At 66.8% G+C, this 57565-nt stretch carries 51 protein-coding genes (1 of these 51 running past the window's edge); 25 read left to right on the top strand and 26 right to left on the bottom strand.

The features are described 5' to 3' along the window. Positions 1-12: 12 nt before the first annotated feature. A complete protein-coding gene (locus DT069_RS20780) occupies positions 13-900 on the bottom strand; it encodes a proline iminopeptidase-family hydrolase (protein WP_119462237.1) in 888 nt (295 codons plus the stop codon). A 110-nt stretch (positions 901-1010) separates the two neighbouring features. Here DT069_RS20780 and DT069_RS24735 point away from each other — a divergent pair, with 110 nt between their 5' ends. Next, positions 1011-1157: a hypothetical protein gene (locus DT069_RS24735; RefSeq protein WP_162913331.1), complete on the top strand. Its 147-nt coding sequence runs from the start codon at positions 1011-1013 to the stop codon at positions 1155-1157. A 3-nt stretch (positions 1158-1160) separates the two neighbouring features. Here the strand turns inward: DT069_RS24735 and DT069_RS20775 are convergent, their stop codons facing one another. Then, positions 1161-1886, bottom strand: coding sequence for a type 1 glutamine amidotransferase (locus tag DT069_RS20775; RefSeq protein WP_119462236.1), 726 nt, complete (start codon positions 1884-1886; stop codon positions 1161-1163). 247 nt (positions 1887-2133) lie between these two features. Between DT069_RS20775 and DT069_RS20770 the strand changes: the two genes are divergently transcribed. From DT069_RS20770 to DT069_RS20740, 7 genes are all read left to right on the top strand, one after another. Then, positions 2134-2487, top strand: coding sequence for a DUF1428 domain-containing protein (locus DT069_RS20770; protein WP_119462235.1), 354 nt, complete (start codon positions 2134-2136; stop codon positions 2485-2487). A 127-nt stretch (positions 2488-2614) separates the two neighbouring features. Further along, positions 2615-3850 (top strand): MFS transporter, encoded by a 1236-nt coding sequence (locus DT069_RS20765; protein WP_162913330.1) that lies wholly within the window; start codon positions 2615-2617, stop codon positions 3848-3850. 33 nt (positions 3851-3883) lie between these two features. Continuing rightward, positions 3884-4606: an AzlC family ABC transporter permease gene (locus tag DT069_RS20760; RefSeq protein WP_119462233.1), complete on the top strand. Its 723-nt coding sequence runs from the start codon at positions 3884-3886 to the stop codon at positions 4604-4606. Then, positions 4603-4902: an AzlD family protein gene (locus DT069_RS20755; protein WP_119462232.1), complete on the top strand. Its 300-nt coding sequence runs from the start codon at positions 4603-4605 to the stop codon at positions 4900-4902. Before DT069_RS20760 ends, DT069_RS20755 begins: the two co-directional genes overlap by 4 nt. A gap of 10 nt (positions 4903-4912) precedes the next feature. Next, the gene (locus DT069_RS20750) at positions 4913-5587 is read left to right on the top strand and encodes a glutathione S-transferase family protein (RefSeq protein ID WP_119462231.1); all 675 of its coding nucleotides are present in this window, start codon (positions 4913-4915) and stop codon (positions 5585-5587) included. Between the two features lie 120 nt (positions 5588-5707). Next, complete coding sequence (locus tag DT069_RS20745) at positions 5708-6694, top strand: DUF3500 domain-containing protein (protein ID WP_119462230.1); 987 nt, start codon at positions 5708-5710, stop codon at positions 6692-6694. A 57-nt stretch (positions 6695-6751) separates the two neighbouring features. Next, positions 6752-7330, top strand: a complete 579-nt coding sequence (locus tag DT069_RS20740) for an HdeD family acid-resistance protein (RefSeq protein WP_119462229.1) — start codon at positions 6752-6754, stop codon at positions 7328-7330. A 6-nt stretch (positions 7331-7336) separates the two neighbouring features. Here DT069_RS20740 and DT069_RS20735 read toward each other — a convergent pair whose 3' ends face one another. After that, complete coding sequence (locus DT069_RS20735) at positions 7337-8344, bottom strand: SDR family oxidoreductase (protein WP_119462228.1); 1008 nt, start codon at positions 8342-8344, stop codon at positions 7337-7339. A gap of 131 nt (positions 8345-8475) precedes the next feature. Between DT069_RS20735 and DT069_RS20730 the strand changes: the two genes are divergently transcribed. Further along, the gene (locus tag DT069_RS20730) at positions 8476-9960 is read left to right on the top strand and encodes an SPW repeat domain-containing protein (protein WP_119462227.1); all 1485 of its coding nucleotides are present in this window, start codon (positions 8476-8478) and stop codon (positions 9958-9960) included. A gap of 22 nt (positions 9961-9982) precedes the next feature. Here DT069_RS20730 and DT069_RS20725 read toward each other — a convergent pair whose 3' ends face one another. The 5 genes from DT069_RS20725 to DT069_RS20705 form a co-directional block, all read right to left on the bottom strand. Beyond that, entirely contained in the window at positions 9983-10876 is an 894-nt protein-coding gene (locus tag DT069_RS20725) for a sterol desaturase family protein (RefSeq protein WP_119462226.1), read from the bottom strand. Then, the gene (locus DT069_RS20720) at positions 10873-11355 is read right to left on the bottom strand and encodes a hypothetical protein (RefSeq protein WP_425450437.1); all 483 of its coding nucleotides are present in this window, start codon (positions 11353-11355) and stop codon (positions 10873-10875) included. Before DT069_RS20720 ends, DT069_RS20725 begins: the two co-directional genes overlap by 4 nt. Before the next feature lie 18 nt (positions 11356-11373). After that, positions 11374-11820, bottom strand: a complete 447-nt coding sequence (locus tag DT069_RS20715; protein WP_425450436.1) for a hypothetical protein — start codon at positions 11818-11820, stop codon at positions 11374-11376. A 95-nt stretch (positions 11821-11915) separates the two neighbouring features. Next, the gene (locus DT069_RS20710; RefSeq protein WP_119462225.1) at positions 11916-12551 is read right to left on the bottom strand and encodes a DUF1062 domain-containing protein; all 636 of its coding nucleotides are present in this window, start codon (positions 12549-12551) and stop codon (positions 11916-11918) included. A 471-nt stretch (positions 12552-13022) separates the two neighbouring features. After that, positions 13023-13475 carry a VOC family protein gene (locus tag DT069_RS20705; RefSeq protein ID WP_119462224.1) on the bottom strand — a complete coding sequence of 151 codons (453 nt, stop codon included), beginning with the start codon at positions 13473-13475 and terminating at the stop codon, positions 13023-13025. Between the two features lie 90 nt (positions 13476-13565). Here DT069_RS20705 and DT069_RS20700 point away from each other — a divergent pair, with 90 nt between their 5' ends. Further along, a complete protein-coding gene (locus DT069_RS20700; RefSeq protein WP_162913329.1) occupies positions 13566-15254 on the top strand; it encodes a tetratricopeptide repeat protein in 1689 nt (562 codons plus the stop codon). A 48-nt stretch (positions 15255-15302) separates the two neighbouring features. On the opposite strand, the gene DT069_RS20695 is transcribed toward DT069_RS20700, so the two are convergent. Beyond that, positions 15303-17087, bottom strand: coding sequence for an IlvD/Edd family dehydratase (locus DT069_RS20695; protein ID WP_119462222.1), 1785 nt, complete (start codon positions 17085-17087; stop codon positions 15303-15305). Positions 17088-17211: 124 nt separating this feature from the next. On the opposite strand from DT069_RS20695, the gene eda reads away from it, so the two are divergent. The 3 genes from eda to DT069_RS20680 all read left to right on the top strand — a co-directional run bounded on the left by eda (position 17212) and on the right by DT069_RS20680 (position 20929). Then, a complete protein-coding gene (gene eda / locus DT069_RS20690; RefSeq protein ID WP_119462221.1) occupies positions 17212-17865 on the top strand; it encodes a bifunctional 4-hydroxy-2-oxoglutarate aldolase/2-dehydro-3-deoxy-phosphogluconate aldolase in 654 nt (217 codons plus the stop codon). Beyond that, complete coding sequence (locus DT069_RS20685; RefSeq protein ID WP_119462220.1) at positions 17865-18278, top strand: pyrimidine dimer DNA glycosylase/endonuclease V; 414 nt, start codon at positions 17865-17867, stop codon at positions 18276-18278. The genes eda and DT069_RS20685 overlap by 1 nt, the downstream gene beginning before the upstream one ends. A gap of 224 nt (positions 18279-18502) precedes the next feature. Then, a complete protein-coding gene (locus tag DT069_RS20680; protein ID WP_162913328.1) occupies positions 18503-20929 on the top strand; it encodes a PRC-barrel domain-containing protein in 2427 nt (808 codons plus the stop codon). A gap of 70 nt (positions 20930-20999) precedes the next feature. Here DT069_RS20680 and copM read toward each other — a convergent pair whose 3' ends face one another. Together copM and DT069_RS20670 are read right to left on the bottom strand one after the other, a co-directional pair. Beyond that, a complete protein-coding gene (gene copM / locus DT069_RS20675; RefSeq protein ID WP_119462218.1) occupies positions 21000-21866 on the bottom strand; it encodes a CopM family metallochaperone in 867 nt (288 codons plus the stop codon). 25 nt (positions 21867-21891) lie between these two features. Further along, entirely contained in the window at positions 21892-22167 is a 276-nt protein-coding gene (locus DT069_RS20670; RefSeq protein ID WP_119462217.1) for a metal-sensitive transcriptional regulator, read from the bottom strand. A gap of 94 nt (positions 22168-22261) precedes the next feature. On the opposite strand from DT069_RS20670, the gene DT069_RS20665 reads away from it, so the two are divergent. Beyond that, the gene (locus DT069_RS20665) at positions 22262-24583 is read left to right on the top strand and encodes a heavy metal translocating P-type ATPase (RefSeq protein WP_119462216.1); all 2322 of its coding nucleotides are present in this window, start codon (positions 22262-22264) and stop codon (positions 24581-24583) included. A 160-nt stretch (positions 24584-24743) separates the two neighbouring features. On the opposite strand, the gene DT069_RS20660 is transcribed toward DT069_RS20665, so the two are convergent. The 3 genes from DT069_RS20660 to DT069_RS20650 all read right to left on the bottom strand — a co-directional run bounded on the left by DT069_RS20660 (position 24744) and on the right by DT069_RS20650 (position 28147). Then, on the bottom strand, positions 24744-24965 hold the full coding sequence (locus tag DT069_RS20660) for a hypothetical protein (RefSeq protein WP_119462215.1): 222 nt from the start codon (positions 24963-24965) through the stop codon (positions 24744-24746). A gap of 132 nt (positions 24966-25097) precedes the next feature. Further along, on the bottom strand, positions 25098-25487 hold the full coding sequence (locus DT069_RS20655; protein WP_119462214.1) for a DUF4174 domain-containing protein: 390 nt from the start codon (positions 25485-25487) through the stop codon (positions 25098-25100). Between the two features lie 131 nt (positions 25488-25618). Continuing rightward, entirely contained in the window at positions 25619-28147 is a 2529-nt protein-coding gene (locus DT069_RS20650; RefSeq protein WP_119462213.1) for a glycogen/starch/alpha-glucan phosphorylase, read from the bottom strand. 418 nt (positions 28148-28565) lie between these two features. Here DT069_RS20650 and DT069_RS20645 point away from each other — a divergent pair, with 418 nt between their 5' ends. After that, positions 28566-28847: a hypothetical protein gene (locus tag DT069_RS20645; RefSeq protein WP_119462212.1), complete on the top strand. Its 282-nt coding sequence runs from the start codon at positions 28566-28568 to the stop codon at positions 28845-28847. Between the two features lie 12 nt (positions 28848-28859). On the opposite strand, the gene DT069_RS20640 is transcribed toward DT069_RS20645, so the two are convergent. Genes DT069_RS20640 through DT069_RS20615 form a run of 6 tightly spaced genes read right to left on the bottom strand, consistent with a single transcriptional unit; the run spans position 28860 to position 36667 of the window. After that, a complete protein-coding gene (locus DT069_RS20640; RefSeq protein ID WP_119462211.1) occupies positions 28860-29993 on the bottom strand; it encodes a CgeB family protein in 1134 nt (377 codons plus the stop codon). Beyond that, positions 29990-31108 carry a CgeB family protein gene (locus DT069_RS20635; RefSeq protein WP_119462210.1) on the bottom strand — a complete coding sequence of 373 codons (1119 nt, stop codon included), beginning with the start codon at positions 31106-31108 and terminating at the stop codon, positions 29990-29992. Before DT069_RS20635 ends, DT069_RS20640 begins: the two co-directional genes overlap by 4 nt. Then, a complete protein-coding gene (locus DT069_RS20630) occupies positions 31109-32239 on the bottom strand; it encodes a CgeB family protein (RefSeq protein ID WP_119462209.1) in 1131 nt (376 codons plus the stop codon). It abuts the gene before it with no gap. 6 nt (positions 32240-32245) lie between these two features. After that, positions 32246-33430: a glycosyltransferase family 4 protein gene (locus tag DT069_RS20625; RefSeq protein ID WP_162913327.1), complete on the bottom strand. Its 1185-nt coding sequence runs from the start codon at positions 33428-33430 to the stop codon at positions 32246-32248. Between the two features lie 28 nt (positions 33431-33458). Further along, complete coding sequence (locus DT069_RS20620) at positions 33459-35552, bottom strand: NAD-dependent epimerase/dehydratase family protein (protein WP_119462207.1); 2094 nt, start codon at positions 35550-35552, stop codon at positions 33459-33461. Continuing rightward, positions 35549-36667, bottom strand: coding sequence for an NAD-dependent epimerase/dehydratase family protein (locus DT069_RS20615; RefSeq protein ID WP_119462206.1), 1119 nt, complete (start codon positions 36665-36667; stop codon positions 35549-35551). The genes DT069_RS20620 and DT069_RS20615 overlap by 4 nt, the downstream gene beginning before the upstream one ends. A 385-nt stretch (positions 36668-37052) precedes the next feature. On the opposite strand from DT069_RS20615, the gene DT069_RS20610 reads away from it, so the two are divergent. After that, a complete protein-coding gene (locus tag DT069_RS20610; protein WP_119462205.1) occupies positions 37053-38402 on the top strand; it encodes a dihydrolipoyl dehydrogenase family protein in 1350 nt (449 codons plus the stop codon). Between the two features lie 102 nt (positions 38403-38504). On the opposite strand, the gene DT069_RS20605 is transcribed toward DT069_RS20610, so the two are convergent. Both DT069_RS20605 and DT069_RS20600 read right to left on the bottom strand, forming a co-directional pair. Continuing rightward, positions 38505-40847, bottom strand: a complete 2343-nt coding sequence (locus DT069_RS20605) for a Lon protease family protein (protein ID WP_119462204.1) — start codon at positions 40845-40847, stop codon at positions 38505-38507. An 86-nt stretch (positions 40848-40933) separates the two neighbouring features. Continuing rightward, complete coding sequence (locus tag DT069_RS20600; RefSeq protein WP_119462203.1) at positions 40934-41605, bottom strand: SDR family NAD(P)-dependent oxidoreductase; 672 nt, start codon at positions 41603-41605, stop codon at positions 40934-40936. Positions 41606-41861: 256 nt separating this feature from the next. On the opposite strand from DT069_RS20600, the gene DT069_RS20595 reads away from it, so the two are divergent. From DT069_RS20595 to upp, 7 genes are all read left to right on the top strand, one after another. After that, entirely contained in the window at positions 41862-42050 is a 189-nt protein-coding gene (locus DT069_RS20595; protein WP_119462202.1) for a Flp family type IVb pilin, read from the top strand. Between the two features lie 175 nt (positions 42051-42225). Next, a complete protein-coding gene (locus DT069_RS20590) occupies positions 42226-42954 on the top strand; it encodes a type 1 glutamine amidotransferase (protein WP_119462201.1) in 729 nt (242 codons plus the stop codon). A 109-nt stretch (positions 42955-43063) separates the two neighbouring features. Next, positions 43064-43465 carry a cytidine deaminase gene (gene cdd / locus DT069_RS20585; RefSeq protein WP_119462200.1) on the top strand — a complete coding sequence of 134 codons (402 nt, stop codon included), beginning with the start codon at positions 43064-43066 and terminating at the stop codon, positions 43463-43465. Further along, positions 43462-44313: a purine-nucleoside phosphorylase gene (locus DT069_RS20580; RefSeq protein ID WP_425450435.1), complete on the top strand. Its 852-nt coding sequence runs from the start codon at positions 43462-43464 to the stop codon at positions 44311-44313. The genes cdd and DT069_RS20580 overlap by 4 nt, the downstream gene beginning before the upstream one ends. A gap of 32 nt (positions 44314-44345) precedes the next feature. After that, positions 44346-45689, top strand: coding sequence for a thymidine phosphorylase (deoA, locus tag DT069_RS20575; protein WP_119462198.1), 1344 nt, complete (start codon positions 44346-44348; stop codon positions 45687-45689). 5 nt (positions 45690-45694) lie between these two features. Further along, entirely contained in the window at positions 45695-46849 is a 1155-nt protein-coding gene (locus DT069_RS20570; RefSeq protein WP_119462197.1) for a 3-phenylpropionate MFS transporter, read from the top strand. After that, positions 46846-47499 carry a uracil phosphoribosyltransferase gene (gene upp, locus DT069_RS20565; RefSeq protein ID WP_119462196.1) on the top strand — a complete coding sequence of 218 codons (654 nt, stop codon included), beginning with the start codon at positions 46846-46848 and terminating at the stop codon, positions 47497-47499. Before DT069_RS20570 ends, upp begins: the two co-directional genes overlap by 4 nt. Positions 47500-47503: 4 nt before the next feature. Here upp and DT069_RS20560 read toward each other — a convergent pair whose 3' ends face one another. The 3 genes from DT069_RS20560 to DT069_RS20550 form a co-directional block, all read right to left on the bottom strand. Next, entirely contained in the window at positions 47504-47971 is a 468-nt protein-coding gene (locus DT069_RS20560) for an Hpt domain-containing protein (protein ID WP_119462195.1), read from the bottom strand. After that, positions 47968-51471 carry a PAS domain-containing protein gene (locus DT069_RS20555; RefSeq protein WP_119462194.1) on the bottom strand — a complete coding sequence of 1168 codons (3504 nt, stop codon included), beginning with the start codon at positions 51469-51471 and terminating at the stop codon, positions 47968-47970. Before DT069_RS20555 ends, DT069_RS20560 begins: the two co-directional genes overlap by 4 nt. Positions 51472-51712: 241 nt before the next feature. Further along, positions 51713-52900: an MFS transporter gene (locus DT069_RS20550; RefSeq protein WP_119462193.1), complete on the bottom strand. Its 1188-nt coding sequence runs from the start codon at positions 52898-52900 to the stop codon at positions 51713-51715. 274 nt (positions 52901-53174) lie between these two features. Here DT069_RS20550 and DT069_RS20545 point away from each other — a divergent pair, with 274 nt between their 5' ends. Beyond that, positions 53175-54743, top strand: coding sequence for a trimethylamine methyltransferase family protein (locus tag DT069_RS20545; RefSeq protein WP_119462192.1), 1569 nt, complete (start codon positions 53175-53177; stop codon positions 54741-54743). Positions 54744-54772: 29 nt separating this feature from the next. Here the strand turns inward: DT069_RS20545 and nhaA are convergent, their stop codons facing one another. Further along, positions 54773-55984, bottom strand: coding sequence for a Na+/H+ antiporter NhaA (nhaA, locus tag DT069_RS20540; protein ID WP_425450434.1), 1212 nt, complete (start codon positions 55982-55984; stop codon positions 54773-54775). A 153-nt stretch (positions 55985-56137) separates the two neighbouring features. Between nhaA and DT069_RS20535 the strand changes: the two genes are divergently transcribed. Continuing rightward, positions 56138-57565, top strand: the 5' portion of a protein-coding gene (locus tag DT069_RS20535) for an amidase (protein WP_119462191.1). 18 nt of this gene lie beyond the right edge of the window; the window shows 1428 of its 1446 coding nt (coding positions 1-1428); the start codon lies at positions 56138-56140; its stop codon lies beyond the right edge, outside the window.

Genomic DNA, 57565 nt, shown 5'->3' with positions numbered 1-57565 from the left:
ATCGCCGCCACTTTACCCGCGGTGTGCCGCGAGGAATTCAAGCAGGGTCGCGAAATAGGCCTCCGGCTCCTCATAGATCGGCATGTGGCCGCTGTTCTTGAACACCCGGATCCGGCTGTCCGGCAGCGCCCGATGCATGCGCATGGCGCAGGCCGGCGTCAGCTCGTCATGCTGACCGACCAGCACGAGGCAGGGCACGGTGATCCGGTGCATGTCGGGCACCCGGTTCCAATCCTTCAGATTGCCGACATAGAGGAACTCGTTCGGCCCCTGCATGATGTTGTAGGGTTCTCTGTTGGCTTCGCGGATCGACTGCGTCAGCGGCTCCGGCCAGTCGTCGAGCCGGCAGCCATGGCGGTGGTTCAGAATCGTGATCGCCGCCTTGTACTCCGGATGATCGAACCGGCCTTCCGCCTCATGGCGCTGCATCATCGCCACCGTCTCGGACCCGAGCGCCGCGCGCAGCCGATTGAGCTCGGAGATCAGATGCGGCATGTCCCCGCAGCTGTTGGATAAGGTCAGGGTCTTCAGCGCCGCCGGGTGGGTAAGCGCGTACTCTATGCCGAGCCAGCCGCCCCAGGAATGGCCGAACAGATGCACGGGGCCGAGGCCGAGCGCGCGGCGGACGGTCTCCACCTCGCCGACATAGCGCGTGATGGTCCACAGCGCCGGGTCCGACGGCCGATCCGAGGCGCCGGTGCCGAGCTGGTCGTAGGTGACGACGCGATAGCCGTGTTCCAGTAGCCGCAACATCGGCTCGCGCAGATAGGTACTGGGCAGGCCGGGCCCGCCATTGAGCAGGAACACGACCTCGTCGCCCTCACCGTAGCTGTAGGTGACGACCTCGTACCCGTCGACCCGAACCCGCCGCGACGCGTCCGGTTTGCGCGCTTGCGTCATGATTGCCTCGGTTGATTCTGACTTGATCCCCACGCGTACCGTAAGGAGTGCGTGGAGGAAGGAGTCGAGTCAAGACCGCCAGTAGCGGCAGAGGGAGGGCGACGACCATATTGGTCGACCACACCAAGCTCGGCCGCCTAGCGCTCGTCAAGGTCTGCGAGCTGCGCGAGCTCGGCCGGCTGGTCACCGACCGGACGCCTGCGGAGCCGCTGCGCGGCGCCCTCGACGCGGCTGGGGTCGAGGTGTTGGTCGCCTGATCTTTATCGTCCCGGCGGAACCGCGAGGTCGAGCCAGCGATCGGAGACGGCCTCGGCGAAGGCGCGGGCGTCTTCGGCATGGTCCTCGACCTCCTGCCGGACGCGATCGACCGCGGCCGGGGCCTCCTCGCCGAGATGCGCGGGCAGGCTGTGGCCGAAGCCGTTGATCCAGGCCTCGACGAGGCGGGGCGTCGCTTCGAAATGGCCCTGGAACCCATAGGTCGCGCGACCGATGCGGAAGGCCTGGTTGCGGCAGGCGCCGCCGGTCATCAGCGGCACGGCGCCATCCGGCATCTCGAAGGTATCTTCATGCCACTGCATGATCCGCTGCCGTCGCGGCAGACCGGCGAGCAGTGGGTCGTCCGCGCCCTGGTCGGTGATCTCGATCGGCGCGAATCCCAGCTCCAGCGCCGTGTGGCGGCGGACCGGCTTGTCGAAGCTGCGCGCCAGGAGCTGGGCACCGAGGCAGAGGCCGAGCAGCGGCCTGTCCTTGGCGTGAAAGTCGCGCAGCAGATCCAGCATCGGCGGAAACGCCGGATATCCCGCCTCGTCCATCGCGCTCATCGGCCCGCCCAGCACCACCGCGCCGATGAAGTCGTCGGCGTCGGCCGGCACCGGGTCGCCCTCATGCGGATAGATCACGACCGGGGCCGCGCCGCGCGCCACGATCCGCTCCTCGACGATGCCGGCGGGCGCGATGGGGTCGTTCTGGATGATCAGGATGTCCATTGGTGCTGGAACTCACGACGGCAGGATTGATGAGACGGGGGATAGTATGCAGTCGGGCTTGACCCTGCAATCCAAGCTCTGTGGACGAGCCGCCGGCAAATGACCGCCCGGGTGGGAGATCGGCTGCCTTTCGCCGAATGCGGGCATCGGCAGAAGAAACTCAGCCGCAGAGAGAACAGTGAGGCATGCTGTCGGATTGTCGTCCGCCTGATCGTCCTTTGACCGATCCCAACGAGAGGAGGCTTACATGTCCTATGTCGACGGTTTCGTGCTCGCGGTGCCGAAGCAGAATATCGAGGCCTACAAGGTGATAGCGCGCATGGCCGGTGAAGTCTGGAAAGAGCACGGGGCGCTCGCCTATGTCGAGTGTGTTGGCGACGATGTGCCCCGCGGCGAGCTCACCTCCTTCCCGCGCGCTGTGCAGGCAAAGGATGATGAGATCGTCATCTTCGCCTGGATCGTCTACGAATCCCGCGAGCAGCGTGACGCGATCAATGCAAAGGTGATGGCGGACCCCAGGCTAAAGGGCGACATGTCGGACATGCCGTTCGACGGCAAGCGCATGATCTATGGCGGGTTCGAGACGTTCCTGGAACTGTAGCGGGCCTGGGGCTTGCGATTCTCGCATCAACTGCATAACCCTTCCTGACGGTGAGGGATCGCATTCAGCCTCCCGAGCCTTCGTTTCGTTGATCGGCCCGTCCCGCAATCACCCATCGTCTCCGTCCATGGAAGTCTCCGCCGGCTTCGGCAGCATCGTCAGCGCGCTCCGCAATCCGAACTACGGCATCTACACGGCCGGCAGTGCGGTTTCGCTGATCGGCACCTGGACGCAGCGCGTCGCGGTCGGCTGGATGGCGTGGCAGCTCACCCAGTCCGGCGCCTGGCTCGGCGCCGTCGCCTTCGCCGACCTCTTTCCGACGGTGGTAATCGGGCCGTTCGCCGGGGCGGTGGCCGACCGGTGGGACCGCCTGCGGGTCATCAAGACGAGCCAGGCATTGGCGATGCTGCAGTCCCTGCTGCTGCTCGGGCTCACCTTGGCGGGGGAGATGACGATCGGCTGGCTGCTCGCGCTGACCGCCTTTCTGGGCATCGTTGCCGCCTTCAACCAGCCGGCACGCCTCGCTCTCATCCCCAGCCTCGTGCCGCCTGCCGACCTGACTGCGGCGGTGGCGATCAACTCCATCATCTTCAACGCCGCCCGCTTCATCGGCCCGGCCATCGCCGGCCTCCTCATCGTCGGCGGCGGGGTCGCGGCGGCCTTCGGCGCAAACACGATCAGCTTCGCGGCCTTCCTCTTCGCCCTGTCGCAAATTCGGCTCCAGCCCAATTCAGAGGCACCGGTGCCGGTCCGGTCGGGCTTCTTCGCCGAAATCCGTGACGGCATCCGCTATGCGGTCCGGCATCCGGGCATCGGTCCGCTGCTCCTGCTCATGATCGCGGTGAGCGTCGGCGCGCGGCCCTTCGTCGAGCTGCTGCCGGGATTCGCCGCCGCGGTCTTCGCCACGGGCGCACCTGGCCTCGCGCTCCTGACCTCGACCGTCGGCGCCGGTGCGATCCTCGGCGGCATATGGCTGGCCCAGCGCGGACGGAGTTCTGGCCTGACGGGGGTGGTCCTCGGCCATATGCTGGTCCTCGCCCTGGCGCTGCTTGTCTTCGTGGCGAGCGCTGACCTCCGGGTCGCGGTTCCGGCGCTGGCGATCGCCGGCTGGTGCATGGTCGCCGCGGGTGTCGGCACCCAGATTCTCCTGCAACTCGCCGTCGACCAGGCCATGCGCGGCCGCGTGCTCAGCCTCTACGGCCTGATCTTCCGCGGCGGACCCGCGGTCGGCGCGCTGGCGATGGGCGCGGTGTCGGAGAGCACGGGACTGCGTTGGCCGCTGGCGGCCGGAAGCGGCTTGGTGATCCTCGCTGTGGTCTGGGCCGCGCAGCAGCGCAAGCGACTCGCTGCGGAGTTGGAGTAACTATGTTGCATCTCTTCGAGAAAGCGGGGCGCCATGACGCAGGATGAGGCGGCGGCGGTCGGGCCGAACGAGACGGACCGCGCTCGCGACGGGCTGCGCGACATCCTGCCGATCCTGATCGCGGCCGCGCCGATCGGCCTGCTGTTCGGTGCGCTCTGCCGGGCCAAGGGCCTGTCGATTCTGGAGGCCGGTCTCATGTCGCTGCTTGTCTTCGCCGGCGGGGCGCAGTTCGCAGCCGTGGAGCTGTGGACCTATCCGGTGCCCGTGCTCACGCTCGTCTTCTCGACGCTGCTCATCAATGCGCGTCACGTGCTGATGGGTGCGTCGTTGATGCCGAAGATGCGGGGCTTCTCCCTGCTCCAGCGTCTCGGCGCCTTCTACTTCCTGACGGATGAAGCCTGGGCGCTCGCCGAGCGGCGCGCGATGCGGCGGCCGATCACGCCGGCCTACTGGTTCCCGCTGGCGACGATGCTGCCGATCTCCTGGATCGGCTCGACCTTTCTCGGCGCCTGGCTCGGCTCCTTCCTCGGCGATCCCCAGCGGCTCGGCGCCGACTTCGCCTTCACCGCGCTCTTCATCGGGCTGATCGCCGGGTTCTGGAATGGCCGCGTCACGGGCTTCACCATCGCGGCGAGCGGCGCCGCCTCCGCCCTGACCTACGGTCTTGCCGGGCCGCCCTGGCATGTGGCGGCGGGGGCCTTCGCCGGCATCGCGGCCGCCTATCTTGCCGCCAGACCAGGGGACGAGACCGCATGACCGTCGACCCGACGACCCTTGCCGCCATCCTTGCCATGGCGGTCGTCACCTACCTGACCCGCATCGCCGGCATCTTCGTCGCCGGCCGGCTCGCGCTTGAAGGCCGGGCCAAGGCGGCCTTCGAGGCCATTCCGCCCGCCGTGCTCGTCGCCGTCATCGCCCCGACCGCGCTCGCGACCGGCTGGCCCGAGACGCTCGCCGCCCTCGTCACCGCCGTCGCCGCGACGCGCCTGCCGCTGCTCGCGACAGTCGCCGTGGGGGTCGTGGCCGTCGTCGCCCTTCGTGGAATTTCCTAGCGTGCCGAGGATGCAGGATCGCCTAACCCTTTATGGCGCGACCTATAGCGTTTATGTCCGCATCGCGCGGTTGGCATTCGAGGAGAAGGGCGTTGGCTATGATCTGGAGCCGGTCGACATCTTCGCGGAGACGGGGGTGCCCGAGGATTATCAGCGCCTTCATCCGTTCGGAAAGATTCCGGCGCTTCGGCATGGCGAGTTCACGCTCTACGAGACCGACGCGATCGTCAGATATGTGGACGACGTCTTCGAGGGGCCGTCGCTGACGCCGGCAGGCGCGGAGGCGCGCGCCCGCATGACGCGGATCATGCGGGTGATGGACAACTACGCCTATCCCAGGCTGGTCTGGGGGCTCTATGTCAACGAGGCCGGCGAGCGGCCCGATCCCGACAAGCTGGCGGCATCGATCGATCCAGCCGCGCATTGCCTGAAGGTGCTGGAGGATCTCGCGTCAGCCCCCTTCATGCTCGGCGATCGCGTTACGCTGGCCGATCTTTATTGCGCGCCGATGATCGCCTGTCTCCGAATTGCGCCGACGGGACGCCGCCTGCTGGCCGGCCGTCCGCATCTGGGCACATGGTTCGAGCGCATGGCGAGCCGCGCCAGCATGAAGGGCACTCTCTTTCCCCAGGAAGTGGCGGGGTTTCCGTCATCGGCCCAGGCTCTCATCGATCCGGATTGCTGAGTCGTCCCTTTTGGTCATCTCGGCCCGCCAGGAGCGGAACGATCCCCGACGTTTGCACGTTCCTGACTCGCTACGGCCGGCGTTCGAACGGCGCGGCCGTGACGCAGCTTGGGAGGTGCCATGCTTGGGTCCGCGGGCGAGGTCATGACCCGGCGGGCGATCGAATTCGTCGAGGGTCTCTCGGCGGATCAGCGGCGCGCGGCCCTTCACGGCTTCGACGAGGACAGGCGGCGCGACTGGCACTATGTGCCGCGTCGCCGGCCGGGCCTGCCGCTGAAGGCGATGGACGAGGCACAGCGCGAGCGTGCCTGGGCGCTTGTCGGTACGGCGCTGAGCGAAACCGGCTATCGCAAAGCGCGGGGCGTCGTCGACCTCGAGGCCATCCTCGGCGAACTGACCGGCGAGGTCGACCGCCGCGATCGGCTCAATTACGCGGTCGCGCTCTTCGGCACGCCTGGATCGGCGGAACCCTGGTCCTGGCGGGTCGAGGGCCATCATCTGTCCCTCACCTTCACGATCGTGCCCGACGAGGGCGTCGCGGCGACCCCGACCTTCTTCGGCGCCAATCCCAACCAAGTTCCGGACGGGCATCGGCATGCCGGCCTGCGCATCCTCGCCGACGAGCAGGATCTGGCCTTCGCCCTGGTCCAAGGCCTCGAAGCGGTGCAGCGCGAGGCGGCGGTGATCGCAGACCGGTCGATGGGCGACATCCTCACCGGGCCGGGGCGGGAGCAGAGCCTGCGAACGCCGGCCGGGCTGCCGCTCGCCGACATGAGCGAGGCGCAGCGCGACGGCATGATGCATCTCCTCGGCGCCTACGTCGGCAATATGGAGCAGGCGGTCGCCGGCAGGCAGTGGACCCGCATCCGCGAGGCCGGAGTCGAGCGGCTGCATTTCGCCTGGGCCGGGTCGCTCGCGCCGGGGCGGCCGCATTACTACCGCATCCATGGCCCAACGCTCGTGATCGAGTACGACAACACTCAGAACGGCGCCAACCACGCGCATTCCGTCTGGCACGATCCGCAGGACGCGTTCGGCGACGACCTGCTGCGCCGCCACCATGAGGACGCGCATCGCGGTCCTCATCCTTCGGCAAGCTCAGGATGAGGACCGACAGTAATTTGCCGGCTCCTCGTGCCCGACAGGAGAAAGAAGGAGAAGCCCATGGACACCAGCATTTCACGCTATTGGTGGCTGGTCCTCTTGCAGGGCATTGCCGCCGTGATCTTCGGCATTCTCGCCTTCGTCTGGCCGGCCGTCACGCTCGGCGTCCTGATCCTCTTCTACGGCGTGCTCGCAATCGTCTATGGCGTTTCGGCCCTGATCAGCGCCTTCAGCGCCCGGCGCGTCTTCCGGCTCTGGTGGCTCGAGGCGATCGCCGGCATCGCTGCCCTGATCGCCGGCGTACTGGCCTTTTTCTGGCCCGGCATCACGGCGTTGGCGCTACTCTATCTCTTCGCCGCCTGGGCGCTGGTCATCGGCATCTTCGAGCTTGCTGCGGCCTTCCGGTCGGGATTCCCGTCCGAGCTGCGCTGGGCCTTCGGCCTTGCCGGCGCGGCATCCGTTCTCGTCGGGACTCTGCTAATCACGATGAGCCCGGCCGGCGGTCTGCTCGCGCTCGTCTGGCTCGTCGGTCTTTACGCGCTGTTCGACGGCGTGCTCTGGATATTCCGCGCCTTCCGCCTGCGGAGCCTGTATCACGAGGGCCTCGACCGCGAGCATGGCGGCGCCCTGCCGGCGTGAGTCGGCTCAGAGTTTCTGCCGGGCGCGGATTACGCCTGCCGCGAGCGCAACGGCGACAGCGGCCATCCCCACCGCCGCAAGGGGGTGCAGACTTGCCTGCGTGTACAAGCTGCTTTTGAGCGCGAAGGGATAGTTGCTGCGCTCTTCCAGATCGTCCTGAGGCGCATAGAGATTGTTGTGATCGCGCGGACCCGCCGGGTCCCGAGACTGCTGAAGATAGGGCATTATCCGGGTCATGACGCGGTCCGACATCCGCGGCGCCATGCTGGATGCCAGATTGATAAGCCGGCCGGCACCGCCGACGGTGATGTCGCGCCGGTCATGCTCGCAGGCATACAGGATGGCCCGCGCCACGACGCGGACGTCGTAGACGGGTGGCGGGTTCTTGGGCGCCTCGTCCAGATAGTTCTTCGCGTGATCCTTGTAGGGCGTATCGATGGCGCTCGGCTTGATCAACGTGACCGAGACGGGAAGCCCCGCGGCATCGATCTCCATCCGGAAACTCTCCGTGAAGCCGGCCACCGCATGCTTGGACGCTGAGTAGATGCCCTGTATGGGGATCGCGCGTTCGCCCAGCACGCTGCCCATATTGATCAGCTTGGCCGGTGTCCCACGGTCGCGGAAATGCGACAGCGCCGCCCGCGATCCGTAGACCTGGCCCCAGAAATTGGTGTCGAAAAGCCGCTGCATGTCTTCGATCGACACCTCGTCGAGGCGGCCATAGATCGAGACGGCGGCGTTGTTGATCCAGGTGTCGAACCCGCCGAACCGGCGGATCGCCTCGTCCTTGATCCGGTTCACATCCGCTTCGCGGCCGACATCCGCGATCACGGAAACGGCTTCGCCGCCCTTGTTTTGAATTTCCGCGACGACAGCCTGCAGAGCCTCTTCATTGCGGGCGGCAATGACCAGCCGCGCGCCGCAGTCCGATGCCATTCGCGCGGTGGCGAGTCCGATCCCGCTCGTCGCGCCGGTAATCACGATCACCTGCTCCCGCAGCGGCTTCAGCCTCATCACGCTCTCCCGGTTGCCATAGCCGAGATAACAGCGGCGCTGCCGGCTGGTTCCGGATCGTCAGCCGACCCGGAACCAGCCATAGGGCCTCGCGTTGTCAGAAAGAGCTCCAACCACGTCGAGGAATAGGGATGTTCCGTCATCGCCCGCAAACCGATCATGATCACGGCCAAGTGCACGAGCGCAGGAACGACGCCATGGCGCGGCATCATGCCGAGATGCATGCGATGCGCGTGCGGATGCTCTGGACGCATTTCGTGGTGATCGGCCTTGGCGCGTGGCTGCTGACCAGCCCGTTCCAGTTTGCCCTGCTCGACCCGGCATCGCCGAACACCCTGCGCGACGTGACGGGCGAGCGGAATCTGTGGGATCCGGCGCTGCGCAACGCCCTTACCGGTTGGAACGATCTCGCCAGCGGTCTGCTCCTGATGCTGTTCGGAGCGCTCTCCCTCTCGCCCCGGTTCAAATGGGCGCAGTGGGGCACGACGGTTGTTGGTCTGTGGTTGCTGTTCGCGCCTTTGCTGTTCTGGACCCCCAGCGCCGCGGCCTACGCCAATGACACGGCGGTGGGGGCTCTTGCCATCATCTTCTCGGTGCTCGTCCCGATGATGCCCGGCATGAGCCATGAGGGCATGATGGACGAGAACACCCTCCCGGCGGGTTGGACCTACAACCCTTCCACCTGGCTCCAGCGTCTGCCGATCATCACGCTCGGCTTCTTCGGCTTCCTGCTTGCCCGCTATCTCGCCGCCTACCAGTTCGGCCATATTGATGCGGTGTGGGACCCGGTCTTCCCGGGCCGGGAGGCCCTGAATGGCACCGAGGACATCATCACCTCGGACGTGTCCAAGGCGTTCCCGGTATCCGATGCGGCGTTCGGCGGCCTCGCCTACATGCTGGAGACGCTGATGGGGGCGATGGGTTCGGCCAAGCGCTGGCGCACCATGCCGTGGATGGTGACGTTCTTCTTCATCCTCGTGGTGCCGCTCGGCGCCGTCAGCATCGGCTTCATCGTCATTCAGCCGATCATGATCGGCACCTATTGCACGCTGTGCCTGATCCAGGCCTTCGCCATGCTGGTGATGATCCCGTTGGCCATCGACGAGGTGGTCGCCATGGGCCAGTTCATGGTCCGGTCGACGCGCGCGGGGCAGCCCTTCTGGAGAACATTCCTGCAAGGCGGCGCGGATCCGTCCGACCGTCCGGACGAGAATCCCGCATTCGGCGCGCCGCTCGCGACCCAGGCCGCGGCGGCGGTCTGGGGCGTCACCATGCCGTGGACGCTGGTCGCAAGCTGCGTGGTCGGCGCCTGGCTGATGTTCTCCCGCATGCTCTTCGGCACGAGCGGGCTGCTGGCCGACAGCGATCATCTCGTGGGCGCGATGATCATCACGGTCGCGGTCATCGCCATGGCCGAGGTCGTGCGGCCTTTGCGCTTCCTCAACGCGCTGTTCGGGATCTGGCTGATCGCGGCGCCGTGGCTTCTGGCCGACGGTTTCTCCGCGCCGGGCGCCTGGAACGACGTCATCGCGGGCGTCGTCGTCATCGCGCTCAGCCTCCCGCGCGGACGGCGCAGCGCGCAGCATTACGGTGGGTGGGACGCCTATGTGTTCTGAATTGCCGCGTCGTCGGGCGATGTTATTGCAGCAGCCTGTCCGGCGACACCCGCGGCCGGCTACGCTCCCGCCGTTCGGCATCGGATAGACGCCATGCGGGCCGCTCGGGCCCGAACGGTATCGCGAGGATCTTCGGCAGCGTGATCTCCTCCGGGTCGCGATAGCTCGGCACGCCGATCGTGATCGCCGTCTGGGGAACGTTGAGCCGCAGCGTTCCGTGCAGCCGGTCCCAGAGGGTGAGGCCGCTCGACCAGTTGGAATCGGTCTCCTCCTGGACGATTGAATGGTGGATGCCGTGCATGCGCGGGGTCACGATCAGCCGGACCAAGCGGCGCTCGACCGCGATCGGCAGCCGCAGGTTCGAATGGTGGAACAGGATCGAGACGAAGGTCGCGGTCTGCCACACCGAGAGCGCGCGGGGCGACGCGCCGATCAGCAGCACTTGAGCTGCCCGCCAGGGCACCGACAGCGCCATCTCGGCGAAGTGGAACCGCAGCGCCGTCGAGGCGCTCAGATCGAGGTCCAGATGATGGATCATGTGGAAGCGCCAGAGAAATGGCACCTGGTGGGTCAGGATGTGCCAGAGATAGAGCGTGTAATCCATCAGCGCGACGGCGAGCGGCACCTCGGCCCAGACCGGCAGGCGGACCTGCTGGAGCAGCCCCCGGCGATGCCGCAGGACGGCCTCGGCGAGCGGTTCGACCACGGGGCGCTCCAGAACCCGCAGCGTCGCCGCGCTGGCGGCGGCCACCGCCAGGTTGCGGGCGTCGCGCCGGAGTTTCGGTTCGATCCAGGGACGGCGCAACGGGCGGCGCTGCTCGAGCCAGACCAGCGCACCGAAGGCGCCCACGACCAGCGCCGCGCTGAGCCAGCCCGGTAACCGGGAGTCCGCCGCGCGATGTGACTTGCCCGTCACGCGCGAACCGCCGCGAGTGCGTTGCTTCCCACCTCGCGTCTGGAGAGATGTCTCCTGGAGCTGTGTCCCCGGGCCACTCCGTCGAAATCGCCGCGCAGCGCCTTCAATGCGAAGCGCTCCTCATTGATCTCTTGCGCCGTTCGGACACCCCACCTGCGGAAGAGCGGGACCGGTGGGCACCAGCCTTGCAGCGCGTGCTGCAGTAGGAAGGCGGTGACGGCGGCTGGCAGGACGAGGAAGCGGCGGTCGACGAAGGCGCCGAGCAGGACGCCGGTAAGCGCCAACGTCGCCGCGTTTGTCTCTAACGTGCGCTCGATGTCCCACTCACGGTCGAGCGCTTCCAGCCGGCGGTCGATCTCCTCGGGGTAGTATGCGTGGTGGGTAACGCTTTTCTCGATGTCCTGGCGGATGCGCTGGTTCACCGCTCTGGACGTGTGAGCCGATACGCGCTCTGCCGTTCCGGGTAGCGTCGATGCCATTCTCTCCTCCTCCACCCCTCAACTGCCGGCCGCTTGTTTGTCGATGACGCCATGGATTGGTCGTATCGGCCCCTTGAACCTACCTTTCAGTGCGTCGACGCCTGCCTGCGGACGGGCGAGTGGCGTCAGTTCTTGTCGCGCCTGTCGCCGCGCCCCTGTGCTGATGCCCATGCGTTCGTCGCGGCGTTCTGCGAGGCCTGGCTTGGCCTCGATCTGCTTGCAGAAGTGGTGCGCCTCGAACTGCTGTGCGGGATCCTCGTTCATCGGGTGAAAGCCGACGAGATAGATGTCCAGCCCGTCGGTCGGTGCATCCTCCTGCAGGGCGGTAGCGCTGGCTTCCAGGATATTCGTCCTAGTGGTTTCTTTTGTGCCGGGCACGGACATGGCGGGTTCCGTTCTGCCAGAGCCGGTGCAGGCGGAGAGCGCGAGCAGGAACCAGAGATTCGTCGGCTTCATGCGAATCATCGGAATAGGAACCTCGCGATTGTGTAGTCAACGGGCACAACAGGCGAGCCGGGCCGTTGGTTCACGCGGCCGCCTTCTCCCCGGGGCTGCAGCCGTCATGCTGCACCCTTGAGGATCGCGGAAACCAGATCGGGCGTCCGCTCCAGGGATCGCAGATCGATCGCGACCGTTTGCCCATCGCGCACCGGTTGCCGCATGGCGGCTCGGTTCCCCGGTGATACGACCAGCATTGCAGCGTCGTGGAGCCGTTGAACGGTGGAGCGCGAAAGCCCCAGCTCGCCTGCCAGCAGGCGGTCCAGGCGAATCCGGCACGGAAGCGACGAGGCGATCGAGATGACCACCTGTCCCGGCTCATGAACGCACCGATCCCGCAGGCGCTTCTCCACAGTCACTTCGGCGAATTCCTCGACCTGGTCCGAGTAGCGCCTTAAGCGGGGCAGGTCGAACGCATGGCGCCGGGCAAGGTCGCCGCAGTTTTCGGAGAGCGCCCGGAAAACGGACGGATCGATGTTCTTCAACAGGCCCCTTTCGAGAACCGGATAGTTCCAGGTCTGATCACAAGACGCGCATCGATAGATCAGCCAGGCGTCGAGGCGCTTCCTCTGGGCGTTGATGCGAAACCTGCCGCTGCAGACGAACGGTGTTCTCGCGTCGCAACGGCTGCAATTCTGCCAGATCCGGGGAGGCTTGAGGGGTGTCACCTGCCAGAGTACGCGGAGGATATCCTGCATGCCGACAACAGCCTTCCCATTGGGAAGTGCTGCATAGCGGCATGCTGGAGAGACGCCCGGGCTGTTCCGGGCAAGCGGTCAGGCGACGTGGGAGATCCCGTGGGAGACCCAAATTCGAGTCACGGCGGAGCCTGCGGACCGGACGGATATCGAACTCAAATTTTAGCGGCGGTGGAGGAACCCCGGAACCCTTGCCTTCCCGATCTCAGCCCACCGCTACGAGCACGAAGCCACAGCCGAACCAAGGCCCGAAAGACCTGGTCCAACCGAATAACGGAGTTCAACTGAGATCGGTCAGCGCGTTGGCAAGGCGATCCTCGTGAGCAGCGGGAAGCTCTGTGAGCAGCGGGAAGCTCTACACGGCCACAAGATAGGCGATGACAGACGACCGGTCAAATCTCTGGAGCGCGAATACTGCGCGAATTCTTGTGCCTTCAGTTGAGCCGCAAACCCTGCGAGCGATCTCTTCCGTCAGTTCGGCGCCATGCCCTTGTCCGTGAGCTCCTTGATCGCGTTCTCGGTCTTCGACAGATGCGTCAGCCCCATACCGCGCAGCACGTGCGGCGCCTTGGTGAACTGGATGTTGCCATATCCGACGATCTCGATGCGGTTGCCCCATGGGTCGAGGAAGTCAAGAAACGGACCGGGCAATGGCTGGACACCGGCGTCGGCCAGGGCTTTGCGGACAGCATCCTTGTCGTCGACGACAAGTCCGAAATGACGGCCGTCATCGGCGGGCTGGGTCCGGCCCTTCTGGAGCGCGAGGAACTGGTCGCCCAGATCGATGAAGGCGGAATCGTCGCTCCTACTGCGAAGCTCGAAGTCGAACAGGCGGCCGTAGAAAGCCAGGGCCTCTTCGATATCGCCGACCTCGAGAGCGATATGATTGAATCCGACGGCGCGCGCTTTCTTTGCTTTCGACATGGGCCCCTCCAATAACCTGCCCGCATAACCTCGTTGGAACCGCTTCGGTTCCTCTTGGTTATCGAAAGTATGCGTGGAGTCGACATCAGAGTGCGGCGACTGAGAGCACTACTTCTGCTGATCGGACTCGCCGTCGCGATGTCCGCCTCTCACGCCCGCGCACAGGGGGCGGGGCTCGGAACGGTGGATTTCCCGACCTCCGCGCGCTCCGAGGAGGCCCAAGCCCATTTCCTGCGCGGGGTCGCCGCGCTCCATTCCTTCTGGTACCCGGTCGCCCTCGAAGAGTTTCGCGCGGCCACCGCGATCGAGCCGGATTTCATGATGGGCTATTGGGGCGAGGCGCTGGCCCACAATCACCCGATCTGGGGCGATCCGCAGGAAACGGAAGCCGCACGGAAAGTCCTGGCCAAGATCCGTATCACGCCGAAGCTGACGCCGCGGGAGCAGGCCTATCTCCAGGCAGTCAAAATCCTGTACGGCCCGGGCGAAAAGCCCGCCCGCGATTGGGCCTACGCCGAAGCCATGGCGGAGATCCACCGGGACTACCCGGAGGACCTGGAGGCGGCCGCCTTCTATTCTCTCGCCCTGCTCGGGACGGCCTATCCGAACCGGTCGCCCGACGCCGCCACGCCGGACGATCCCGCCGCCCTGCGGACCCGGATGCGGGCCGCCGCCGTCGCCCAGGAGGTCTACCGCAAGGAGCCCAACCATCCGGGCGCGGCACATTACATCCTTCATGCGTTCGACGATCCGAACCATGCCGTCCTGGCCCTGCCGGCCGCACGGCGCTATGCCGAGATCGCGCCGGCGGCGCCCCATGCCCTGCACATGCCGTCGCACATTTTCCTGCAGCTCGGGATGTGGCCGGAGGCCGCCGCCTCGAACGAGGCGTCGTGGAAGGCCTCGGTCGAGCTGGGCGAACCCAACTATCATGGCCTGCATTGGCTGCTTTACGCCTATCTGCAGCAGGGCCGCTATAACGTGGCGGAACCGCTGCTCGCGACGATGCGCGAGAGCCTCGCCGGGCTTCCCGAGGGCGACGTCCGCATGCGGGCCTATGGCGCCTATACCCTCGCGACGATGGCCGCGACTTTCGTCGTGGAGACGGAGCGGTGGGAGGCCGCGGATGCGCTTATTGGCGCCCCGCCGCAGCAGCCGGCGCGGGCCGAGGCGAAGCCGGGCGCCGGTCCGTATCAGGCCTTCGCCGCTCTGGCCCGGACTCCGGCCGTCTTCGCCCGTGGCTTGGCGGCGGCCAAGACCGGCTCGGCAGGTACCGGCTCGGCCGACGCGCAGCGAAGCATCGATGCGCTGGAAGCCACCCGCGAGCAGATCGCCGGCGTCGCCGTTCCGTTCGTCGCGAGGCTGGATCCGGTGCTGAAGATTCAGGCGATGGAGATCGCCGCCGCGGTCGACGCCGGGAAGGGCGACTTCGATCAGGCGATCCGGACCATGAAGGAAGCGATCGCCCTGACGGACGCGATGCCGCCCCCGACGGGGCCGCCGCTCGTGATCAAGCCGCCGCACGAGCTGCTCGGCGAGATTCTCCTGGCCGCCGGCCGGCCCGAGGACGCCGCGCGGCAGTTCACGGCGGCGCTGTTCCGGCATCCGGATCGCGCGCGCTCGCTGCTCGGCGCCGCGCGCGCCGCCGCCCGGAGCGGCGACAGCGAGAATGCTATGGCCTTCTATTCCGAATTCCTGCGCCAGTGGAAGCGGGCCGATCCGGGGCTGCCGGAACTCAGCGAGGCGCGGAAGTCGCCGGATCAGGCCGGCGCGCAGTGAAGGCCATCGGACGGTCGCAAGCGCGACATTGGCCGTGTCGTTAAGGTCTCAATGCGAGTGACGCGGGTTCCCGCGCTGTTCGATGACATCGAGATAGAGCGTGGCCGGCTCGAAGCAGGCCCCGGTGGCGAGCTGGCCGGTGAAGCGCCGGGACAGCTCCTGCCAAGGCGTCTGGTTCTCCAGCATGGCAGGCCGAAGGGCGGCGCGGCGCGCTTCCAGTTCTTCCGGCGGCAGCAGGACGTCGACCCGGCGGCTGTTGAGGTCGATGCGGATGCGGTCGCCGGTGCGCAGGAGCGCCAGGCCGCCGCCGATGGCGGCCTCGGGCGAGGCGTTGAGGATCGACGGGCTGGCCGAGGTGCCGCTCTGGCGGCCGTCGCCGATGCAGGGCAGCGTCGTGACGCCGCGCCGCACCAGGGCCGCCGGCGGCAGCATGTTCACCACTTCGCCAGAACCCGGATAGCCGATCGGCCCGCAATTGCGCATCACCAGGATGCAATGTTCGTCGATATCGAGCGCCGGGTTCTCGATGCGGCGGTGATAGTCCTCCGGCCCGTCGAAGACGATGGCGCGCCCCTCGAAGGCGTTCTCGTCGCCCGGGGTCGACAGATAGCGCTCGCGGAAGCGCTCGCTGATGACGGAGGTTTTCATCACCGCTTCGTCGAACAGGTTGCCGCCCAGGACCAGGAAGCCGGCCTCCGTCTTCAGCGGCTGGTCATAGGGGAGGATCACGTCACTGTCGGTCGTCGCGCGATCGATCGCGATCTCGGCTACCGTCCGGCCGGTCACCGTCGTCGCGGCGCCCCGCAGCCGGCCGGCCTGCAGCAGCGCGTTCATCACCGCCGGCACGCCCCCGGCGCGGAAGAAGTCCTCGCCGAGATAGGCGCCTGCCGGTTGGCAGTTGACCAGCAGCGGCACCGCGTGGCCGATCTCCTGCCAGTCGGCCAGCGACAGCGGTACCCCGATATGGCGTGCGATCGCGATCAGATGCGGGGGGCAGTTGCTCGACGCGCCGATCGCCGAGGCGACCATGATCGCATTCTCGAACGCGGCCCGCGTCAGGATGCGCTTCGGCGTCAGGTCCTCCCGCACCATGCCGACGATGCGCTGCCCGGTGGCATAGGCCATCTGCGCCCGCTCGCGATAAGGCGCCGGAATGGCGGCGCAGCCCGGCAGCGACATGCCGAGCGCCTCGGCCAGCGCGTTCATCGAAAGGGCCGTCCCCATCGTGTTGCAGTGGCCGATGCTGGGGGCCGAGGCCGCCGCCATCTCCATGAATCCCTCGGTGTCGATCGCGCCGGCGGTCAGCAATTCGCGCGCCCGCCAGATAGTGAAGCCGGCGCCGGCGCGCCGCCCCTCGAAATAGCCGTTCAGCATCGGCCCGCCGGACAGCACGATGGCCGGCAGATTGACCGTCGCGGCGGCCATCAGGGCGGCCGGCGTCGTCTTGTCGCAGCCCGTCGTCAGCACCACCCCGTCGATCGGATAGCCGTGCAGGATCTCGACCAGCCCTAGATAAGCGAGGTTGCGGTCGAGCCCCGTGGTCGGCCGCCGGCCGGTCTCCTGCAGTGGGTGCATCGGGAATTCGAGGGCAATGCCGCCGGCGTCGCGCACCCCGTCCTTCACCCGCTTGGCAAGCTCCAGATGATGCCGGTTGCAGGGCACCAAGTCGCTGCCCGACTGGGCGATGCCGATGATCGGCCGGCCGGACTGCAGCTCCTGCCGCGTCAGCCCATAATTGAGATAACGCTCGAGATAGAGCCCGGTCATGTCCGGTGCCGCCGAATCGGCGAACCAGAGCCGGCTGCGCAGCGGTTTCTTCGGTCTGTCGATCATCTCCGCTTCCTGGCTGCTGCCTTTTCCTAAACGGGATTTCCCTGTTCGGGTTTCCCGATGGATCGTAACGCCCGGTTGCGCCGTTATCGATTCGTGTCTCGTCGATGATCGAGAGGATGGAGCGATGACCTCGACAGCAGCGACGGATGGACCGGACCTGGGCTCTCTCCTGGCGTCGGTCGGGATTGTACCGGTTCTGACGATCGAACGGCGCGAGGATGCGGTTCCGCTCGCGCGGGCCTTGGTCGAGGGTGGCTTCCCGGTCCTCGAAGTGACTCTGCGAACGGATGCGGGGCTCGATGCCGCCGCCGCGATCGCCGCCGAGGTTCCGAGCGCCGTGGTCGGTCTCGGCACCGTGCTCACCCCCGCGGATCTCGACCGGGCACGGGCCGTCGGCGCGCTCTTCGCGGTCAGTCCCGGCGCGACGCCGGCGCTGCTGTCGGCCGCGGCCGACAGCGGCTTACCGTTCCTGCCCGGCGTCGCAACCCCATCCGAGATGATGCAGGCGCGCGCGGCGGGATTCACGCTGCTCAAATACTTTCCGGCCGAGCCATCGGGCGGTGTTGCCGCCTTGCGCGCGTTGCGCGGGCCCTTTCCGGATCTGCGCTTCTGCCCGACCGGCGGAATCGACGAGCACAGTCTGCGTGACTATCTCGCTCTGCCCAACGTCGTCGCGGTCGGCGGCTCGTGGCTGGCGCCGGCCGCGGATATCGCTGCAGGCGCCTGGTCGCGCATTACCGAGCGCGCGCGCCGGGCGGTGCAGCGCACCGGTGCCTGATGCAGACTTTCCTGCCCTATCCGGATCTGGCTGCCGCGCTTGCCTGTCTCGACGATCGCCGGCTCGGCAAGCAGCGGGTCGAGACGATGCAGATCCTGAAGGCGCTCGAAGCCATTCGGGAGGAGCGGCCCTACGGATGGAAGCGGCACCCCGCCGTACGGATGTGGCAGGGCCATGACGACCTGCTCCGCCTCTATCTCAACCGGTCGCTGGACGAATGGGAGCGGCGCGGCTTCCGTAACAGCATTCCGCGCGCGCCGCTTGCGGTGGCTGACCCGGCAAGGCCGCCTTGGTGGGGTGACGAGCGGTTGCATCGCTCGCATCGCTCGAACCTGTTGCGCAAGGCACCGGAGCATTACAGTCGCTTCGGCTGGGTGGAGCCGGCCGACCTTCCCTACTACTGGCCTGTTTAACGACCCTGTCCTTCCGATTGTCCGGCAGTCTCGGAACCATGCCGGACGACTTCTGTTGAAAAACTGTGACCTTCCCATCCGTCATCCGTCGGCCGGAAAACCGTGAGGAACAAACGGGGAGACGGATGGGCCATGCGGCCATCTGTCTGGCTTTAGGCGGGGCAGCGCCCGATCCCGCGCCGCGGCCGGCAGTCTGGCCGAAGATCCAAAAAATGGAGGATGGAATGAGACGAATCACGGCTTTCTCGTTCGCGTCGATGCTTTTGACCGGCGTCGCCGCGACCGCGCCGCCGAGCGCCAGTGCTCAGCAATATCACCCATATGGCCAGAACCAGCAGCAATTCGGGCAATATCACCCCTATGATCAGCCCTATGGCCCGGGCGATCGCGCGCAACAGCCCGGTCAGTTCGGCCAAGGCGGCCAGACGGGCATGGGCCAGATGGATATGAGCCAGATGGGCATGCCACCTGACATGGGGATGCGGATGGATATGCCGCCCGGGATGGGCATGGGGCCGGGCATGTCACCCCAAATGGGCATGCCCTACGAGCAGGGCGATCGGTTCCGCCAATATAGTCAAGACCAGCAACGTGATCGGCAGTTCGGACCCGAAGCGTTCGGTCAGGCCGGCCGTTATCAGCAATATGGGAGCCGCGACCAATATGGCTTCCCGCCGTTCGACCCGAACGATCGCGCCCTCCGCTATGGCAGCCGCGAGCAGTACGGCTTTCCGCCTTACCGTGAGGGAAGCCAGGAGGGTGCCCGGCAATATGGGCAGCCTCGGTACGGCCAGGGCCAAGACAGGTTCGCCCGGGATTACCGGGGTCCCCAGGGCTTCGATCAATACGCGTTGGGCCAGCAGCGCTCCATCCAGGATCGGGAACGCGCCTTCCAGGAGCGGTTCGGTCCGGATTCCGCCTATCACCAGTTCGGACAGCTTGAGCCTATGCCCCAGCCGTCGATGTCGAATCGGGACCAGGGGCTGGACACCGCCGCTCCCGGCCGAATCCTGTTGACCTCGGCCAGCGAGCTCGTCGGCCGTACCGTGCGCGACCTCGACGGCGAGCGTGCCGGCGAAGTCGAATATTTGATGATCGACGCGCTCGCCGGCGATGTCAGCTATGTGATTCTCGGCGCCGGCCGCGGTCTCGATATCGGCGCGGACTATGTCGCGGTTCCGTGGTCGGCGGTGGTCGTCCGTCCCGAGGACGAGCGAAGGCTTGCCCTCGACGTCAGTCGGGACCGGCTGATGCAGGCACCGCGCCTCAGCGAGAACGAGCTCGCCGAGCTGACGAATCCCGCCCTGCTTGCCCACGTCACCAACTTCTATGCGGTGCCCGAGGGGCAGAGCGGACAGGAGGCGGCCGGTCAGGCCCAGAGCGGTCAGACTCAGAGCGACCGGACTCAAGGGAGCCAGACCCAAGGCGCGCAGGGTCAGCAGCAGGCCCAGAGTGAACAGGGTCAACAGCAGGCCCAGAGTGAACAGGGTCAACAGCAGGGCGAACAGCAGATCCGCCGGCTCCAGCAGTCCTTGCAGAAGGCCGAGCAGTCGCTGCAGCGGGACGATACGCAGGGCGCCAAGCAGGCGCTCGATCAGGCCACTCAAGCGGCGCAGCAGGCGATTCAGCAGGCCATGGAGCAGCCTTCCGACCGTCAGCAGCGGCGACTGCAGCGCGTATTCGATTCATTGCAGCAGGCTCATCTGGCGATCCAGCAGGATAATCCGGATCAAGCCCGGCAGGCCTTGGCCCAGGCCCAGCAACCGCTGCAACAAGGGGCGGCACAGCAGCAAGGGCAGGGCCAGACGACCCGGCAGCAGGCGCAATCGCAGCAGGGCTGGACGCAGCAGGCGGTGCCCAGCGGCGGACCTGGCCAGCCGGCGATCCTCGTCGGGCGGCGAGTCGCCACGATGCTGCATCCGCCGGTCCTGGTATCGCCAACGGCGTTGCGCGGCACGCAGGTCGTCGCGCCGAATGGTCGGCCGATCGGCGCCATCGACCAGGTGATGATCGATGTCGAGCGTGGCCACGTCGCCTTCGTCCTGCTGGCGAGCGGCGGCTTCCTCGGCATGGATCAGAACTGGATCCCCGTTCCCTTCCAGTCGCTGGAGTGGCTGGCGGAAGCCCAGACCTACGTGCTCGCCGCCGACCCGCAGCAACTAATGGCCATGCCGGCGCTGCCTCCGGAACGGCTTCCCGTCATGGTCAGCGGTCACGATCTGGCGATGCTGCACGCGCAGTTCGGCGTCATGCCCTACTGGCAGCCGCCGACGGCCGTGGCCCAGTTCGAACAGGGCGGCACCACCCAGGAAGCTCGGATCAGCCCCGACGAGGTCCGGGAGATGCTGCGCCGTCAGGGTTTCACGGAAATTTCCGATCTGTCCCGCGACGGCGGCAGCTACGAGGTGACGGCGCAGCGCAGCGATCAAACCTACGACCTGGAGATTGATGCCGAGACGGGCATCATCGAGAGCAGCAGGCTGACGCCGGCCGGCATCCGTACCATGCTCCAGCGGCAGGGCTATTCGGAGATCAGCGACCTATCCCGTGAGGGCAACACCTATATCGCGACCGCCCAATCCGGCGATCGGCAGGTCGAGCTTCAGATCGACGCCCGCACCGGCACGGTGCAGACGGAGTCGGGGAGCTGACGCCGTCGGCTGACCATTCTTACGATCGGGATTGAACGAGGAGGGAGGTCACATCCGTGGCCTCCCTGCCTCACTGGGACCCGTGCTGGCCGTGATGGCCTTTACTGTCCCCATCCTCGGCGCCATAGCCGCGCAGACGGGCATAGGCAGCAACCTGCTCGGGAGTCAGGAGCCGTCGCATCGCCAGGTGGGTGTTCAGATGCACGAAGCGGAGTTCGCCCCCAAGTCGGGCGAGCTCGGCGACCTGCCGACGCAGTTCCTCGGACTCGGCCGCGCCGGAGGCGAAAAGCCGGTCGAGTGCCTCCTCGCGCCGCAGGATCTCCGCGCCCAACTGGGCAGCTTCATCGGACATCTTCGTGCGGATCGTCGCCGTCTCCGCGATCTGCTCGGGCTTCAGGGAGAGATCGTCGGCCAGATCGAGGACATGCGTGGGGCCGGGATAGCCGTTGAGTTCGGCGGCCAGCGCCAAACCCATGCCGCGCCCGGCACGCAGATCGTCGATCTGCCGCGCCGACAGCGCCTTGATCCGGCGCTGCTCCAGGCCGGCATAGGGAGCCTGCGCCTCCCCGGCCGCCGGATAGCTGGCGAGCCAGGCTTCCAGCACGGCGATTTCTTCCGATTGCGCGTCGATGATGTCGCGCGCCAGCGCCTTGATCTGCGGATCCTGCCCGTGCTCGAGCACGATCTTCGCCATGTCGATAGCGCCTTGATGGTGCGGAATCATAGCCGTGACGAAGTCACGATCGGCGTCGCCGGACAAGGGCGCCGCCATGCCGGCATGCATGTTTACGCTCGCGGCCTCGAAGGCTTCGACGACTGCCTTCGCGGCAGCGGCCTCGTCGGCCCGCGACGATCCTGCTGCAACGGCGGCGGTCAGGAGAAAAATAGCGATGGCGCCGGTGATGGTGGTGGCCGGGCGATTGTCGCGACGGGGCATATCCTCTCCTTTGAAGCGCGTTCGGTTAGAACGAGGTTCTGCCCAGGACCTGCAGCAGCTCGGCGACCTTCTGGCGTTGCTCCTTGGCATTGCCGCTGGTGATCGCATGCTCCACGCAGTGCTGGACGTGGTCCTTCAGGACCTCCGTCTCGACCTTCTGCAGCGCGGCCTTCACCGCCTGCACCTGGGTCACGACATCGATGCAGTAACGCTCGTCTTCGATCATCCGGGCGATACCGCGAACCTGCCCCTCGATGCGGCGCAATCGCGCGATGCAGGATTTTTGGGTTGCATGTTCCATGGCCGATACTATACCCCTGTAGGGTATAAGCCTCAAGCGGAAACTTGCCGATATCACGGCGCCGCAACGGGCGGAGGAGAACTGGAACACCACCATGACACACGACCATGCGGCTCACGAAACTCCCGGCACGGTGATCGACCCGGTCTGCGGCATGTCCGTCGATCCGGCGACGTCCAAGCACCGGCACGAGCATGCCGGCGAGACCTATCACTTCTGCAGCGCCGGATGCCGCGCGAAATTCGCGGCCGATCCGGATCGATATCTGGCGCCATCAACAGAAGAGCCAGAGGCGATCCCGGGCGCGATCTATACCTGCCCGATGCATCCGCAGATCCGCCAGGAAGGCCCCGGCTCCTGTCCGATCTGCGGCATGGCGCTGGAGCCCGAGATGGTGACGGCCGAGGCGGAGCCAAATCCCGAGCTGGCCGATATGACCCGACGGTTCTGGATCGGTGCCGCGCTGACCCTGCCGCTGCTTGTCCTGGAGATGGGCGCGCATATTCCCGGCCTGCCGGTGGAGCGGATCGTTCCGCCCGCCCTCTCGTCCTGGCTGCAGTTGATTCTGGCGACGCCGGTCGTGCTCTGGGCCGGCTGGCCGTTCTTCCAGCGCGGCTGGGCGTCAATCCGGTCGCGCAACCTCAATATGTTCACGCTGATCGCGATGGGCACCGGCGCGGCCTATGCCTACAGCGTCGTCGCCGTCCTGGCGCCGGACATCTTTCCCGCCGCGTTCCGCGGACCGCATGGCGAGGTCGGCGTCTATTTCGAAGCGGCGGCGGTGATCACCGTCCTGGTTCTGCTGGGCCAGGTTCTCGAGCTTCGGGCGCGCGAGCGGACCAGCGGCGCCTTGCGCGGGCTGCTGGATCTGGCGCCGAAGACCGCGCGGCTGCTGCGCGACGGCCATGACGAGGAGGTCCCGCTGGAGCAGGTGCAGATCGGCGATTGCCTGCGGGTCCGGCCCGGCGAGAAGATCCCCGTGGACGGCGAAGTCGTCGAGGGCCGCAGCGCGGTCGACGAGTCGATGGTCACCGGCGAGTCGATGCCGGTCGAGAAGACCGCGGGCGCAACGGTGATCGGCGGCACTCTGAACGGCTCCGGCGCGCTCGTCATGCGGGCGGAGCGCGTCGGGCGGGAGACGATGCTGGCGCAGATCGTTCAGATGGTCGCGCAGGCACAGCGCAGCCGCGCGCCGATCCAGCGGCTGGCCGATACCGTGTCCGGGTACTTCGTGCCCGCCGTCGTCGCCGTCGCCCTGCTTGCCTTCGTCGCCTGGGCGGCGATCGGGCCCGATCCGGCGATGGCCTATGCGCTCGTCGCGGCGGTGTCGGTGCTGATCATCGCCTGTCCCTGTGCGCTGGGCCTCGCCACGCCGATGTCGATCATGGTCGGTGTCGGGCGCGGCGCCAATGCGGGCGTGCTGATCAAGAATGCCGAGGCGCTGGAGCGCTTCGAGAAGGTCGACACGCTCGTCGTCGACAAGACCGGCACCCTGACCGAAGGCAAGCCCCGCGTGACCGCGGTCCGCTCAGGCGGCGAAGTCGAGGAAGCCGAGCTGCTAGGCCTTGCGGCGAGCCTCGAGCGAAGCAGCGAGCATCCCCTGGCCGCAGCCATCGTCGCCGCGGCGAAGGAACGAGACCTGCCGCTGCGTGAGGCCCGCGACTTCGATTCGATCACGGGAAAGGGTGTCGCCGGAACGGTCGAGGGGCGGGCGGTGGCGCTCGGCAATGCCGCGCTGCTCTCCGCGCTCGGCGTCGATCCGGGGCCGCTCGCCGTGCAGGCGGAAGAGATGCGCGGCGAGGGGGCGACAGTGATGTTCGTTGTTGTAGATCGCCGGGCGGCGGGGCTGGTCGCCGTGGCCGATCCCATCAAGGAGTCGACATCGGCCGCGCTGGACGCGCTGCGGCGGAGCGGCATCCACATCGTCATGCTGACCGGGGACAACCGGACGACGGCCGAGGCGGTGGCGCGCCGGCTCGGCATCGACGAGATCGAGGCCGAGATCCTGCCGCAGCAGAAAGGCGAGGTGGTCAGGCGCCTGCGCGAACAGGGCCGCGTCGTCGCCATGGCGGGAGACGGCGTCAACGACGCTCCGGCCCTGGCCGAGGCCGATGTCGGAATCGCCATGGGGACGGGCACCGACGTCGCGATCGAAAGCGCCGGCGTCACCCTGGTGAAGGGCGATCTGGCCGGAATCGCCCGCGCCCGCGCGCTCAGCCGGGCGACGATGCGCAACATCCGCCAGAACCTGTTCCTCGCCTTCGTCTACAACGCGCTCGGCGTTCCGATTGCGGCGGGCGTGCTCTATCCGATGACCGGCCTGCTGCTGAGTCCGATCATCGCCGCGGCGGCGATGAGCCTGAGCTCGGTGTCGGTCATCGCGAACGCGCTGCGATTGAGGGCAGTACGGATCTGAAGAGCGCTAGAGCACGATCTGATCACATCGGTTCAATGTGATCAGATCAGGTCCTAAAGGAAGCGGGCACCTGCCGCGGCTCTTTCAGCCGCGGCAGGGCCCCCCGCTTGCGAGACGGTCCGCTGATGCGATCGCCGTCTCGCCTCTGATTCGAGAAATTTCAGAACGCCGTCTTCGCCTCGGTCAGGGTCAGCGGCCGCCCCATGCATTTGGCTTCCTTGATCTGCATGTCGGGATGCGCCTCTGCCCATTCATGCATGCGCAGCCGGCTGGCGAGATGGCAGGCCGTAGCGTTCGTCACCTCGGGAAGATCGATCGGCTCCCCGATGCATTGGCCCGGTTCATTGGACAGGCAGGCCATGACGAATAGGACATACTTCACGAGGCGGGATCTCCGTGGCGAGACCCCGAACTTCGACTCTTACGGTTAATATTTTCTTAATGGCGGAAAATCAGGACGCTTCCGCGAAAAATTTCCCGCGGATCCGGGTCGGCTGCGGCCTGACGGAAGCATCTATTCCTTGCGCTCGCCCTGCGTCTCGCGCTGGCGCGTCGGCATGGCGTCCATGATCTGGAACAGCCGGTCGGTGGCGATGGGCTCGGCCGATCGCAGCTTCTCGGTGCCGTCCTCGCCGATCAGGACGACTTGGAACTCGTCTGGGGCGATGTTGAAGCTGTCGCGGAGCCTTGCCGTCTCGAGCGTCTCGCCGAGGCCGCCGCCGAAGGGTATGGCGCGATCTCCGACCGCCTCCAGCACGATGACGTCGCGCTCGGCCAAGCCGGCGCGATTGCCGTCGAGCGCCGCGACCTGCTGCTGGTAGGGAATACTCTCGCGGCGCGGCGCGAAGAGAAGCAGGACCCGGTTCTTCCAGTACCACTCCTGCAGCAGGGATTCCGTTTGCATGGCAAGTGCTCCTCCGCGGCCTTGATCGCGATTCCGTGATGGATACGGAGTCAACAATCAAGGCCGGGAAGAAGTTGCGCGCGACGCCCGCAATGCCGATGGGGCGGCCAATAGGGTGGAGTGTCTCTGGCTCAGCGCTCCGATGATGCGGCTTGCCGGTGCTCTGCCGGGTCGGGCAAGTGCCCGCCGGCGATGTCCGGCTCGACTTCCCAGATCGTTTCGGCATAGTCGCGCACCGCGCGGTCGCTCGAGAACCCGCCCATCCGGGCGACGTTCAGGATCGCCCGCCGCGTCCACTCCTCGGGATCGCGATAGACCGCGTCGACGGACCGCTGGCAGTCGAGATAGGCCGCATAGTCGGCAAGGAGCAGATAGCGGTCGCCGCCCTGCGTCAGTGACTCGACGATCGGCCGGAATAGGCCGGGCTGCTCCGGCGAGAAGTGATCGCCCGCGATCAGATCGAGCGCCGCCTTCAGCTCCGGATCGCGCTGATATCGCGCGACCGGATCATATCCAGCCGCATGCAGCGCGGCGATGTCGTCCACCGTCAGGCCGAAAGTGAAGAAGTTCTCGGCGCCGACCGCCTCGCGCATCTCGATATTGGCGCCGTCGAGCGTGCCGATGGTGAGGGCGCCGTTGAGGGCCAATTTCATATTGCCGGTGCCCGATGCCTCGGTCCCGGCGGTCGAGATCTGCTCGGACAGGTCGGCGGCCGGGATGATCACCTCGGCCGCGCTGACGCCGTAGTTCGGAACGAACACCAGCTTCAGGCGGTCCCCGACGGCCGGGTCGCTGTTCACGGCCTTCGCCACCGCATGGGTCAGCTTGATGATCAGCTTGGCCGTGGCATAGCCCGGCGCCGCCTTGCCGGCGAGGATCACGGTCCGCGGCTGAAGATCGCCGGCCGGCCCGCTGCGCAGGCGGTTATACAGCGTCACCACATGCAGCAGGTTCAGAAGCTGACGTTTGTATTCGTGGATCCGCTTGATCTGCACGTCGAACAGGGAGTTGACATTGACCTCGATGCCGCAGGTCCGGCCGATATAGGCGGCAAGCCTCTCCTTGTTGGCGCGCTTCACCGCCTGGAAGTCCCGGCGGAATGCCGAATCCCCGGCTAGCGGCGCGAGGGCTTCGAGGGCCGTGAGCTCCGTCTTCCAAGCTTGGCCGATGTGCCCGGAGATCAACCGCGCAAGCCCCGGATTGGCCTGATCGAGCCAACGTCGCGGCGTGACGCCGTTGGTCACGTTCACGATGCGGTCGGGGAACAGCCGGTCGAAATCGGCGAACACCGTTTCCTTCATCAGCCCGGTATGAACCTCGGAGACGCCGTTCACTTTATGGCTGCCGATAAAGGCAAGATGCGCCATGCGGACGCGGCGCTCGCCGCGCTCGTCGATCAGCGAAACGCGTCGCGGCAGGTCGGGGTCGTCTGGCGCGCGTTGCGCCGCCTCCCTCAGGAACCGGTCATTGATTTCGTAGATGATCTGCAGGTGGCGGGGCAGCATCTCCTCGAAAAAGGCGAGCGGCCAGCTTTCGAGCGCTTCCGGCATCAGCGTGTGGTTGGTGTAGGCGAAGGTCCGCTGCGTGATGCTCCAGGCTTGGCTCCAGTCCAGGAGGTGGACGTCCACCAGAAGCCGCATCAACTCGGCGATGCCGAGCGCCGGATGGGTATCGTTGATGTGGATCGCGACCTTGTCCGGAAGTGCGGCAAAGGGACGGCCGGACTTCATGAACTCGCGCAGGATGTCCTGGATCGAGGCGCTGACGAAGAAATATTGCTGCTTCAGGCGAAGCTGCTGGCCGGCGACGGTGACATCGTTCGGGTAAAGCACCCGCGACAGATTCTCCCACCGGTTCTTGTGCTCCACCGCGCGGGCGTGATCGCCATTGTTGAAATGCCCCAGGTCGAGCTCCCGCTTCGCCTTTGCCGACCAAAGGCGCAGGGTGTTCACCGTCTCCGACCGGAAGCCGGGGACCGCCACATCCTGGGCAACGGCAAGCATATCCTCCGTGTCGACCCAGCGCTGGCGGAGGCGCCCCTGGCGATCCCGTGCCGTCTCGACGCGGCCGTAGAAGCTCACCGGATAGTGCAGCTCCGGGCGCGGAAACTCCCAGGGATTGCCGAACCGCAGCCAATCGTCCGGCTGCTCCACCTGCCAGCCGTCCTCGATCTGCTGCCGGAACATGCCGTATTCATAGCGAATGCCATAACCGTAGCCCGGCAACCCGACGGTCGCCATGCTGTCGAGCAGGCAGGCGGCAAGGCGGCCGAGACCGCCATTGCCGAGCGCGGCGTCGCATTCGGAGTCGGCGAGTGTCTCGAGATCGTGGCCGACATCGGCGAGCGCCTCACGAACGACGTCATGCAGGCCCAGGCTGCGCAAGGCATCGGTGAGAAGGCGCCCGAGCAGAAACTCCATCGACAGATAGTAGACGCGCTTGCCGTCCTGCCAGTCGTGGCGGCGCGCGGTCTCGATCCGCCGCTGCGCGAGAAGCCCGCGGACCAGGGCGGCCGTCGCGAGAAACCAGTCGCGCCCCTGCGCCGCGCCGGGGTCCTTTCCCATTCCGTGCAGGAGATTCTCTTCGAGCCGCTGTTTCACCGACTCACGGGTCAATACGGGCTGAGTGCCCGGGGATACGTCGCTTCTAAACTTTGCCATCGCTCTACTTGCGTCTGTTCGGGAGGCCCTCATCCGACCCCTTTTCGATTCAAAATGTGTCGGAATTTCGCCGCCCACGTTTGTCGTCCTGACTGGAGGTTTTAGCGACGGGGCTGCCGGATGGATGCGCACTCTTTGTGACATCGTCTGGATGCCCATTCGGGATGTCCATAGCAGGTGCCGGCGGCCCTGCGGACTCGTCTGCCGAGAACGTGACCCCAATCGCGCGGTGGCGCGTGTTCCGGTCCTCCGCTCCAGACCCAACCCTACGATTTCATGGTTAATAGATGGTTACTGTAGCGGTTTTTCCCACCCGCTCGCCATGGCCAAGAGGAGTGAGGTCCGGAACGCTTCACCCACTCGACCGTTCTATAGGCATATGACGAATGTGGGGCCGGCTAGGCTGGAGGAGGTAGGCATGGCAGCCGATTCGAAAACGACGACGGATCACGACACCATCAAGCATTGGGCGGAAGAGCGCGGCGGCAAGCCGGCTTCCGTCGCCGGGACGGGCGGTGGCGACGATCCCGGACTGCTGCGAATCGATTTCGAGGACGACGAAAAGGACGACAAGCTGGAGCCGATCGGCTGGGACGACTTCTTTGAAAAGTTCGAGGCGCAGCGCCTGTCCTTCCTCTATCAGGACAAGACGGCCGACGGCAGCCTCAGCCGGTTCAACAAGTTCGTAAGGCGAGGTTGACCGGAGCGGGCTCTATGCCTTGTTCGCGGCCATCGTCGCGGTCCGGGCGCGGCCGATCGCGCTTCGGACCGCCGCCCGGCTTTGCTCGGTTCGCACGTAATGCTCGAGTTCGGCCGTCCGATGCGCCGCCGTATGGGCCGACAGCACGCGCCGTCGTGCCGCGAATCCGATTGCCCGGCGACGGGCCTCCGGGATCTCCGTGAGGAACCGCACGACATCGTCGGCGTCGTTGGCGATCAGAATCTCCCGATCGGGCTCGAACAGCCGGTCCAGCCCTTCCCACCAGTCGCTGATGATCGGCGCCCCCGCAGCGGCGGCCTCAAATAGGCGGACGCTGGGCGACCAGCCGGCGCGAACCATCTCCTGTCGGGTCAGGTTCAGGGTGAAGCGCTGCGCATTGTAGAACCGCCGATGCTCGCCCGGCGCCAGATGCTCAATGCGGGTGACGTTTCGCGGCCAAGTCAGGCTGTCTGGATATTGTGGCCCGGCGACGGCGAACCGGTGCTCCGGCAGCCGGCGTGCGACGGCCAGCAGCCGCCGCTCCAGGCCGGGCTGGCGATCGGCGCTATAGGTTCCGAGATATCCCAGATCCCAGGATCGCTCGACCGGTTCGGGAAAATACAGGTCCGGGTCGGCCGAGCAGTAGAGCGGCAGCGGCCGTCGCGCCCCGTAGTCATGGGCCAGCCGCGCCAGCAGCGGGCCGCCGGTGAAGGATAAATAAAGGTCGTAGAGCGGGATCTGATCGGCGCTCAGATACTCCTTGTCGCCGCGATCCAGCTTCGCCACCGTGACCGGCGTGTCGATATCGTAGAACGCGGTGATCCCCCGGGCGGTATCGATCACCCAACGGCCGACCTCGACACCCTCGGGCACATAGGACCCGACCACCACGAGGTCCGCTTGTGCCACCGCCGCCGAGAACCTCCGTTCGAGTTCCCGCAAATTCCGATAGAGGCATGTCCGCCCGTAAGGCGGATGCGGCAGATCGCGACTGTCGGCGTACCAGGGCAGGTCGCGCTCGAGGAACAGCACGTCATGTCCACGCTTGGCCAGCGCGCCGATCAGGCTGCGGTAGGTGGTCGCATGGCCGTTGCCCCAGGAGGAGGTGATCGACAGACCGATGAAGACGATCGAGAGCGCGCTCATGCAGACGCCCTCCTGCCGGAGAGTCCTGCCGCCCCGACTCTGTGGCTACCCCCCTGTCCATCGAGAATCGATTCGACCTGTCTCGCACGATGCGCATAGGTGTGCTCGGCCAGGATCCGCCGCTGCGCCGCCACGCCGATGCGGCGGGCGCGCTCCGGCGAGAGCCGTTCCAGATGCTGTGCGACCTCATCGGCGTCGCTCGCGACCAGCACCTCGACCTCCGGCTCGAGGAACAGCTCGATGCCTTCCCACCGGTCGGTGATCTGACAGGCGCCGGCGCCCGCCGCTTCGAACAGGCGCGTCGCCGGGGAGTAGCCGTTTCGCACCATGCTTTCGCGATGGATGTTCAGGATCGCCAGCGACGACGCGTTGAAGGCGTTGTGGTCGCCGGTATAGACGTGGCCCAGGACCCGGACGTTGGACGGCAGCGGCTTATCGTGCCAGCCATTGCCGCCGAGGACGAAGCGGCGATTCGGCAGCCGCTCGGCGGTCCGGATGAAGAAGCTCTCGACCCGCGCCTCACGATCGGGCAGCCGATTGCCGAGGAAGCCGAGATCGCCGGCGAAGCGATCGTCCGGCGGCGCCGGGAAATGCGTCGTCGGGTCGAGGGCGTTGTAGATCGGCACGCAGGCGCGCGCGCCCAGCGCCGCATATCCGGCGACGACCGGATCGCCGCCACCATAGGTGAGGACGAGGTCGTAGTCCGGGACCAGGGCGCGGAACGGGTCCTTCGGATTCACGCTCATCCGCTCCAGCGTCGCCGGCGCGTCGACATCCCAGAACAGGACGAGATTGTCGGGCCGCTTCGCCGCCGCGACTGCCGCCTCGAGCCATTCGTCTAGCACGCCGACGCCGCTCGCCTTGACAATGACGTCCGCGCCGCGCGCCGCGTCGAGCGCCCGCGCCGCCGCCGCCTCGGTCGCCTGATAGACGACCACCCGCGCCCAGTCCGGCGGGTCGAGGTCGCGATGCTTCTGGCGATCGAAGGCGTCGGGCTCATAGAAGGTCGTGCGATGGCCGAGCGCATGCAGCGCCCGGATGACGCCCCGGTAATAGGTCGCCGCGCCGTTCCAGTAAGCGGACAGAAGGCTTGAGCCGAAGAATGCGATCTCCATCTAGGTCTCCCCGACCAGAAGCTGTTCGTTCGCTTGCACCGCCGGCTCGCGAAGCGCGGCGCAGATCGCCAGAAGCTCGTCGACGCGATGGGTGCAGGTGTGATGGCGCAGGATCGTCTCCCGCCCTTGTCGGGCGAGTGCCGCGGCGCGGAGATCGTCGTTCAGCAGATCCCGCAGCGCGCGCGTCATGTCCTCGCCGCTGTCGACGAGCAGGAAATCGCTGCCCGGCGTGAACAGGCCTTCCGAATCCCGCCAAGGCGCGCAGATCAGCGGGATGCCGCAGGCCAGCGCCTCGAAAAGGCGGATGGTCGGGATGCCGGGCAGCGCTTCGACATACGGCCGTCGCGGGACGTGCACCGTGACGCGGAACTGCGCGAACGCCTCCGGCACCGCATAGTTTGGCAGCCAGCCGCGATAGTCCGCGCCCGCCCCGGCGATTGCCGCGATGGCGTCGTCCGGATAACGGACGCCGTAGATCTCGGCCCGGAGACGAAGCCGTTCGACCGGCGACAGCAGGAAGTCGCGGAGCTCGGCGGTCCGTTCGCCGTCGCCCCAATTGCCGATCCAGACCAGATCGCCGCGTTTCTCCCGCGGCATCGGGCGGAACAGGCTGATATCGGCCGCTTCATGCCAGGTCCAGGCTGAGCGCGCCCAGCCATGGCGGACATAGATTTCGCGGATCACCTCGCCGAAGGCGAGCACTCCATCATAGCCGTCGAGATCGAAGGCCGCCATGGTCTCGGGCGCCGTCACCGATCGGTGATGGGTATCGTGGAAGAACAGCAGGAACCGTCCGCCGCGTTTTCGGCGTCGGCCCAAGGCCGCGACGAGTTCTGGCTCGTTCCACTCATGGACGAGGACAATGTCGACGCCGTCGAGTGCCGCGTCGAGGTCGAGTGTCGCTAGCGCATATTCATGCCGGACGATCTCGGGAAAGAGTGACTCGAACGCCGCGATCGGCGCCGTGCCGTGCCCGGCGATCAGGTTGGCGCGGCTCCAGCCGTCCTTCGGCTCGTAGACGCGGACCTCATGGCCGCGGCGCAGCAGGTCGCGAACGACGCCGCGAAGAAAATGGGCGTTACCGTGATTCCAGTCCGACGCGATGGAGTGATAGAAGAGGGCAAAACGCATGGCGCCCTAGATAAGTGCCGGTGTGACGATGTCGGCACTGCCGACGCCAGTGCCGGCATCGGCCCCGACCCCGACCCCGACCCCGACTGGGGCGCCAACTCGAGTGCCGACCGGCGAACGCCGATCCGCGATGATTTCCTGATAAAGGCCCCGGTAGGCCTGCGTCATCGCCGGCGCGTTGTAGCGGTGCGCGCGAGCCCGAGCCGCCGCGCCGAGCGCGTCGCGAAGATGGGGGCGGCGGATCAGCTGATGGATCGCCGCCGCGAGTTGCGCCCGGTCGTCGGGCGGCACGAACAATGCCGCCCCCTCCCACAGCTCGCGCATCGTCGGGTTGTCGCCAAGGACGAGCGCGCAGCCGGCGAGCGCGGCTTCGAGGGCAGTCAGCCCGAAGGGCTCGTAATGGGCAGGCAGCGCGAAGATCGCGGCGCGGCCGAGCCAGCGTGCGAGATCGTCGCTTGGCAGGCGGCCGAGAGGGGTGAGGTTGCAGGGCTGCCAGCCCGCATCGTCGGGACCTCGGCAGTCACCCGCGAGATAAATCGGCCAGGGCAAGGCTGGCGCGATCTCGTCAAGTGCCCGGATGTTCTTGGCCTCGTCCCAGGCGCGTCCGGCGGTGATCACGAAGGGTTCCTTCGCCAAGGCGGGAAACGCGGCCGCGGACCGACCGTTATGGATGACACGCGCGCCCGGCAACGGCCCGTAAAGCGGTTGGAGGGCAGCGAGCAGCGATTGGCTCGGCGCGACCACCGCATTTGCGCCCTGCAGGGCCGCCGCGACCATGTCGGTATAGGACGACAAGTCGCGCGGCAGCGGCGACCGCTTCACGGCGCACCACCAGGAAGCGATGCAGGAGTGGGCGACGACCAGACAGGGCGCACGCCAGGGCAGCGTCGCATGCGCGTAATTGTTCAGGTGAACGATATCGGGGCGATGCGTCTCCTCCAGCGCGAGCAGCCACCGCCCCGCCTCGATCAGATCGATGTCCGCATCCCGCATCCATTCCAGCCTGAAGTCCCCCTCCTCGACGAGGAGGCCGGGAACCGCTTCGCTAGCGGCACGCTGCGCATCCGATCGGCGACCGCCCATCACGGCGAGGACGGTCGAAATCTGCAGATCGCTCAGCCCGCGGGCGAGTTCGAGGGCATAGTCCCAGACTCCGCCGACCGGATCGGCGGTCATCAGAACCCGCTGCACTCCTAGGGCCTCCAGCATGGCCGGTGTTTCATGATGCGCTCCTTTCATACAGCGGCACGACCGTGCGGTCGTCGCGGGTTTCGCTGAGCCAGGTCATCAGCTTGGCCACACCGGCCTCCACGTTGACGGTCGGGGCCCAGCCCGTCGCGCTGTGGAACTTGCCGATGTCGGAGACGTAGTAGAGCTGGTCTCCGGGCCGCGCCGGGCCGTGGGTGACGTTCGGTTGCAGCGGGCCGAGCCGGCGGATGAGATCGAGCAGCTCGATCAGGCTGGTCGTGTTCTTGGACCCGCCGCCGATATTGAAGGCCTGCCCCCGGATCTTCGGCATGTGGTGCTGGGCGAGAACCATGGCATCCACCAGATCCTCGACATAGAGAATGTCGCGCACCTGCTTGCCGTCGCCATAGATTGTGATGTCTCCGCCCTGCAGCGCCTTGATGAGGAAATGGGCGACCCAGCCCTGATCCTCCGTTCCGCGTTGATGCGGCCCGTAGATGCAGCTCATGCGAAATACGACGGCCGGCAGGCCGTAGGTGCGGGCATAGTCGAGGACATACTGATCCGCCGCGCCCTTCGAGCAGCCATAAGGGCTGTGGAAGTCGAGCGCCCGCGTTTCAGCCACACCTCGCTTCGCCACATTCGGATCGATCGGAACGTGACGGTGCGCTTGGCATTCCAGCGGGATGTCGCTCAAGGCGCCATAAACCTTGTTGGTCGAGGTGTAGACCAGCCCCGGCGGTTGATCGGCGGCACGCAGCCCCTCGAGCAGATTGAGGGTGCCGCGGGCATTGATTTCGAAATCCTCCACGGGCGCGCACAGGCTCGTCGTCACGGCCACCTGGGCGGCGAAGTGGAACAGCCAGTCGGCTTGCTTCACCGCATCGCGCGCCGCGTCGGCATCGCGGACGTCGGCAATCTCCGCCGATACTCTGCCGCGATGCTTCTCCATGAGCCAAGTTAGGTTTTCCTCGACCCCGGCGCGGCTCAGATTGTCGAAGATCAACACCTGCTGCCCCGATTGCGCAAGGCGGTCGGCAAGGTTGATGCCGATGAAGCCGGCACCACCCGTGATGACCGCCTGCTTCCGGCCGAACCCGACGCGGGCGAGGCGCGACGTCCGAAGCTCCTTCGGAATGGTGACTCGCCGTCGCAGCGCGCGCGCGTTGTCGATTCCACCCTGCATCAACAGGCGCGAGAGCAGCTTGGGATCGCCGCTCGCCGTGACCAGGCCAAGATGGCACCGCTCGTCGACCTCGCTTCTTCCGGCCCCATTCGGCGCCCTCTGATCGGCGTCCTGATAGCGGCACCAATAGACACGGCGGACCGGCGCATCGAGGGCCGCCAGAAGGCTATCGACTTGACCCATTCCGTTGGCTGCCCCATTGGCCGTCGACATCGCGTGACCGGCCTCGGTGATCCAGATTTCCGGATCGAGGTCGAAGCGGTCGAGAATACCCCGGATCGCGCCGATCGTTTCCTGCCAGCCTTGCCAAGGAGCCCCTGCTTGAGTCTCCTCGTTGCCGGAGAGGCGATGAATGCCTATGGCGTCGCAATGATCGATGACGCTGCGCTCGCAGGTCAGGCGCAGCCAGTTCACGCCAGTCGGACAAAGACCGCTGAGGATCGTCTTCTTGCCGCGCTGTTTTACCCGGCGTGCAGCGGTGGCGACGGCATCGCAGACGGCGGCCGAGTCGGGATCGAGATGCCAGTTCCAGTCGTTCCGACCATCCGGCTCGGTCCACAGTTCCAGCCACTCGAAATGCGCGCCATGCCGAATCACCATGCGATCGAGGAAGTCGACATAGTTCTTGAGTTCCTGCGCCCGGGAGAATGCCCGAGACGGAGCGCCGCAGGACAGCGCGGGATGGGTGAAGCAGGGAAGGACGTCGACATCGTGGGCGAGGCGCGTCAGCAGCCAGTCATACCATTCCTTGCCGCCCGGCTGATGGTATTCCGCCCAGCACAGCTTGGTGCGCAGGGTGCCGATGCCAAGCCGCCTGAGCCCGGCAACGACCGTTTCGACGCGATCATGCTCTCCGGGCCGAAACCGCTCAGCCACGCCGAGGAACGGTTGCCGCCGCGCCCTCCGCGCGACCTGCAGGATGGATCCGCCGGCGTTCATACCGCCAGGCCTCTACAGGCGAGTTCGCGGTTCGCCTGGTCGAAGCGGTCCGTCGCGTCCTGCTGGCGAAGCCAGCCGGTCAACTCGGATAAGCCTTCATCGAGGTCGATCTCCGGCTCAAAACCGAGGCCACTGCGCGCTGTCGACAGATCGGCGAAGCAGTGGCGGATATCGCCGGCGCGATAGCGTCCGCTGATGTCGGCCGTAAGCTGAGGACGGCCCAGCAGGTGACTCAGCTTCGCCGCGATATCCAGGATCGACTGGCTTTGCCCGCTGCCGATATTGAAGACGCGGCCGGCGGCGTCCGTACGCTCCAGCGCCAGACGGCAAGCGCGCGCCACGTCGCGGACATGCACGAAGTCGCGCCGCTGCCGCCCATCCTCGAAGACGATGGGGCGGTTGTCGTTCAACAGCCGCGAGGCGAAGATTGCCAGCACGCCGGTATAGGGGTTCGACAACGCCTGCCTCGGCCCATAGACGTTGAAGAAGCGCAGCGCGACGGTCGGAATCGAATAGGCGCGCCCGATGATCAGACAGGCGCGTTCCTGCATATATTTCGACAGGGCGTAGATCGAGGCGAGAGACGGGGTCTTGCTCTCCGGCGTCGGCACCGGCGTCAGCGGAGCGCCGGTGGCGTCATGAAGCTCCCACTCTCCGGCCTTGAGCTGCTCGAAGCTTCTTTCCTGTCCTTCGCGAAGCTCGCCGGAAGTCGTCCGGTACAGCCCCTCGCCATAAACGCTCATTGACGAGGCGACGATCAGCCGCTCGATCGGCTGTTCCGCGAGCTGCTCGAGAAGAACGGCCGTCCCGAGATCGTTGGCGGCGACATAGTCGGCGATCTGATACATGCTTTGGCCGACGCCGACCATCGAGGCGAAATGGAACACCGCGTCGACACCGTCCAGCGCCCGCCCGACCGCGCCAGGATCGGTAATGTCGCCGACCATCAGGTCGACGTCATCCGCAAGATAACCCGGACGTGCGGGATGGCCGTCATGGACTTGCTCCGACAGATTATCGAGGACGCGAACCCGGTATCCGTTCCGAAGAAGTTCGTCGGCCAAGTGCGATCCGATGAAACCGGCCCCACCCGTAACCAGTACCTGCTTCGACATCCGCGACTCCCTATAGGGAAAACAAGAAAATGCAGCGATGGTTCCCAAGATATGCGCCGCGAAGCCGAGTATCGGACCTGCGGCGCACATGTCAGATCTTGGAGTTGGAAGGTGGAAGCGACGAGCGCTGCCTTCCTGTAGCAAGAACTCACAAACCGACAGAAAGTTTCGTAGGAAAAAATTCTTATACGGTAGGTGGATGGATTTCCGCCCGAGGTTTTTTTCCGATAAGTAGTTCCGCCGCCTGCGACAATTCATCGATCATGGATCCGAAAAGGGGCGGGCGGGGACGGGAACGTGCCGAGGTTCAGCGGTGTTACCGGAAGGAGGGCAAGGGCCGCGGTGCGCCCTTGGGGTGCCGTGCCGGCTGCGTACAGGATGTGAAATGGTTGGATCTTACGACCTCGTGGTGATCGGAACCGGCGTCGCGGCCTCGCCGATCGCGCGGGAATGTCGCGCGGCCGGGTGGCGGGTCGCTGTCGTCGACAGCCGCCCCTTCGGCGGCACCTGCGCGCTTCGGGGCTGTACGCCGAAGAAGGTGCTGGCGCATGCGGCCGCAGTCATCGACAGCGTCGCGCGGCTGCGGGGCAAGGGGATCGCCGGCGAAGGTGCTCACATCGACTGGGCCGAACTGATAGCGTTCAAACGCTCCTTCACGGATCCGGTGCCGGAACGGAATGAAAGAAGCTTCGACGAGCAGGGCATCGACAGCTTCCATGGGGCGGCCCGCTTCGTCGGCCCGCGCAGCGTCCGCGTCGGCGACGACGTTCTCGAGGCCCGGCGCATCGTCGTCGCCAGCGGCGCCGAACCGGTGACGCTGCCGATCGACGGGACCCAGCACCTTTCCACCAGCGATGATTTCCTGGAACTCGACGCGTTGCCGGACCGGATCATTTTCGTCGGCGGCGGGTATATCGCCTTCGAGTTCGCGCATCTCGCGGCGCGGGCCGGCGCGCAGGCCACGATCCTGCATCGCGGCGACCAGCCGCTCGAGCGGTTCGATCCCGATCTCGTCGGTCTGCTCGTCGAGCGGACGCGCGCGATCGGCGTCGATCTGCGCGTCAAGCATGAGGTGAAGCGGGTGGAGAAGACGCCGCGAGGGGTGATCGTCCATGCCGATGGCACCGAGGGCGAGCAGCGGTTCGAAGCGGATTTCGCCGTCCACAGTGCCGGGCGGGCGCCGCAGCTCGATCGGCTCGATCTGGCGGCGGGCGAAGTCGTGCGCGATGGCCGCGGACCGAAGCTGAACGACTATCTGCAGAGCATGTCGAACGACGCCGTCTATTTCGCCGGCGACGTCACGGGCAGGGGCGCGCCTTTGACTCCGGTAGCCTCGCTCGATGCCGATGTCGTCACGGCCAACCTGCTGCAAGGGAATCATGTGAAGCCGGACTATACGGGCACGCCGAGCGTCGTCTTCACCAGCCCGCCGATCGCCGGCGTCGGCTATCTCGAGGCTCAGGCGCGCGCGGCCGGGCTGCGGTTCCGGGTCAATCATCGACCGACGCCGGACTACTTCAGCGCCCGGCATGTCGGCGAAACCTGCTCCGGCCACAAGGTCCTGATCGAGACGGAGACGGATCGGATCCTCGGCGCCCATCTCGTCGGGCCGGAGGCCGGGGAGGTGATCAACCTGTTCGCGATCGCCATTCGGACGGGGCTACCGGCGCGGGACCTGAAGCGCGCGATCCTGGCCTTCCCGACTGTCTCCAACGACATTCAAAGCATGGTCTAGAAAAGGCCGGCCCGGACGGGAATCGGTGTCGTTTGAGGCATGGCCCCCACCCTCCCGCTCCGCGGGTTGCCCCCTCCCCCAGCCAAGCTGGGGGAGGGGGCATCAGACCTGGATCCGTTCGGCGAGAATCCGGTCGAAGGTCGTCAGCTCGGCCGCGACCCGGCCATAGACCGAGTCCGGCGGATAGCCGCCGTCGGCGTCACGCTCTCCGGCCGGGCGGCCGGTGAACAGCTCGATGGCCTCCTCGATAGTCGCAATGCTCCAGATGTGGAAGCGACCGGCGGCCACCGCTTCGGTGATCTCGTCGCGGAGAATGAGGTCGGCTTCGTTGGCGGCCGGGATCGCCACGCCCTGGGTTCCGCTCAGCCCGCCGGCGTCGACGCAGCAGCGGAAAAAGCCCTCGATCTTGTGGTGGATGCCGCCCACGGCCTGCGCCTGCCCGCGCTGATTGACCGAGCCGGTGATCGCCAGATCCTGGCGCAGCGGCACGCCTGCGAGATCGGACAGAATCGCCAGCAGCTCGGCGATCGAGGCGCTATCGCCCTCGACCCCGCCATAGCTCTGCTCGAAGGTGATGGAGCAGTTGAAGGACAAGGGGATACGCCGGGCGAAATGGCCGGCGAGGAACCCCTGCAGCACCATGACGCCCTTCTGCTGGATCGGTCCGCCGAGGGTGGTGTCGCGCTCGACATTGATCACGCCGAGCCGACCGACCGAGGCCCGCGCCGTCACGCGGGTCGGCGCCCCGAAGGCGTGGTCGCCGAGGTCGCGCACCGTCAGCGCGTTGACTTGGCCGACGACCGCGCCGACAGTGTCGATCATCACCATCCCGCGGGCGATGTTCTCGTGCAGCCGGTCCTCGACCCGCGCATTGCGCTGCCGCCGGGCCCTCATCGCGTCGATCACCGCCTGTTCCGAGAGGACGGCGGAACGGGCGCCGCCCTGGAGCAGCAGGGCTTCGCCGATCAGGTCCTCGAGCCGCTCGAACTGCGCCGTCAGCTTGTCGCGCCGCGCCGCCCAACGCGCGGAGATGCCGAGCAGCCGCCGGAGCGCCCCTTCCTCGCAGGTCGCGTTCTGATGCGCCGCCGCCATGCGGCGGATCAGCGCGGCATAGCAGGCGAGGTTCTGCGGCGTCGCGTCCATGTCGGTGTCGATGTCCGCCTTGATTTTGAAATGGATCTGGAAGTCGGGATCGGCCGAGAAGAAGGTGTAGTACCAACGGGGCGCGCCGACGATAACGATCTTGACGTCGAGCGGAATGGGTTTCGGTCGCGGCGCCCCCGCGATCGGCATCGCGCCGGCGCGATAGGGCTCCTCGACGCGGATCTCCCGGTCGCGCAGAGCCGCCTTGAGAGAACTCCAGAGCCGGGCGTCGTTCGCCAGCGCCTCGGCCCGCAGGACCAGGACGCCGCCATTGGCCCGGTGCAGCGATCCGGCGCGGATCAGGGCGAAATTCGTCCTGAGCGCGCCGTTCGCCTGCTCATAGTCGATCCGGCCGAACAGGGCCTCGTAGCTCGGATTGGCCTCGACGACGACGCTGGGATGCGGATCGTCGGAATGATCGACCAGAAGATTGACCGCATAGCGCCGTTCCGGCGGCTCTGCCGTGGCGGCCGACTGGTCATCAGGCTTCGGCCGGAACCGTTCCAGGTTGTCGAGGATGTCGATGCGCATCTCGGTGAGCCAGCGGGCAAGGCCGGCATAGCTGGAGAACTCGCCGACAAGGGCATCGAGCAGAGCATCGGTCGCCTGCTCGGCGATCTCACGCTCAAATGTTCGGGCCCACTCGGTGAAGGCGATCTGTCGCGCGGCGGCCCAGCGATTGATCTCGGCGAGCTGTTCCGCGATGCGGCGGCGCGCTTCCTCGTCGACCGCCGCCGGCGCCGTTGCGGTATCGCCGCTTTCGTCCGACCGTGCCACGATGGCCATGCCGCCCTGCGGCGCCTGCGCCAGATCGAGGCCGTGCCGGCTTGCCTCTGCCCGCAGGGCTTCGAGGCGCAGCGCTACCTCGCTCTGCGCCGCCTCTCGCTTGGTGCCAATCTGCTTCTGGACGGCCTCGCTGCCGAAGGCCTGCACCAACGCCTCACGGATCTGCGGAACCAGCGCGGCCATCCGGTCGCGGAACCGGCGGCCGACTCCGGCCGGAAGGCGGTATGGCCGCGGCCGATGCGGCCGCCGGAAGTTGTTCAGATAGACCCAGTCGTTCGGCTGAGGCCGCCGCGCGACCGCCTGCTCCAGGAATGCGACCGTCGCGCTCATCCGGCCGCTGCGATCCTCGCCGAGGACGAAGACGTTGAAGCCCGGCTCGTCGATCGACAGCCCGATCTCGAGCGCCTCGCGCGCGCGCCAGTGGCTGGACAGGCCGAAAATATCAGCGCCTTCGCACGGGCCGGCCTCGAAGCGGGGCAGGCCGACCTCGGCGACAGTCAGTTTCTTCGCTGGCACCAGTGCATCACCCGGAATGGTTCGGCGCGCATTTCAACGGTAGGGATCATCCCGCCGGCATCGCAAGGCCGTCAAGGACCGTGACCTCAGAACTTCTCCGTCGCCGGCCGCAGGTCGATCTCCTGCGTCCAGGCGCTCGGCGGCTGTTGGTGGAGCTGCCAATAGGTTTCCGCGATCGCTTCGGGCTTCAGCGTGCCGTCTTCGCCGGATCCGATCTGGCCGTCGATTACGATATGGGCAACATGGATGCCGCGAGGACCGAGTTCCCGTGCCATGCTCTGGGCCACCGCGCGCAGGCCGAACTTTCCAACCGCCAGATTGACGAAACCGGCGCTGCCACGCAGCGAGGCGGTCGCGCCGGTGAACAGGATGGTGCCGCCTCCTTCGGCCAACATCATCTGCGCTGCCGCGCGGCCAATCAGGAAGCCGCCGAGGCAGCCGATCCGCCAGCAACGCTCGAACTCCGCGGGTTCGGTCTCCAGGACGGATTTCGGCAAATAAGCCCCGGCATTGTAGACGGCGAGAGTCGGCGCGCCGATATCCGCAGCCACCCGCTTGAAAAGCGTCTCGACCTGATCCTCCTGCGTCGCGTCGCAGTCATAGGCGCGGCCCGATATCTCGTCGGCCAGCGCCGTCAGCCGGCTCGCCTCGCGCGCGGCCATGGCTACGGTCAGCCCGGCCTTGGCGAAGCGCCGCGCCAGCGCCGCGCCAAGCCCCGGACCGACCCCGACGATCAGCGCCGTCTCGTTTGTCGACATCGTTGACGACCTCCCGATCCGTGCGTTCCTCTCGGAAAGAATAGGGTTGCCGGGCGGAACAACCAAGCCGCTCCTCGCCGCCTCTGGAGTGGGAATGCTGGGCGATGTGAGCGCGAAAGAAAACGGCGTTTATCTATGAAAATTTCGGACGTGTATCAAGAATAGGAACAATATTACGCATTTCTGAACATTAACAGTCGGTTCAGGCATCAGTGGCAATCTTCCCGTCCGGCTTGGCAAGAGGAGATCCACGACCATGATCAACTTCTTCAAGAGCTTCGCTGCGGAAGAGTCCGGTGCCACGGCCATCGAGTACGGCCTGATCGCCGCTCTCGTTTCGGTCGCTGCGATCATCGCGCTGACCGCGATGGGTGAGTCATTCGACCTCTTCACCTATGTCTCCGACATGTTCAAGGCCGCAATGTCGGCTATTGATCTTGCGTAAGGGTCGGCATCGACCCTGACCCGGGCTGCCTTTCGCAGCCTGTGAGCGAATGCATCAAGGGGGCGCGCTGCCGAAAGTGGCGCGCCCCTCCCGCATCTATTTCAGGTCTCTTGCCGGGACATGAGCGTCTCGCCATAGTGCGCGGCGGGATCGTTACCGTCCTCGAGGGGGGCTCATGTCCGAGCGGCGCGTTCTGATCGTCGATTTCTCGGCGGATAGCCGGAATCGGCCTTTTGGCAGTGCGGTCGCCGCGGCCCTGCCGGCCGGGGTCGATCACGAGATCGTCCGTTGCGATGCGGTCGATGACTGGGGGCGGAGAGCCTCCGAGGTCAGCCATCTGATCCTGTCGGGCTCGGATATTCCGCTGCCACGGTCGGAAGCCTGGTTCGAACCGACCCGCCGCCAAGTGCGGACCGTGATCGAGAGCGGCCTGCCGGTTTTCGGCATCTGTTTCGGCCATCAGCTCATTGTCCAGTCGCTCGGCGCACCCGACATGGTTCGGCGGGCGGATGTAGGTGAGTTCGGCATTACTGAGCTCACGCCGCTGCCCGCATTTGCGAGCGATCCGGTCGTCGGCCGAGGGCTCGGTCGCCCACTCAGGGGGTATAATCTGCATGCCGACGAGGTCGTCGCCGAAACGGCGGTTCCGGCTCTCGGCCTCACCCTGCTGGCGAGGAGCGAGGCCTGTGCCGTGCAGGCCTACCATGTGGCCGGCCGGCCGGTCTGGGGCGTCCAGTTCCATCCCGAATTGACCGGCGAGGCGGTCGCCGCGGCCGTGGCCGTCGCGCCGCTGTCGTTCGGCCAGCCGGCGCCGGATGCGGCGGCGATCGACCGCATCGCGCATGGCCCGAGCTGCCGCCACCCCGGCATTTTCGCCGCGTTCCTCGCCGTGGACCGCCGATAGCTCATAAAAGGGTTGTTCGCCGACATCCGTTTGGCGCCGCAACGTCGCGCTGTTCCGCTCATCTTGGCTTAGCTATGCTGCGGTTCCATGACAGCCGCATGAGGTAAGCATGTCGGATCTTGCCGCGATGATCGAGGCGGCGCGGGCCGCGCGGGCGAATGCCTACGCGCCCTATTCGAAGTTCGCCGTCGGCGCCTGCATCCGGGGCGGCAGCGGTCGGCTCCATAGCGGATGCAATGTCGAGAACGCGGCCTTTCCGCAGGGCCTGTGCGCCGAGGCGGTCGCGATCGGCGCGATGGTGGCCGCCGGTGAGTCGCGCATCATCGAGGTCCTTCTGCTGGCGGATGGCGAGCCGCTCTGCACGCCCTGCGGCGGTTGCCGGCAGCGGCTCGGCGAGTTTGCCGGGCCGGACGTCCCGGTTCATCTTTGCGACCTGTCGGGTCTGCGTCGGACGCTGTCGTTCGGCGAGTTGCTGCCCTTTCCGTTCACTGCCGTCGGGTTCGGCGCATGATGACGGCTCCGTCCGCTGACCGCGCCGCCGCGGCGGTCGCCGAGCGCGCGCCGGGCTTCGTGCCCCGGGTCGGGCTGATCCTCGGCTCCGGGCTCGGCGGTGTGGCCGACAGAATCGTCGATCCGATCGCGATTCCCTATGCCGATCTGCCCGGCTTTCCGCAGCCGGGGGTGGAAGGGCATGCGGGGCGGCTGGTCCTCGGGCGGCTTGGCGGCGAAGCCGTCGCCTGCCTGCAGGGGCGGGTGCATCTGTTCGAGGGCGCCGACGCGGCGGACATCCGGCTTCTGGTCCGGACCCTTAAGCGTCTGGGATGCGAAATCCTGATCGCCACCAACGCGGCCGGGTCGCTGCGCGCCGGCATGGCGGCGGGCAGCCTGATGATGCTCGCCGACCACATCAACCTGCTGCCCATGAATCCGCTGGTCGGGCCGAACGACGACGCCTTCGGTCCGCGCTTTCCGGCGCTGGACGAGGCCTATGATCCGGTACTCCGCGACCGCTTCCGCGCGGCGGCCGGCGCGGCCGGCTTGGCGCTTACGGAAGGCGTCTATCTCGCCTATCTCGGCCCCAGCTTTTCCACCGTGGCGGAATCGCGCGCCTTCATCCGGCTCGGCGCCGATGCGGTCGGCATGTCGACCGTGCCGGAAGTGATCGTCGCGCGCCATTGCGGCCTGCGCGTCGCGGCGATTTCCGCCATCGTCAGCCCATCTGCCGGTGTCGAGACAGCGGCCGGAAGTGAGGCGACCAGCCATGAGCAGACCCTGGCGATGGCCGCGCGGGCGGGCGAGGATCTGTCGCGACTTCTCGTCGCCTTTCTCGAACGGCTCTCCAATGGCGACCGGCGCTGAACCGGGGCAGGCCGACGGCGGATCTTGATCCTATGGCCGGGACGCCATTCCTTCCCCAGGAGATTATACGGCGCAAACGTGACGGGGCGGTGCTCGACGCTGCCGAGATCGAAGCCTTCGTGCGCGGCCTGATCGATGGCTCGATCGGCGAGGGCCAGGTTGCCGCCTTCGCCATGGCCGTCTTCTTCCGCGGCATGAACATGGACGAACGGATCGCGCTGACCCGGGCGATGACCCATTCGGGCACCGTGCTGGACTGGTCCGCGCTCGATCTGCCGGGGCCCGTCCTCGACAAGCACTCGACAGGCGGCGTCGGCGACAAGGTCAGCCTGATGCTGGCGCCGCTCGTCGCCGCCTGTGGCGGCGCCGTGCCAATGATCGCCGGCCGCGGCCTCGGCCATACCGGCGGCACGACCGACAAGCTCGAAAGTATTCCCGGCTATCGAGCCCAGCCGGATCTCGCCCGTTTCCGGGCGGCTGTCGCCGGAACCGGCTGTGCGATCGTCGGCCAGACGCCGGATCTCGCGCCGGCCGACCGGCGCTTCTACGCGATCCGCGACGTGACTGCGACGGTCGAATCGGTTCCGTTGATCACCGCGTCGATTCTGTCGAAGAAGCTCGCCGCCGGGCTCGACGGGCTCGTCATGGACGTCAAGCTCGGCAGCGGCGCCTTTGCCACCGGGCTCGATACGGCACGGGAGCTGGCCGACAGCCTCGTGCGCGTGGCCGGCGGCGCCGGCCTGCCGACGGTGGCGCTGCTTACCGACATGAACCAGGTGCTGGGCCGAACCGCCGGCAATGCCCTCGAGGTGGGGGAGGCGATCGATTACCTGACCGGCGGCGCGCGCGATCCGCGGCTGCACGAGGTCGTGCTCGCGCTTGGCGCCGAGATGCTGATTCTCGGGCGCCTTGCCGAGGATCCGGCCACCGCCCGCGCCGCGCTGCTGCGGGCGCTCGAATCCGGAGCGGCGGCGGAGCGCTTCGAGCGGATGGTGGCGGCGCTCGGCGGCCCCACCGATCTTACCGAAGCGCTGGGCCGGCATCTCCCGCGCGCGCCGGTCTGCCGTCCGGTGCGGCCTGTCCGTCCCGGAACCGTCACCATGATCGATGTCCGCGCGCTCGGGCTTGCCGTTGTGAACCTCGGCGGCGGCCGCAAGCGCGCGGAAGATGCGATCGACCATCGCGTTGGTCTCGACGAGGTTGCCGGGCTTGGCGAAGCGGTCGGAGCCTCGCGGCCCCTGGCGCTGGTTCATGCGCGCACCGAAGCCGCGGCGGATCGGGCGGCCGAGGATGTCCGCGCCGCCTTCGCCATCGGTGCCGCACAGCCCGATGCCGGACCGGTGATCCGCGAGCGGATTGCCGCGCTCATGCGCTGAGCCGAATGTTCCTCCCGCTCCGCCTGTCCCTGTTCTACGTCGCCTACTTCACCGTTGTCGGGATCACACTGCCGTTCTGGCCGGTCTGGCTGAAGGCGCAGGGGCTCGACGGCGGCGAGATCGGCATCCTGCTCTCGCTCCCGTTCTGGGTGAAGCTGCTGACCAATCCGCTGATCGCGCGCAAGGCCGACCGCCTCGGCCAAGCGCGGCGGCCGCTGATCCTGTTGGCCCTCGGCAGCCTCGCGGGCTATGCGCTGTTCATCTTTGCCGGCGGATTCTGGTCCATCCTCGTCATCACCGTTTTGTCCAGCATCTGCCTGACCGCACTGATGCCGCTCGGCGACAGCTTGACGATCCGAACGGCGATCGACCGGCAGTTGGACTATGGGCGTATCCGGCTTTGGGGCTCGCTCTCCTTCATCCTCGCCGCCAGCGTCGGCGGCGGCCTGTTCGCCGGCCGCTCGCCGAACCTGATCCTCGACGCCCTGCTGGTGGCCCTGGCCCTCACCGTCGCCGCTTGCCTCGGCCTGCCCGAGCAGCGGCCCGCGCCGCGCCGCGCCGCCGATGGGGGCGTCTCCGGCCTTCTGGCCGACCGGCGCTTTCTTCTGTTTCTCGCCGGCGCCAGCCTGATCCAGGCGAGCCACGGCGTCCTCTATGGCTTCGGCACGCTGCATTGGCAGGCGGCAGGTTACGCGAGAGACACGATCGGCTGGTTGTGGGCGGAGGGCGTCGTCGCCGAAATCCTGCTCTTCAGTTTCGGCGCCACTGTCCTGCGCCGTCTCGGCAGTCCGGGTCTGCTCATCCTCGGCGGCGTCGCGGCCGTCGTCCGCTGGATGCTCCTGGGGTTCAGCACGGATCTGCCGGTTCTGATCCTGGCGCAAGTGCTGCACGGCCTCACTTTCGGCGCGACACACCTCGCCGCCATCGACTTTCTGGGCCATGCCGCGCCGCCCGGACTGTCGGCCACGGCACAGAGTCTCTACGGCGCGGTCGCGCTCGGCGCCGTCTCGGGGGTCGTCATGCTGTTCTCGGGGACGCTCTACGAAACCTTCGGCGGCGCGGCTTTCTTCGCGATGACGGGGCTGGCGATCGCCGGTACCATGGTGGCGGCCCTGCTCGCGCGCGTGTCGCCGGCAATTCGATTTCAGGAGGTGCCATGACCTCGAACGCCGATGAGTTTCCCAGCCTCCGGGTGCTCGGCCATCCGCTGATCCAGCACAAGCTGTCGCTGCTGCGCGACAAGCGCACGCCGACCATCCAGTTCCGGCAGCTTCTGCGCGAGATCGCCCTGCTGATGGGCTACGAGATCACGCGGGACCTGCCGGTCGGGACCGAGCGGATCGAGACGCCGTTGGCCGTGATGGACGCGCCGAGGATCGCCGGCAAGAAGGTTGTGATCGTCTCGATCCTGCGGGCCGGCCTCGGCATGGCCGACGGGCTGCAGGACCTGATCCCCTCCGCGCGGATGGGACATATCGGCCTCTATCGCGATCCCGTAACCAAGCGGCCGGTCGAATATTTCGTCAAGCTGCCGGAGCCGGAAGGGCGGCTGTTCATCCTGGTCGATCCGATGCTGGCGACGGGCTATTCCGCGCGCTATGCCGCCGACCTGCTCAACCGCCGCGGAGTCGCCGACAGCCATATCCGCCTGATGGCGTTGGTCGCCGCGCCCGAAGGCATGCGGGTCTTCCGTGACGCCCATCCGGACATCCCGGTCTATGCCGCGGCGCTCGACGAGCGCCTCGACGATCACGCCTATATCGTCCCCGGACTGGGCGATGCGGGCGACCGCCTGTTCGGCACGAAATAGCGCTTCAGGAGTCCCGGCCGACCAACGTCTCCAGGCGCGCGGCCAGCTTGTTCGCGGTTTCGCTGCCGTCGCCCTTGACCTGCCTCTCGAGGATCAGCCGCAGCGCATCGAGATGGGCCTGAATGATCGGCAGATCGGCGTCGCGAATTGCGGCTGACTGCTTGATCAACTGACAGAGAGACTGCCCGATCCGCGTGACCAGCGGATAGCCGAAGCTCCCGCCCTGGCCCTTGACGTTGTGGGCGATGCCATAGAGGTGCTGAATATGGTCCTGCCGCTGTTCCGGTTTCGCCTTTGCGGCGTCGAGCGCCGCCTGCGCGTCGGCAATGTCCTTGAGCGCCACCTCGGCGTAGTTCGCGGCCAGTTCGGCGACCGCGGCTTCGGCACGGGCGAGGGTCTCGGCCCAGGATCTTTCCCCTTCGCTGCCGGCTGCCGCTCCATGCGCGGCAGGATTGTACGGAGGTGCGGTCATCGCCCGCCGTCCGAGCCTGTGGGCCTCAACGTCTCGAGCGAGTCCAGCATGCCGGTAAGCGCCGCCTCGGTGTCCGGGTCGGCGGGCGCCGGATCTGAACTCGCCTCAGCGCCCGGCTCCGGCAGGGGGGTCGCGTCGGCCAGTCCGGAACCGGGAGCGGTGGCGGTGCCGCTCCATCGCAGGAGGATCTCGAACAGCTGCTTCCGGTCGATCGGCTTCGCCACGTAGTCGTTCATGCCGGCCTGCAGCAGTCGCTCCCGATCGCCGCGCATTGCGTTGGCGGTGATCGCGATGATCGGAATCCGGCCTTTCGCGCCGGGTAATGCACGGATCCGTCGAGTCGCCTGGATTCCGTCCATCTCCGGCATCTGGATATCCATCAGGACCATGTCGTAGGGCCGGCTCAGCACCGCCTCCACCGCCTCGATGCCGTTGCCGGCGACGTCGACTCGGTGCCCGGCCTTCTGCAGCGTGGCGATCGCCAGAAGCTGGTTCACTTGATTGTCCTCGGCGAGCAGCAGGCGGAGCGGCCGACCGCCGAACGCCTTCAGGTCGGGAAGCGGGGCCGCAGTGTCTTGCTGTGATTCCAACGATATGGCTTCGGACGCTCCGACCAGGCTTCGCAGACAGGCCAGAAGCTGCGATTGGGAAACTGGCTTGCACAGCCTTGCGGCGAAGACAGGCGGCGGCGTCGCCTCGTCCAGCAACTCGCCGAACGAGGTGACGAGGACGAGGCGCGTCGCCGCGAAAGCGGCGTTCTCCCGGATTCGGCGGGCCAATTCCTCGCCGCCCATTCCCGGCATCGATCGGTCGATCAGGGCGATATCGAACGGCTGCCCGAGCCGCTCGCCCGCCTCGAGCGCGTCGAGCGCCGCCGCTCCGCCATCGGTCGGCTCGACGCTCATCCCCCAGGATTCCAACTGCCTCTGGAAGATCAGGCGGTTGACGGCATTGTCGTCGACGATCAGGGCGCGCAGACCCTGCAGCGCCGCGACAGGCGGGTCCGCCGTTACGGTCCGATCGTCCGCAACCGCGACCTGCACGGTGAACCAGAAGCTGCTGCCCTTGCCGGGCTCGCTGTCGACGCCGATGCCGCCGCCCATCCGTTCGGCAAGCTGCTTACTGATCGCCAAGCCAAGGCCGGTGCCGCCGAAGCGGCGCGTGGTCGAGGAATCCGCCTGCGTGAACTTCTCGAACAGATGGTCCCGATGCTCCGCCGAAATGCCGATGCCCGAGTCGATCACCTTGAAATGCAGGATCACTCCATCATCCTGCTCTCCGGTATGCGTTCCAACCTGTGCGCCGGGGCTGGAGACCTCGATCGCGACGCCGCCCTCTTCCGTGAACTTGATGGCATTGCTGACGAGGTTCAGGAGAATCTGCCGAAGCCGGCCCGGATCGCCGCGCACCCAGCGAGGCGATCCCGGAGCGATAAAAACGCCGAGATCCAGCCCCTTCGCGCGCGCGCGCGGCTCGCACAGTTCGGTGACGCTGGCGACGATCGCGGCGATGTCGAAATCGATCGATTCGAGAGTCAGCTTGCTCGCCTCGAGCTTGGAGAAGTCGAGGATATCGTTGATCACGGTGAGCAGGGCTTCCGCCGATTGGTGGATGGAGCGCGCATAGAGTCGCTGTTCCGCGTCGAGTGCGCTGTCCAGCAGCAGCCCCGTCATCCCGAGAATTCCGTTCATCGGGGTGCGGATCTCGTGGCTCATGGTCGCGAGGAAGTCGGACTTCGCCGAGTTCCCGGCCTCTGCTGCCTCCTTGGCGGCGCGCAGTTCCTCTTCGCTCCGCTTACGTTTCGTGATGTCGAAGATCGCACCGTCCAGATAGAGCAGGGTTCCATCCTCGCCGAAACAGCCCTGGCCCTTCTCATGGACCCAGCGGACGGAACCGACCCGGTGCAGGAGGCGATATTCGAGGTCGAACGAGCGCCGTCCTTCAAGCGCCTCGGCGACCATCCGCGTGACCGCTGCGCGGTCGTCCGGGTGAATCAGGCTGGCGAAGCTGCGGACCCGGTTGAGCAGAAGCTCGTCGGCCGGGTAGCCGGAAATATCGCCGATCGCATCGCTGATGAACTGCATCGTCCAGTCGGCATCGCGGGCGCGGCGATAGCAGGCGCCGGGAATGTTCGCGATCAGCGTGCGGAGCGTTGCCTCGCTTTCCCGCAGGTCGCCAAGGGCCGACATCAGCCAGGTCTCGGCCTGCCGGCGTTCGTTGACGTCACAGAGCGATCCTGCCATGCGCATCGGCTTGCCGGCGGCGTCCCAGAAGCTCTGTCCGCGGATGCTGTACCAGTTGTAGGTGCCGTCGCGGCGGCGCAGCCGGCATTCGGTCTCGAACGGCGTCCGCTCCCGCCAATGGCGGCGGAACTCGGCGCGAGTCTGCTCGCGATCCTCCGGATGAACCAAGCCCTCGAAGGCCATGAGATCGACGGTGCACTCCTCGTCGGCATAGCCGAGCAACTCGCGGAACCGCGGCGAGCACCAGACCGTCCGTGACGGAATGCTCCAGTCCCAGACCCCGTCCGAGGTGCCGCTGAGCGCAAGCTCCAGACGCTGCTTGCTTTCCCGCAGCGCTGCGTCGGACCGCTCGCGGCGTACTAGCTGATTCGCCAGGAGATAGGTCAGCAGCGAGACGGCCGCGGCGATGACGGCGCAAAGGGCGATCCCTTCGACGAGATCGGTCTTCCACCGAGACAGGGCGAGTTCCCTCGATTGCTCGACGGTCACGGTCAGCGGCCAGCCCGACACCGCGCGCCTGCTGACGATGGCGGACTCGTCAGGCGGCGCCAGGGACCATCGGACCCCGGCGTCTGGCACGCCGTGAACGGCGTCATCGCGAAACAGAATGTCGGGTGAGAGCACCAGCGGCGATCCGTCGGCCCGGAACAGGCCGATGAATCCGTTGCCGGCAGACTTGCCGAAATGGTCCGACTGGACCGATCGGTAAAGGTCGCGGAAATAGTTCGGCTCGACAATGGCGACGACGGTTCCGGCGAAGCTGCCGTCCGGCTCGGACAGGCGTCGGCTCATGCCGATGAACCATTTGCCGTTCAGCCGGCTCTGCACCGGCCGATCGATGAAGAGGCCGGCGGCGGAATTGTCGCGCTGTGCCACGAAATAGCGGCGGTCGGCGAGTCGGATCGGCTGTGTCGGCTGTCCGATCGAGTTCTGGACGAGGTTGCCGGCGGCGTCGGTGACGAGGATCGCTCGCATCTGGGGCGCCTCGATGATCTCGCGCTGCATCAGGCTCTGGATCTCTGGATCGAAAGGCGCGCGTGCGCCGTCACGCGTGATGGCGTCGGCGATCTGCGCCAGGGTGAGGTCGATTGCCTGGACGGTTTGCGCCGTGTGCTCCGCCAGCATCTGTGCGACGCCGTTGGTCCGCCGTGTCGCTTCGTCGAGCGCGCGGCTGTGATCGCGCCAAAGATTCGCGCCGGTCAACAGGGCAACGATCAGAACCATCGAAGCCCCGAAGGCGACGATGCTGCGCTTCACACCTGATCGTGCCCCGGACCGTGTCCCCGAACGTCCCCTCGATCGTTCTTTGGGCGCCGTGGCCAACCCTTGCGGAATGGCGGTTTCGGTCACAGCCCTCTCCGGATTGCAGGGTTAAGATCTGCCAGCATCGAAGCTACCCGCTCATCCTTAACAGGCGATAAAGGCGGGGCTTGACGACAACCTTGGACCCGTGCGGAAAGCCCAGCCGTTACGGATTCTGCGAGGCCTCTGCTCCGCCCTACATGCGGCGCGGGAGGTGGCGGGCGAGCAGCGCCGCAGTCAGCATCAGCAGGCCGCTGGCCAGGAACACGGCCCGCATGTCGAAGAAGGTCAGCAGCAGGGCGAAGACGGCGCCCGGCAGCAGTTCCGAGAAATCGATGTAAGTGCGGAAGACCGTGGTCATCTGCGGCCGCTCATAGGGATGGACGGACCGCAGGAACGGAATGTTGCCGACCGCGTCCAGCACCACCGCGGCGACGGCCGCCGTCAGCAGGCAGGCGGCGACGGCCCACGGGACCTCGAAGAACAGAACCGCCATCGAGGTGAAGAGGGCGGAGGCGATGAAGGCGCCGACGATCAGGACACGCATGCCATAGCGCCCTGCCGCTCGGCCGACCAGCGGCGTCATGATCAGCATGGCGTTTCCCGCCGAGACGAGAAGGGCGCCGGCCAGTTCGCCGACCCCGGTCTTGACCATGTAGAGCGGCGGATAGACGAAGAACATCGCCCACCAGCATGAGCGCCCGAACGGGATGACCCAGGCGAGCCGGAGTCGCGGCTGGGCGAGGAAGCGGGCAATGCTCCGGATCGGGTTGGGCGGCGGCCGGGTGGCCGCGGCGACCGCCGGATTCTCCTGCAGGCGCAGAACCCAGAAATAGCCGAGCAGCAGGGCGGCACTGGCCGCGCTGAGAAGCTCGGCCGCCGCCTGGCCGACATCGCGATAGAGATAGACGCCCAGCGCCGGGCCCGCGGTCCAGGCGAGCGAACCGAACATCAGCTTCAGCGGCTCGGAGCGGACGAGGTCGCGCCTGCGGATATAGTCCATCACATAAAGGCTGAGCGCGATGTTGGTCGAAGCGACGCCGAACGCCCGAATCAGCATGCCGAAGGCCTGACCGGCGATCGTGCCCGTCGCCAGCAGCGCCGCCGCCAGAATCAGGAAGGCGACGCCCATCGAATAGACCCAGCGGCGACGAAACCGGCGGATCAGCAGCGGAATGGTGAAGCTGCCGATGAGGCCGGTGGTCCCTACGCCGAAATAGAGCAGGCTGACATCGCGCGCATCCTGCAGGAGCGCATAGGCCTGCAGCGGAATCACCGTCGCCAGCGACGCCCTGGCCAGCGACTCCAGCGTGAACATGATGGCGAAGACGACCGCACCGGGGGTGCTGACCTGTCGCAGCCAGATCGGGTGATTGACATGCATGGGTTGCGGATGGGCGGGTTTGGCGCGATGGGCGGTCGGGTGAGGGTGTCAGGCGGTCTCGGGCGGAGGAGATAGCACAGCTTCTGTCTTTGGCGACAGAAGTCGATGCAGGCGCGTTCGGTGGTGGCTGCTCGATCCCTTCGGAGGGGGCTGCCCGCTGTCGAATACGGGACGAGGAAGGTCGAACTTCGACGAGCGGTCGATCGGCCGCTCCCGGATGGTCAAGCATCTTGTCGCGTCTGCCTTGGACGCATGAGCAATGGAGCGGATTGGGATGCGCAGAGGCCAGGCGGTGCGTTCAGGGGCGGAGAGTTTAGGGGCGGCAGGCGGGCCCCGACGGCGAAGCCGTCGCGAGGTCGGCGGCCTGAAGCAATTGCCGTGGCGGAACTTGGTCAATCCCTACAAGCCGATCGAGGTGCTGACGCCCGAGCAGCTCGACCGGATTCACGACGCCTCGATGCGGATCCTGGAGACTTACGGCCTCGAATTCCTGAATGACGAGGCGCTCGGCATTCTCGAGAAGGCCGGCGCCACGGTCGACCGTTCGAACAACCGAGTCCGCTTCGACCGCGGCCTGATCGCGGACTATGTCGCGAAGGCGCCATCCGAGTTCACGCTCCATGCTCGCAATCCGGCGCGGAACGTCCGGATCGGCGGCGCGAACGTGAATTTCTGCACCGTGTCCGGGGCGCCCAACTGCTCGGACCTCGACCGTGGGCGCCGCCCCGGCAGCTTCGCCGATTTCTCCAACCTGCTGAAGCTCGCCCACAGCCTCAACATCATTCACGTCGCTGCCGGCTATCCGGTGGAGCCGATCGACATCCCGCCGTCAATCCGTCACCTGGACTGCCATTACGCCTATATCACGCTGACCGACCGGGTCTGGCAGCCCTCGGGGATCGGCCCGCACCGGGTCCTGGATGGCATTGCGATGAACTGCATCGCCCGCGGCATCAGCCGCGAGGAGCTTGCCGAGAAGCCCGGGCTGCTCACGACGATCAATACCAACTCGCCGCTGCGCGTCGACGGCGCGATGCTGGACGGCTTGATGGCGATGGCCCGTCATGGCCAAGCCAACGTGATCACGCCCTTCACCTTGAGCGGCGCGATGGCCCCGGCGACGCTGGCCGGTGCGCTCGCCCAGCAGAACGCCGAGGCGCTAGGCGTCATCGCCTTCACCCAGATGGTGCGAGCGGGGGCGCCCGTTCTGTATGGCGGCTTCACCTCGAACGTCGACATGAAGAGCGGCGCGCCTGCCTTCGGGACGCCGGAATACACGCTCGGCGCGCTCGCCGGTGGCCAGTTGGCGCGGCGCTATGGCCTGCCTTACCGCTCGAGTGCGCCTTGCGCGGCCAACGCGGTCGACGCCCAGGCCGCCTACGAGACCGAGATGTCGGCCTGGGGCGCGGTGATGGGCCATGCCAGTCTCGTCAAGCACGGCGCGGGCTGGATGGAGGGCGGCCTGGTCGCGTCTTTCGAGAAGATGATCGTCGACGCCGAGATCCTGCAGATGATGGCCGAGCTGCTGCAGCCGATCGAGGTCAACGACGACACGCTGGGGCTCGACGCGATCGCCGAGGTCGGGCCGGGCGGCCACTTCTTCGGCGCGGCGCACACGCTGGCGCGCTACGAGACGGCGTTCTATGCGCCGATCCTCTCCGACTGGCGCAACTTCGAGAGCTGGCGCGAGGCCGGCGCCCAAGACACCGCGCAGCGGGCCAATGCCTTGTGGAAGCGGATCCTGGCCGACTACACGCCGCCGCCGCTCGACCCCGCCATCGACGAGGAGCTCCAGGCCTTCATCGCCAAGCGCAAGGAAGAGGGCGGAATCGACATGTCCTGAGCGGTGCGCCCGGTGGCGGCGAAGCCATTTCACTCCGCGACCGTCGGCGCGCTGATGCGTTTGCTGCCGGCAATGCGCAGCAGGAGATAACCGATGACGCCCGAGGCCAGGGAGCCGATCAAGACGCCCAGCCGGACCGGCGCCGCATAATCCGAGGACTCCCAGGCGAGCGTCCCGATGAAGAGACTCATTGTGAAGCCGATGCCGGCCAGCATGCAGGTCGCGTAGAAGCTGAGCCAGCCGGCGCCCTCTGGAAGTTTCGTCCAACCCAGCCTGATCGCCGCCCAGGCGAAACCGAAAGCGCCAAGCTGCTTGCCGATGAACAGCCCGGCGGCGATGCCGAGCGGAATACCCTCGGCCAGCGAGGCCAGCGTCACGCCGGCGAAGGACACGCCGGCGTTGGCGAAGCCGAACAGCGGCATCACCAGGAAGGCCACCCATGGATGCAGGATATGCTCAAGATGTGTGAGCGGTGAAAAGCCGGTGTCGTCCCGCGGGGTCAGTGGAATGGCGAAGGCTGTCGCGACGCCGGCCAGCGTCGCATGAACGCCGGACTTCAGGACGAGGACCCATAGCACGATGCCGAGCAGCGCATAGGGCGCGATCCGGGTTACGCCGAGACGGTTCAGCATCAGCATGATAAGCAGGACGCCGAGGCCGAGCAGCAGTGCCAGCACTGACAGGTCGCCCGTATAGAACAGCGCGATAATGATGATCGCGCCGAGATCGTCGATGATCGCCAGCGCGACGAGAAACACCTTCAAGGAGACCGGAACGCTCCGCCCGAGCAGTGTCAGCACGCCAAGGGCGAAGGCGATGTCCGTCGCCGCCGGAATGGCCCAGCCGCGCAACGCCATCGGATCGCCGCTGTTGAGCGAGACATAGATCAGCGCCGGAACCAGCATGCCGCCGACCGCGGCGACTCCGGGCAGCATGGCCTGCGACGTCGTCGATAACTCGCCCTCCCGCAACTCCCGCTTGATCTCGAGCCCGACGAGCAGGAAGAAGATCGCCATCAGCCCGTCATTAATCCAGAGCAGCAGCGGCTTGGCGATATGAAGCGCGCCCAGGCGGATCTCGACCGGAATCTGCAGAAACAGGTCATAGAACTCGGCAAGGCGCGTGTTGCTTGCGATCAGCGCGAGCAACGCGGCGATCAGCAGAAGGATCCCGGCCGATGCTTCGAGGCGAAAGAACTCGCGGATCCCCGAAAAGGCACCGTTATGATATGGCTCGCTCACTGTGTTCTCCGGTTGCGCTGTTCCCGTTCAGATGCAACGCATTGCACCTGGTTTCGGATCGATGCCGACCATGATTTAGTTGGGTGCGGTTTGCGCTCAACAGGTCAGGCCGCAGGATCGCGGAGCCGAGGCTGTGTCGCGGAGGGGAAGAGGATGGACCGGGCATCGGAACTCACGGCTTTGACGGCGCAGCAGGCCGTCGCGCTGCTGCGGCGGGGCGAGCTGTCGCCGCTCGAGCTGATCGATGCGGCGGCCGCGCGCATCGAGGCGACCGACGGCACGCTGAACGCGCTGCCGACGCTCTGTCTCGATCGCGCCCGCGACCGGGTGCGGCGGCTGACGGCGGTGCAGTCCGACCCGTCGCCGGCCGGCTGGCTCGCCGGCCTGCCGCTGGCGGTCAAGGACCTGAACGACGTGGCCGGCGTGCGCACCACCTACGGCTCGCCGATCTATGCGGACCATGTTCCGGACCGCTCCGACATCATGGTCGAGACGCTGGAGGCGAATGGCGGCATCGTGCTCGCGAAGTCGAACACGCCGGAGTTCGGCGCCGGGGCCAACACCTTCAACGAGGTATTCGGTGAGACGCGCAACCCGTGGAACACCGATCTCACCTGTGGCGGTTCGTCCGGCGGCGCGGCGGCGGCGCTGGCCTCGGGTCAGGTCTGGCTCGCGACCGGGTCGGACCTCGGCGGCAGTCTGCGGACTCCGGCGAGCTTCTGCGCCGTCGTCGGCCTGCGGCCCAGCCCCGGCCGGGTCGCGACCGGGCCGCAGGACCGGCCGTTCGGGACGCTTTCAGTCGAAGGGCCGATGGGCCGCACCGTCGGCGACGTGGCGCTGATGCTGGATGCCATGGCCGGCTGGCACCTCGAGGACCCGCTGTCCCTTCCGGCCCCGGTGGAATCGTTCCAGAGCGCTGCCGCGTCGCGCCGCTTGCCGCGGCGCATCGGCTTCAGCGCGGATCTCGGCATCTCGCCGGTCGATGCCGAGGTCCGGGCGATCTGCGCCGCCGCCCTTCGCCGGTTCGAGGCGGCGGGCGTCGTGGTGGACGATGCCTGTCCCGATTTCGGCGACGCGCCCGAGATCTTTCAGGTGCTCCGCGCCATGGGCTTCGTCGCCGGTCTGGGCCCGCTCTATGACGCCCATCGTGACCGGCTCAAGCCCGACGTCATCTGGAACATCGAAGAGGGGCTTGCCCTGACGAGCGATCGGATCGGCCGCGCCGAGCGGGCGCGGGGTGCGCTTTATCACCGCATGGCCGCCTTCTTCTCGACTCACGATCTGCTGGCCTGCCCGGCGGCCTGCGTTCCGCCCTTCGACGTGAAGACGCGCTGGGTCCGGGCAGTCGAGGGCACCGTCTTCGACAATTACATCGACTGGCTGCGCCTCTCCTCGGCCATCACCCTGACCTCCTGTCCGGCGATTTCCGTCCCCTGCGGCTTCACCGCTGACGGCCGTCCTGTCGGCCTGCAGCTCGTCGGCAGGCCGCGCGGCGAGGCGCCCCTCCTCGCCGCCGCCGCGGCCTTCGAAGAGATCGCCGATCCGGCCGGGCTAGTCCCGATCGAGCCGCGCAGCGAACCC

The sequence above is a fragment of the Virgifigura deserti genome, from assembly GCA_003576685.1.
Lineage (GTDB): Bacteria > Pseudomonadota > Alphaproteobacteria > Dongiales > Dongiaceae > Virgifigura > Virgifigura deserti.
Note: the sequence above shows the minus strand (reverse complement) of the source record. Positions and strands in the feature narration are given on the sequence as shown.

Bases quoted from the DNA above. Each gene is read 5' to 3' on its own strand.
- DT069_RS20715 (WP_425450436.1), bottom strand. From the start codon at position 11,820: ATGATTCGCATGAAGCCGACGAATCTCTGGTTCCTGCTCGCGCTCTCC.
- DT069_RS20670 (WP_119462217.1), bottom strand. From the start codon at position 22,167: ATGGAACATGCAACCCAAAAATCCTGCATCGCGCGATTGCGCCGCATC.
- DT069_RS20600 (WP_119462203.1), bottom strand. From the start codon at position 41,605: ATGTCGACAAACGAGACGGCGCTGATCGTCGGGGTCGGTCCGGGGCTT.
- DT069_RS20720 (WP_425450437.1), bottom strand. From the start codon at position 11,355: ATGGCATCGACGCTACCCGGAACGGCAGAGCGCGTATCGGCTCACACG.
- DT069_RS20755 (WP_119462232.1), top strand. From the start codon at position 4,603: ATGACCGTCGACCCGACGACCCTTGCCGCCATCCTTGCCATGGCGGTC.
- DT069_RS20630 (WP_119462209.1), bottom strand. From the start codon at position 32,239: ATGCGTTTTGCCCTCTTCTATCACTCCATCGCGTCGGACTGGAATCAC.
- DT069_RS20650 (WP_119462213.1), bottom strand. From the start codon at position 28,147: ATGGCAAAGTTTAGAAGCGACGTATCCCCGGGCACTCAGCCCGTATTG.
- eda (WP_119462221.1), top strand. From the start codon at position 17,212: ATGACCTCGACAGCAGCGACGGATGGACCGGACCTGGGCTCTCTCCTG.
- DT069_RS20610 (WP_119462205.1), top strand. From the start codon at position 37,053: ATGGTTGGATCTTACGACCTCGTGGTGATCGGAACCGGCGTCGCGGCC.
- DT069_RS20775 (WP_119462236.1), bottom strand. From the start codon at position 1,886: ATGGACATCCTGATCATCCAGAACGACCCCATCGCGCCCGCCGGCATC.
- DT069_RS20730 (WP_119462227.1), top strand. From the start codon at position 8,476: ATGTTCCGTCATCGCCCGCAAACCGATCATGATCACGGCCAAGTGCAC.
- DT069_RS20595 (WP_119462202.1), top strand. From the start codon at position 41,862: ATGATCAACTTCTTCAAGAGCTTCGCTGCGGAAGAGTCCGGTGCCACG.
- DT069_RS20580 (WP_425450435.1), top strand. From the start codon at position 43,462: ATGATGACGGCTCCGTCCGCTGACCGCGCCGCCGCGGCGGTCGCCGAG.
- DT069_RS20620 (WP_119462207.1), bottom strand. From the start codon at position 35,552: ATGAACGCCGGCGGATCCATCCTGCAGGTCGCGCGGAGGGCGCGGCGG.
- DT069_RS20780 (WP_119462237.1), bottom strand. From the start codon at position 900: ATGACGCAAGCGCGCAAACCGGACGCGTCGCGGCGGGTTCGGGTCGAC.
- DT069_RS20710 (WP_119462225.1), bottom strand. From the start codon at position 12,551: ATGCAGGATATCCTCCGCGTACTCTGGCAGGTGACACCCCTCAAGCCT.
- DT069_RS20740 (WP_119462229.1), top strand. From the start codon at position 6,752: ATGGACACCAGCATTTCACGCTATTGGTGGCTGGTCCTCTTGCAGGGC.
- DT069_RS20745 (WP_119462230.1), top strand. From the start codon at position 5,708: ATGCTTGGGTCCGCGGGCGAGGTCATGACCCGGCGGGCGATCGAATTC.
- DT069_RS20590 (WP_119462201.1), top strand. From the start codon at position 42,226: ATGTCCGAGCGGCGCGTTCTGATCGTCGATTTCTCGGCGGATAGCCGG.
- DT069_RS20735 (WP_119462228.1), bottom strand. From the start codon at position 8,344: ATGAGGCTGAAGCCGCTGCGGGAGCAGGTGATCGTGATTACCGGCGCG.
- DT069_RS20570 (WP_119462197.1), top strand. From the start codon at position 45,695: ATGTTCCTCCCGCTCCGCCTGTCCCTGTTCTACGTCGCCTACTTCACC.
- DT069_RS20695 (WP_119462222.1), bottom strand. From the start codon at position 17,087: ATGATCGACAGACCGAAGAAACCGCTGCGCAGCCGGCTCTGGTTCGCC.
- DT069_RS20665 (WP_119462216.1), top strand. From the start codon at position 22,262: ATGACACACGACCATGCGGCTCACGAAACTCCCGGCACGGTGATCGAC.
- upp (WP_119462196.1), top strand. From the start codon at position 46,846: ATGACCTCGAACGCCGATGAGTTTCCCAGCCTCCGGGTGCTCGGCCAT.
- DT069_RS20655 (WP_119462214.1), bottom strand. From the start codon at position 25,487: ATGCAAACGGAATCCCTGCTGCAGGAGTGGTACTGGAAGAACCGGGTC.
- DT069_RS20765 (WP_162913330.1), top strand. From the start codon at position 2,615: ATGGAAGTCTCCGCCGGCTTCGGCAGCATCGTCAGCGCGCTCCGCAAT.
- DT069_RS20645 (WP_119462212.1), top strand. From the start codon at position 28,566: ATGGCAGCCGATTCGAAAACGACGACGGATCACGACACCATCAAGCAT.
- DT069_RS20685 (WP_119462220.1), top strand. From the start codon at position 17,865: ATGCAGACTTTCCTGCCCTATCCGGATCTGGCTGCCGCGCTTGCCTGT.
- DT069_RS20760 (WP_119462233.1), top strand. From the start codon at position 3,884: ATGACGCAGGATGAGGCGGCGGCGGTCGGGCCGAACGAGACGGACCGC.
- DT069_RS20615 (WP_119462206.1), bottom strand. From the start codon at position 36,667: ATGTCGAAGCAGGTACTGGTTACGGGTGGGGCCGGTTTCATCGGATCG.
- cdd (WP_119462200.1), top strand. From the start codon at position 43,064: ATGTCGGATCTTGCCGCGATGATCGAGGCGGCGCGGGCCGCGCGGGCG.
- DT069_RS20635 (WP_119462210.1), bottom strand. From the start codon at position 31,108: ATGGAGATCGCATTCTTCGGCTCAAGCCTTCTGTCCGCTTACTGGAAC.
- DT069_RS20640 (WP_119462211.1), bottom strand. From the start codon at position 29,993: ATGAGCGCGCTCTCGATCGTCTTCATCGGTCTGTCGATCACCTCCTCC.
- DT069_RS20705 (WP_119462224.1), bottom strand. From the start codon at position 13,475: ATGTCGAAAGCAAAGAAAGCGCGCGCCGTCGGATTCAATCATATCGCT.
- DT069_RS20560 (WP_119462195.1), bottom strand. From the start codon at position 47,971: ATGACCGCACCTCCGTACAATCCTGCCGCGCATGGAGCGGCAGCCGGC.
- copM (WP_119462218.1), bottom strand. From the start codon at position 21,866: ATGCCCCGTCGCGACAATCGCCCGGCCACCACCATCACCGGCGCCATC.
- DT069_RS20750 (WP_119462231.1), top strand. From the start codon at position 4,913: ATGCAGGATCGCCTAACCCTTTATGGCGCGACCTATAGCGTTTATGTC.
- DT069_RS20550 (WP_119462193.1), bottom strand. From the start codon at position 52,900: ATGCATGTCAATCACCCGATCTGGCTGCGACAGGTCAGCACCCCCGGT.
- deoA (WP_119462198.1), top strand. From the start codon at position 44,346: ATGGCCGGGACGCCATTCCTTCCCCAGGAGATTATACGGCGCAAACGT.
- DT069_RS20680 (WP_162913328.1), top strand. From the start codon at position 18,503: ATGAGACGAATCACGGCTTTCTCGTTCGCGTCGATGCTTTTGACCGGC.
- DT069_RS20770 (WP_119462235.1), top strand. From the start codon at position 2,134: ATGTCCTATGTCGACGGTTTCGTGCTCGCGGTGCCGAAGCAGAATATC.
- DT069_RS20545 (WP_119462192.1), top strand. From the start codon at position 53,175: ATGCGCAGAGGCCAGGCGGTGCGTTCAGGGGCGGAGAGTTTAGGGGCG.